Origin of the sequence: Paractinoplanes lichenicola (assembly GCF_016785085.1) — a bacterium.
Classification (GTDB): Bacteria; Actinomycetota; Actinomycetes; order Mycobacteriales; family Micromonosporaceae; genus Actinoplanes; species Actinoplanes lichenicola.
The window spans coordinates 167520-224502 of sequence record NZ_JAENHO010000014.1; the positions used below are offsets into that span (position 1 = coordinate 167520).

Annotated in this window: 48 protein-coding genes, 1 tRNA gene and 2 pseudogenes (2 of these 51 only partly in view); 24 read left to right on the top strand and 27 right to left on the bottom strand. The window is 71.1% G+C overall.

From position 1 onward, the window contains the following. Window positions 1–107 carry the beginning of a YncE family protein gene (locus JKJ07_RS39905; protein WP_307834664.1) on the bottom strand. The gene continues 1636 nt to the left of window position 1, outside the view, so only the first 107 of its 1743 coding nucleotides appear in the window; it begins with the start codon at window positions 105–107; the stop codon falls past the left edge of the window. A 124-nt stretch (window positions 108–231) separates the two neighbouring features. Here JKJ07_RS39905 and JKJ07_RS39910 point away from each other — a divergent pair, with 124 nt between their 5' ends. Next, window positions 232–780 carry a hypothetical protein gene (locus JKJ07_RS39910; protein WP_202997203.1) on the top strand — a complete coding sequence of 183 codons (549 nt, stop codon included), beginning with the start codon at window positions 232–234 and terminating at the stop codon, window positions 778–780. Here the strand turns inward: JKJ07_RS39910 and JKJ07_RS39915 are convergent. The 3 genes and pseudogenes from JKJ07_RS39915 to JKJ07_RS52360 all read right to left on the bottom strand — a co-directional run. Continuing rightward, on the bottom strand, window positions 758–1252 hold the full coding sequence (locus tag JKJ07_RS39915) for a TspO/MBR family protein (RefSeq protein ID WP_202997204.1): 495 nt from the start codon (window positions 1250–1252) through the stop codon (window positions 758–760). The two genes, JKJ07_RS39910 and JKJ07_RS39915, sit on opposite strands and share 23 nt — an antisense overlap. A 64-nt stretch (window positions 1253–1316) precedes the next feature. After that, window positions 1317–2276, bottom strand: a complete 960-nt coding sequence (locus tag JKJ07_RS52355; protein ID WP_369077013.1) for an alpha/beta hydrolase fold domain-containing protein — start codon at window positions 2274–2276, stop codon at window positions 1317–1319. Between the two features lie 45 nt (window positions 2277–2321). After that, window positions 2322–3215: pseudogene (locus tag JKJ07_RS52360) on the bottom strand (NADP-dependent oxidoreductase); the annotation flags it as partial. A gap of 89 nt (window positions 3216–3304) precedes the next feature. Between JKJ07_RS52360 and JKJ07_RS39930 the strand changes: the two are divergent. Continuing rightward, entirely contained in the window at window positions 3305–3922 is a 618-nt protein-coding gene (locus JKJ07_RS39930) for a TetR/AcrR family transcriptional regulator (protein ID WP_202997205.1), read from the top strand. A gap of 116 nt (window positions 3923–4038) precedes the next feature. On the opposite strand, the gene JKJ07_RS39935 is transcribed toward JKJ07_RS39930, so the two are convergent. Then, on the bottom strand, window positions 4039–4641 hold the full coding sequence (locus JKJ07_RS39935) for a hypothetical protein (protein ID WP_202997206.1): 603 nt from the start codon (window positions 4639–4641) through the stop codon (window positions 4039–4041). A 68-nt stretch (window positions 4642–4709) separates the two neighbouring features. Between JKJ07_RS39935 and JKJ07_RS39940 the strand changes: the two genes are divergently transcribed. From JKJ07_RS39940 to JKJ07_RS39955, 4 genes are all read left to right on the top strand, one after another. Further along, window positions 4710–5147 carry a DUF7674 family protein gene (locus JKJ07_RS39940; RefSeq protein ID WP_202997207.1) on the top strand — a complete coding sequence of 146 codons (438 nt, stop codon included), beginning with the start codon at window positions 4710–4712 and terminating at the stop codon, window positions 5145–5147. Between the two features lie 69 nt (window positions 5148–5216). Next, window positions 5217–5648: a DUF3052 family protein gene (locus JKJ07_RS39945; RefSeq protein ID WP_202997208.1), complete on the top strand. Its 432-nt coding sequence runs from the start codon at window positions 5217–5219 to the stop codon at window positions 5646–5648. 144 nt (window positions 5649–5792) lie between these two features. Further along, complete coding sequence (gene mptB, locus JKJ07_RS39950) at window positions 5793–7190, top strand: polyprenol phosphomannose-dependent alpha 1,6 mannosyltransferase MptB (RefSeq protein WP_202997209.1); 1398 nt, start codon at window positions 5793–5795, stop codon at window positions 7188–7190. Next, window positions 7187–8410, top strand: coding sequence for a glycosyltransferase 87 family protein (locus tag JKJ07_RS39955; RefSeq protein WP_202997210.1), 1224 nt, complete (start codon window positions 7187–7189; stop codon window positions 8408–8410). Before mptB ends, JKJ07_RS39955 begins: the two co-directional genes overlap by 4 nt. Here JKJ07_RS39955 and JKJ07_RS39960 read toward each other — a convergent pair. Continuing rightward, window positions 8330–9106: an SGNH/GDSL hydrolase family protein gene (locus JKJ07_RS39960; protein WP_202997211.1), complete on the bottom strand. Its 777-nt coding sequence runs from the start codon at window positions 9104–9106 to the stop codon at window positions 8330–8332. The genes JKJ07_RS39955 and JKJ07_RS39960 overlap by 81 nt on opposite strands. Before the next feature lie 85 nt (window positions 9107–9191). Between JKJ07_RS39960 and JKJ07_RS39965 the strand changes: the two genes are divergently transcribed. Continuing rightward, entirely contained in the window at window positions 9192–9668 is a 477-nt protein-coding gene (locus tag JKJ07_RS39965) for an NUDIX domain-containing protein (RefSeq protein ID WP_202997212.1), read from the top strand. Here JKJ07_RS39965 and JKJ07_RS39970 read toward each other — a convergent pair. From JKJ07_RS39970 to JKJ07_RS39990, 5 genes are read right to left on the bottom strand one after another with little or no spacing between them, the layout of a single operon-like run. Next, window positions 9647–10711, bottom strand: a complete 1065-nt coding sequence (locus tag JKJ07_RS39970) for a VWA domain-containing protein (RefSeq protein ID WP_202997213.1) — start codon at window positions 10709–10711, stop codon at window positions 9647–9649. The genes JKJ07_RS39965 and JKJ07_RS39970 overlap by 22 nt on opposite strands. Next, on the bottom strand, window positions 10711–11667 hold the full coding sequence (locus JKJ07_RS39975) for a VWA domain-containing protein (protein ID WP_202997214.1): 957 nt from the start codon (window positions 11665–11667) through the stop codon (window positions 10711–10713). Before JKJ07_RS39975 ends, JKJ07_RS39970 begins: the two co-directional genes overlap by 1 nt. Beyond that, the gene (locus tag JKJ07_RS39980) at window positions 11668–12552 is read right to left on the bottom strand and encodes a DUF58 domain-containing protein (RefSeq protein ID WP_202997215.1); all 885 of its coding nucleotides are present in this window, start codon (window positions 12550–12552) and stop codon (window positions 11668–11670) included. A gap of 1 nt (window position 12553) precedes the next feature. Then, window positions 12554–13564 (bottom strand): AAA family ATPase, encoded by a 1011-nt coding sequence (locus JKJ07_RS39985; protein WP_202997358.1) that lies wholly within the window; start codon window positions 13562–13564, stop codon window positions 12554–12556. Window positions 13565–13589: 25 nt separating this feature from the next. Continuing rightward, window positions 13590–14432 (bottom strand): S1C family serine protease, encoded by an 843-nt coding sequence (locus JKJ07_RS39990; RefSeq protein ID WP_236030686.1) that lies wholly within the window; start codon window positions 14430–14432, stop codon window positions 13590–13592. 394 nt (window positions 14433–14826) lie between these two features. On the opposite strand from JKJ07_RS39990, the gene JKJ07_RS39995 reads away from it, so the two are divergent. Together JKJ07_RS39995 and JKJ07_RS51380 are read left to right on the top strand one after the other, a co-directional pair. Next, window positions 14827–15036 carry a hypothetical protein gene (locus JKJ07_RS39995; protein WP_236030687.1) on the top strand — a complete coding sequence of 70 codons (210 nt, stop codon included), beginning with the start codon at window positions 14827–14829 and terminating at the stop codon, window positions 15034–15036. Further along, a complete protein-coding gene (locus tag JKJ07_RS51380) occupies window positions 15033–15443 on the top strand; it encodes an RNA polymerase sigma factor (protein ID WP_202997217.1) in 411 nt (136 codons plus the stop codon). The genes JKJ07_RS39995 and JKJ07_RS51380 overlap by 4 nt, the downstream gene beginning before the upstream one ends. Window positions 15444–15454: 11 nt before the next feature. Here JKJ07_RS51380 and JKJ07_RS40005 read toward each other — a convergent pair whose 3' ends face one another. Both JKJ07_RS40005 and JKJ07_RS40010 read right to left on the bottom strand, forming a co-directional pair. After that, window positions 15455–16768, bottom strand: a complete 1314-nt coding sequence (locus JKJ07_RS40005) for a DUF4832 domain-containing protein (RefSeq protein WP_202997218.1) — start codon at window positions 16766–16768, stop codon at window positions 15455–15457. A gap of 7 nt (window positions 16769–16775) precedes the next feature. Then, window positions 16776–17912: a type III PLP-dependent enzyme gene (locus tag JKJ07_RS40010; RefSeq protein ID WP_202997219.1), complete on the bottom strand. Its 1137-nt coding sequence runs from the start codon at window positions 17910–17912 to the stop codon at window positions 16776–16778. A 139-nt stretch (window positions 17913–18051) separates the two neighbouring features. Here JKJ07_RS40010 and JKJ07_RS40015 point away from each other — a divergent pair, with 139 nt between their 5' ends. Continuing rightward, window positions 18052–18981, top strand: a complete 930-nt coding sequence (locus JKJ07_RS40015; RefSeq protein WP_202997360.1) for a helix-turn-helix domain-containing protein — start codon at window positions 18052–18054, stop codon at window positions 18979–18981. Window positions 18982–19018: 37 nt separating this feature from the next. Here JKJ07_RS40015 and JKJ07_RS40020 read toward each other — a convergent pair whose 3' ends face one another. From JKJ07_RS40020 to JKJ07_RS50645, 3 genes are all read right to left on the bottom strand, one after another. After that, window positions 19019–22528, bottom strand: coding sequence for a S8 family serine peptidase (locus JKJ07_RS40020; protein WP_236030688.1), 3510 nt, complete (start codon window positions 22526–22528; stop codon window positions 19019–19021). Window positions 22529–22642: 114 nt separating this feature from the next. Continuing rightward, complete coding sequence (locus tag JKJ07_RS40025) at window positions 22643–23365, bottom strand: hypothetical protein (protein WP_202997221.1); 723 nt, start codon at window positions 23363–23365, stop codon at window positions 22643–22645. Then, complete coding sequence (locus JKJ07_RS50645) at window positions 23358–23891, bottom strand: RNA polymerase sigma factor (RefSeq protein ID WP_307834646.1); 534 nt, start codon at window positions 23889–23891, stop codon at window positions 23358–23360. The genes JKJ07_RS40025 and JKJ07_RS50645 overlap by 8 nt, the downstream gene beginning before the upstream one ends. A 132-nt stretch (window positions 23892–24023) precedes the next feature. On the opposite strand from JKJ07_RS50645, the gene JKJ07_RS50650 reads away from it, so the two are divergent. The 6 genes from JKJ07_RS50650 to JKJ07_RS40060 all read left to right on the top strand — a co-directional run bounded on the left by JKJ07_RS50650 (window position 24024) and on the right by JKJ07_RS40060 (window position 28513). After that, the gene (locus JKJ07_RS50650; protein WP_236030765.1) at window positions 24024–25202 is read left to right on the top strand and encodes a hypothetical protein; all 1179 of its coding nucleotides are present in this window, start codon (window positions 24024–24026) and stop codon (window positions 25200–25202) included. Between the two features lie 181 nt (window positions 25203–25383). Continuing rightward, the gene (locus JKJ07_RS40040; protein WP_202997224.1) at window positions 25384–26367 is read left to right on the top strand and encodes a polysaccharide deacetylase family protein; all 984 of its coding nucleotides are present in this window, start codon (window positions 25384–25386) and stop codon (window positions 26365–26367) included. Between the two features lie 47 nt (window positions 26368–26414). Beyond that, the gene (locus JKJ07_RS40045) at window positions 26415–26882 is read left to right on the top strand and encodes a cell division protein FtsX (protein WP_202997225.1); all 468 of its coding nucleotides are present in this window, start codon (window positions 26415–26417) and stop codon (window positions 26880–26882) included. A gap of 51 nt (window positions 26883–26933) precedes the next feature. Continuing rightward, a complete protein-coding gene (locus JKJ07_RS40050; protein WP_202997226.1) occupies window positions 26934–27227 on the top strand; it encodes a hypothetical protein in 294 nt (97 codons plus the stop codon). Between the two features lie 103 nt (window positions 27228–27330). Then, window positions 27331–28119 carry a hypothetical protein gene (locus JKJ07_RS40055; protein WP_202997227.1) on the top strand — a complete coding sequence of 263 codons (789 nt, stop codon included), beginning with the start codon at window positions 27331–27333 and terminating at the stop codon, window positions 28117–28119. A 10-nt stretch (window positions 28120–28129) separates the two neighbouring features. After that, window positions 28130–28513: a VOC family protein gene (locus JKJ07_RS40060; protein ID WP_202997228.1), complete on the top strand. Its 384-nt coding sequence runs from the start codon at window positions 28130–28132 to the stop codon at window positions 28511–28513. A 1-nt stretch (window position 28514) separates the two neighbouring features. Here JKJ07_RS40060 and JKJ07_RS40065 read toward each other — a convergent pair whose 3' ends face one another. Then, a complete protein-coding gene (locus tag JKJ07_RS40065) occupies window positions 28515–29333 on the bottom strand; it encodes a S1 family peptidase (protein ID WP_202997229.1) in 819 nt (272 codons plus the stop codon). Between the two features lie 151 nt (window positions 29334–29484). Here JKJ07_RS40065 and JKJ07_RS40070 point away from each other — a divergent pair, with 151 nt between their 5' ends. Then, entirely contained in the window at window positions 29485–30195 is a 711-nt protein-coding gene (locus JKJ07_RS40070; protein ID WP_202997230.1) for a hypothetical protein, read from the top strand. Then, entirely contained in the window at window positions 30196–32085 is a 1890-nt protein-coding gene (locus tag JKJ07_RS40075) for a CHAT domain-containing protein (RefSeq protein WP_202997231.1), read from the top strand. Here JKJ07_RS40075 and JKJ07_RS40080 read toward each other — a convergent pair. Continuing rightward, window positions 32018–33775, bottom strand: a complete 1758-nt coding sequence (locus JKJ07_RS40080; protein WP_202997232.1) for an L-lactate permease — start codon at window positions 33773–33775, stop codon at window positions 32018–32020. The genes JKJ07_RS40075 and JKJ07_RS40080 overlap by 68 nt on opposite strands. Window positions 33776–33909: 134 nt before the next feature. Between JKJ07_RS40080 and JKJ07_RS40085 the strand changes: the two genes are divergently transcribed. Next, entirely contained in the window at window positions 33910–34911 is a 1002-nt protein-coding gene (locus JKJ07_RS40085) for a PAS domain-containing sensor histidine kinase (RefSeq protein WP_202997233.1), read from the top strand. After that, on the top strand, window positions 34908–36746 hold the full coding sequence (locus JKJ07_RS40090; protein ID WP_202997234.1) for a PAS domain-containing hybrid sensor histidine kinase/response regulator: 1839 nt from the start codon (window positions 34908–34910) through the stop codon (window positions 36744–36746). The genes JKJ07_RS40085 and JKJ07_RS40090 overlap by 4 nt, the downstream gene beginning before the upstream one ends. On the opposite strand, the pseudogene JKJ07_RS50655 reads toward JKJ07_RS40090, so the two are convergent. After that, window positions 36743–37231 (bottom strand): annotated as a pseudogene (locus tag JKJ07_RS50655) (nitroreductase/quinone reductase family protein). The gene JKJ07_RS40090 and the pseudogene JKJ07_RS50655 overlap by 4 nt on opposite strands. Further along, window positions 37228–38118 (bottom strand): SDR family NAD(P)-dependent oxidoreductase, encoded by an 891-nt coding sequence (locus JKJ07_RS40105; RefSeq protein WP_202997237.1) that lies wholly within the window; start codon window positions 38116–38118, stop codon window positions 37228–37230. The pseudogene JKJ07_RS50655 and the gene JKJ07_RS40105 overlap by 4 nt, the downstream one beginning before the upstream one ends. Before the next feature lie 203 nt (window positions 38119–38321). Between JKJ07_RS40105 and JKJ07_RS40110 the strand changes: the two genes are divergently transcribed. Together JKJ07_RS40110 and JKJ07_RS40120 are read left to right on the top strand one after the other, a co-directional pair. Beyond that, on the top strand, window positions 38322–38792 hold the full coding sequence (locus JKJ07_RS40110; RefSeq protein ID WP_202997238.1) for a MarR family winged helix-turn-helix transcriptional regulator: 471 nt from the start codon (window positions 38322–38324) through the stop codon (window positions 38790–38792). A gap of 147 nt (window positions 38793–38939) precedes the next feature. After that, window positions 38940–39251, top strand: coding sequence for a hypothetical protein (locus JKJ07_RS40120; protein ID WP_202997239.1), 312 nt, complete (start codon window positions 38940–38942; stop codon window positions 39249–39251). A gap of 75 nt (window positions 39252–39326) precedes the next feature. On the opposite strand, the gene JKJ07_RS40125 is transcribed toward JKJ07_RS40120, so the two are convergent. Further along, on the bottom strand, window positions 39327–45215 hold the full coding sequence (locus JKJ07_RS40125; RefSeq protein ID WP_202997240.1) for a CLIPPER-2 domain-containing protein: 5889 nt from the start codon (window positions 45213–45215) through the stop codon (window positions 39327–39329). Window positions 45216–45328: 113 nt separating this feature from the next. Here JKJ07_RS40125 and JKJ07_RS40130 point away from each other — a divergent pair, with 113 nt between their 5' ends. After that, complete coding sequence (locus tag JKJ07_RS40130) at window positions 45329–45922, top strand: CPBP family glutamic-type intramembrane protease (protein WP_202997241.1); 594 nt, start codon at window positions 45329–45331, stop codon at window positions 45920–45922. Between the two features lie 37 nt (window positions 45923–45959). Here JKJ07_RS40130 and JKJ07_RS40135 read toward each other — a convergent pair whose 3' ends face one another. After that, window positions 45960–47414, bottom strand: a complete 1455-nt coding sequence (locus JKJ07_RS40135) for an RICIN domain-containing protein (RefSeq protein ID WP_202997242.1) — start codon at window positions 47412–47414, stop codon at window positions 45960–45962. A 9-nt stretch (window positions 47415–47423) separates the two neighbouring features. Continuing rightward, complete coding sequence (locus tag JKJ07_RS40140; RefSeq protein ID WP_202997243.1) at window positions 47424–48845, bottom strand: pectinesterase family protein; 1422 nt, start codon at window positions 48843–48845, stop codon at window positions 47424–47426. Between the two features lie 225 nt (window positions 48846–49070). On the opposite strand from JKJ07_RS40140, the gene JKJ07_RS40145 reads away from it, so the two are divergent. Further along, window positions 49071–51113 (top strand): sigma-70 family RNA polymerase sigma factor, encoded by a 2043-nt coding sequence (locus JKJ07_RS40145; protein ID WP_307834648.1) that lies wholly within the window; start codon window positions 49071–49073, stop codon window positions 51111–51113. A 243-nt stretch (window positions 51114–51356) separates the two neighbouring features. On the opposite strand, the gene JKJ07_RS40150 is transcribed toward JKJ07_RS40145, so the two are convergent. The 4 genes from JKJ07_RS40150 to JKJ07_RS40165 all read right to left on the bottom strand — a co-directional run. Beyond that, a tRNA-His gene (locus JKJ07_RS40150) sits at window positions 51357–51432 on the bottom strand. A 99-nt stretch (window positions 51433–51531) separates the two neighbouring features. Next, window positions 51532–52155 carry an oligoribonuclease gene (gene orn, locus JKJ07_RS40155; RefSeq protein ID WP_202997363.1) on the bottom strand — a complete coding sequence of 208 codons (624 nt, stop codon included), beginning with the start codon at window positions 52153–52155 and terminating at the stop codon, window positions 51532–51534. A gap of 287 nt (window positions 52156–52442) precedes the next feature. Further along, on the bottom strand, window positions 52443–56606 hold the full coding sequence (locus JKJ07_RS40160; RefSeq protein ID WP_202997244.1) for a hypothetical protein: 4164 nt from the start codon (window positions 56604–56606) through the stop codon (window positions 52443–52445). A gap of 162 nt (window positions 56607–56768) precedes the next feature. Beyond that, window positions 56769–56983: the final stretch of a copper resistance CopC/CopD family protein gene (locus JKJ07_RS40165; protein ID WP_202997245.1), read on the bottom strand. Its footprint extends 1456 nt past the window's final position; the window shows 215 of its 1671 coding nt (coding positions 1457–1671); its start codon lies beyond the right edge, outside the window; its stop codon occupies window positions 56769–56771.

Sequence of the window (56983 nt, forward strand, 5' to 3'; positions counted from 1 at the left end):
CGGGCGGCATGCGCCATGGCGAGATCGGCGCCCCAGGCCAGCCGGGCGAGCCCGTCGATTCCGGCCAGACGAGACTCCCGGATCGGACTGCCGATCTCGGTCAACACACTCTGCGGTAGCCCAGTTTCACTCATAGTGTCCCCGCGATCATCATGCGGTGACGACCGTCCTCAAGGGAAGACACAGAGCGAAGTTGGCATCAGTTTCTCGGCCGGCCACTAAGATCCGCTGATGCCTCTCAGCCCCTCCGACCTGGTCGGATACATCGAAACCGGCCTCGACGCCGATCTGGCCCGCTGGTTCCCCGACAGTCCTCCGGTCGCCTTCGACGAGGACGTCCGGCCGGTCGAGCCGTTCCTGGCCCGCCTGTCCCCCGCCGACGCGGCCGCGCTGGCCGCCTTCGACCGGCGCGTACGGTCCGGTTCGATGCCCGCGTTCCTCGACATCGCCGACTGGGTCTACGGCTTCGATTACGCGGAGAACGAGTGCGGCATCCTCGACTCCGACTACGAGACGGAGCTGACCGACGACGACCTCTGGACGGTCGCCGCCGACGGCAGCGGCAGCCACTACGTGGTGCTCACCAACGGGCAGGTCGCGATCTGGTTCCACGAGGAAGAAGTGATCGAAGCCGGGACGCGCTTCGACAACCTCGACGTCTTCGTGTGGACGATGGTCCGCTACCGCGCGGTCCGCGAGGGCGTGCTCGAGCGGGCCGACGTCGAGGACGACTTCCGCTCGCTGGCCCAGGACGGCCTCAAGAATTTAGCTGCCAGATAGCCAGGTTGAGCGCCGCGGCATAGCTGACCCAGGCCCAGTACGGCAGCAGGAGCAGGGCGGCGCCCCGGCGAACTCGCCAGAACGAGACCGTCGTGGCGCCGATCAGCAGCCACATGACCACGATGTCGGCGAAGGCCAGACCGTACTGACCGGCCCCGAAGAACAGCGGGGTCCAGATCGCGTTGAGCACCAACTGCGCCGAAAACAGCCAGAGCGGCAGCGTGAAGCCCACCCGCTGCCAGGCCAGCCACCCGGCGAGCGCGATCATCACGTAGAGCACGGTCCAGACCGGGCCGAACAGCCAGGACGGGGGCGCCCAGGCGGGCTGTTCGAGGCCGTTGTACTCCGTACTTGTGCCGGAGACGCCGAGCCCACCGATGGCGGCCGCCACGAAAACCGCCAGCCCGAACCCGGCCAGCGCCAGCCAGCGATGACGATGGGGTTCCCGCAGGTGCATCGTGGCTTGGCTCATCTCTCCGTATTGCCCTCACCAGGTCAAAAGAAACGGTCACCTCTGTTCACAAGGCGGAGCCAGGTCAGGAACGAGCCGCGGGCGGGCCGGCGCCCTGCTGTGCCGACAGGACTCTGCGCATCCAGCTCTTACGGGCCGCCTGGGCCGCGACGGAGATCTCCGCGGTGCCGGCCTGTTCGAAACCGTGCCACCCACCCGCCCAGATGTGCAGTTCCGCTTGGCCTCCGGCCGCCCACAACCGGGTGGCGTACTGGACGGCCTCGTCGCGGAAGACTTCGGCCGATCCGGCGTCGATGTAGGCCTGCGGCAGGCCGGAGAGGTCGGGCGCGCGGGCCGGTACCGCGGTGGGGTCCGGTGAGGCGTCGCTGTGTCCTTCGCCGAGCACCATGTCCCAGGCGAACGCGATGTGTTCCGTAGTCAAGCCGCGCCGGGCGCCGTTCGCCCGGGAGAACTGGCGGGCCGACACGGTCTGGCCTCGGTCGTCGAGCTGCGGGCAGATCAGCAGCTGGGCGAGTGGGGCCTGGCCGCCGCGATCGCGGTTGAGCAGTGCGGTGCCCGCCGCCAGGCCGCCGCCGCCGGAGAACCCCGCCAGCACGATCCGCGCGGGGTCGACGCCGAGCTCCGCCGCGTGCTCGACGGTCCAGGCCAGTCCGGCATGGCAGTCCTCGGTGAGCGCGGTGCCCTGCACCTCGGGAGCCAGGTGGTATTCGGGGGAGATCAGGACCATGCCGAACTCGGCCACCCAGTCGATGAAGCCGAAGGCGTCCAGGCCGCCGAATCGGTCGCCGGCGATCATGCCGCCGCCGTGGATCGAGTACATCGCGGGCATGCCCGGACGGGGAACCGGCGGCGTGAAGATCGACAAGGTGATGCCGCCTGACGGCCCGGGCACCGTCCGCTCCTCGTGACGCACACCGGTGCGGGCCAGGGCAGATTCCAGCTCCGCGATGCCCGGCGCCGGGGCGGACCTCATCGCGTCGAGCAGTTCCCTGGTGAACGGCGGGATCTCCTGCTCCGGCACCATCACCAGCAGCTCCGGATCGTACGGCGGGCGGGGGATCGCTCCGACGAGCAGGACGAGCTTGCCCCGGACCCGGCCCTGTTCGCTGACCCGGTGCGCTTCGGCGATCTCGGCGAGCGGGTAGGTGCGCACCGGCGGCAGGCGGAAGCGCCCGGACTCGATCAGCTCGCCGACCTGGGTCAGGGCGTGGAGCGCGCGCCCGCCCTCGCCCCGGCTGAACGCCACGCCGTGCTGCTGCGCGCCGGCGAAGTCCGCGATCGTCAATACGTGCTCGGCGCCGCCGGCGAGATCGATGAGTTCGGGCAGGACGCCGCTGCCGGCCACGTCGAGCGCGACATCGACACCGCCGGGTGACAGCGCTCGGACCCGCCCGAGGAGCCCGGCACCGTAGGCGATCGGTTCGGCTCCCATCGAGCGTACGAAATCGTGGCCGGCCGGGCTCGCGGTGCCGATGACCCGTGCGCCCCGCGCCACCGCGAACTGGACCGCGGCGCTGCCGACGCTGCCGGACGCACCGTTGATGAGCAGCGTGCTGCCGTCGCGGACGCCCAGGTGGTCGAGCGCCCGCACGGCGGTCTCGATCGCGGCCGGCAGTGCCGCGGCGGTCGCGAAGTCGAGCGACGCCGGGATCGGCGCGTAGGCGGACAGCACTGCCACCTCGGCCTGCGCGGCCCCGCCCGCGTCGAACCCGAACACCCGGTCGCCGGCTGCCACCCCGGTGACCCCGTCGCCGAGTTCGTCGACGATGCCTGCGGCTTCATGGCCCAGGGTCTGCGGGAGCGTCTCGTCCATCAGTCCCTGACGCTTCTTCATGTCACTGAGGCCGATCCCGGCGGCACGCACCGCGATCCGGACCTCGCCGAAACCGGGGTGCGGCTCCGGCACCTCCACAACCTCCAGAACTTCCGGTCCCCCGAAGCGGCTGAAACGGGCTGCCTTCATCACATGCTCCTCGGCTCGACTCTCGCACTGTTGGAGCTTACGTCAAAAATAGAGTTAACTCTAAATTTGTGGCTTGGTACACTCTGAGGGTGACAGCATCCGGGCTTCGGGATCGCAAAAAGGCGCGCACTCGCCGGCTCATCGCCGACACGGCGACGCGGCTGTTCGCCGAGCGCGGCTATGAACGCGTGACGGTCAGCGAGATCGCCCGAGCGGCCGAGGTGGCTGAGCAGACGCTCTACAACTACTTCCCGACCAAGGAGCAGCTGGTCACCGACCGTGAGCAGGAGATCGTGGAGCGGCTGAGCGAGCTGATCCGCTCCCGGGACACCACAACCAGCCCAGCCGCCGCCGTCCGGGAGTACGTCCTGCAATCGATCTCCGCGATCCGCGACATGCCGCCGGAACTCGCCAGGGGCACCCTCGGCTACCTCGCCGCCATGAGTCCCGCCGTGCACCGGCTCGCCCTGGAACTGACCGACCGGCAGGCCACCGGCCTTGCCGCGGTCATCGCCGAGACGAGCACTGTCGCGCCGGAAATCGCCAAGCTGCAGGGCATCGCGCTGGCCGGTGTCTTCCGTGTCATCCTCGGCGAGTCGGGCCGCCGGGCCGTCGAGGGTCAGGCGCCCACCGAGATCGCCGCCGGCCTCCTGCCCGAAGTGGCATCAATCCTCACCGAACTGGACCGCTGGATGACCCCGTCGTAACTCTCTGCCTAATCAGCCTGGGCAACCTGGTGTTGCTCTGCCGCCATCACCACCGGTTGATCCGCCGGCAGACGTGCATAAACGGGGCTCGTTGATGGAGTTTCGAGGAATCGCTCCTACAGTCGGCCGAGGCCCTCATCCTGCTCTCCCGGCTGTCCGACTTCGCGCAGGGCCCGCGCCGCGGCCCGGCTGCGCCTGGTGCTCCGCATCGACAAGGGCCCCACGGCAAGCCAGAAGGCCACGGCCAGCCACCACCACGGCCCATTGAGAACCACGTTCACCACGGCCACGGCAAGCATCAGGACAAACACCGCGACCTCCACGGCCGGCGCCAGCGCCCGGCTCAACCTCTGATCCACCAGCCGGGAAACGAACGGATGCAATCGCGCATCCCGCGGCCACCGTCCAACATCAACGCTGCGCACGACCGCGATCCGCTCCTCCGGCGTGAGGACCCGACCGTCGTCTTGAAAAAGGCGCCGCTCGTGAACTCGAATGAAAAGCCCCATCCCGACCGCGAACAGCACCGCCGAAACCAGAGCCCCGATGATCTGCCCCGCCGGATCGGGATCATCGTCGCGCGCCCACGAAATGACGAACATGAGCACCCCGAAGAGCAGCCCAGCGACCGCCCCCCGCGCCCACCAGGGCCGCCGCAACCACCAGTAGTTCCACGCCCGCCCCCGACCGACGTGCTCGTCCTCGCCCCCGTCACTCATGGCGTCCCACTTCCCGACGGAAGCAAATTGCAATCAGCGCCCGAGGCTTCCTGGCTAGGCTGGCGCGCGTGAGGTCCACCGAAGCCCGTGTCACCGCCGAGCAGGTCCCTGTGCTGATGCTCACCGCGCTTCCGTCATTAAGAGACGAGTGGGCCGAGATCGCCGATGACAACGCCGACCCGGGCTCTCCCGGTGGTCGTCTTGGCTACCTGGACGCGGCCTGGGTGGTCGGACACCTCGCCGACCGCCTCGCAGCGGGCGACACGAGCGAGTTCGACGCCGCCTTCGACTACATCGAGCACCTGATCCGTCATGGCGACCCGTACGTCTCCGAGCTCGGCGTGATCGGCTATCTCGAAGGTATGCAGATGCAGACCGTCACCTCGCGTGGGGTTGACCCAGAGGCGTTCCAGCCTTGGCTACGCCCGCTGTCCGCCCAGTATTGGGAAGCGATAGACAGATTTTGGAAGCTCGGGACACCGATCCCCGACATCGAACCTGATTGACGCGGCTCGGCAGGGGAGCGCGACTACCATCCACGGGTATCCGACGACGGCGAGGGCAGCGGAGCTGACATGGCTGGATACTCGGGCACGCCGCTGCATCGCAAGCTAGGCATCAAGCCGGGCCACCGGGTCGCCCTGCTCGACGCGCCTGACGGTTTCGCGGCCACGCTCGAGGGACTGCCCGACGGGGTCGTCATCCTGCCGCGTCTGGCCGGCGATGCGCCGACCAACGTGATCGTCCTGTTCGTGACCGAGCGCCATGAGTTGCAGGCCCGCCTCGACGAGGTCAGGGCCGGCATGGCGCAGGACGGTGGCTTCTGGGTCGCTTGGCCGAAGCGGGCGTCGAAGGTGCCCACTGATGTCACCGAGGACGTCGTCCGGGAAGTCGCGCTGCCGACCGGCTTGGTCGACAACAAGGTGTGTGCGATCGACGAGATCTGGTCGGGCCTGCGTCTGGTCATCCGCCGCGAGAACCGCGAACCAATCGCCCGAGGTGCGTAGTGGCGTCGTCGTGCGAAGCGGTCGGCGACGACATGGTTGCGGACTGAAACAAGACAGACAAGTCGGCGGCCCTGCCATCGGCACGTCACGTGGGGGACGGCAACTGGTCCCCGCGGCGACACCCTTCATTGAAATGGTGCTGCCGTGTTCAGAGATCACGCCGTCCTGGCGCGCGCCACGGGGTTTGCCGGATCCTGTCTCGTCGCGCTCGGGGGGCTCGGCGCGGGGGCGTTGCCGGTCGGGATTCCGTTCTTCGCCGGGCTCAAGCATGTGCGGATCGGGCTGGTCGGGGTCTACAGCGGCCTCGCCCTGCTGTTGCTGGCCTGGTGGTGGTACGGCCGGGCGACCAGGAACAGCCGCGCCGAGAAGGAGTGGACGACGCTGGCCTTGTGGGCGGCGCCGCTGCTGGTGGCGCCGCCGATGTTCAGCCGGGACGTCTACAGCTACATAGCCCAGGGCATGATGCTGGGCGACGGCTACGACGTCTATCGGGTCGGGCCGTCGGCGCTCGGCGGGTTCTTCGCGGCCCAGGTGCCCGAGATCTGGCAGCACACCCCCAGCCCGTACGGGCCGGTCTTTCTGCTTCTCTCCGACATGGTGACGGCGCCCATCGGCGAGCACCTGCTGACCGGGGTGATCCTGATGCGGCTGCTGGCCGTGGCGGGTCTGGCCCTCCTCGCGTACGTGATGCCGATCCTGGCCCGGGAGGCCGGGATCAACCCCGCCTCGGCGCTCTGGCTGGCCGTGCTCAACCCGCTCGTGCTGATCCACTTCGTCGGGGGCGCACACAACGACGCGCTGATGGTGGGACTGCTCGCGGCCGGGCTGGCCGCCGCGATCCGGCACCGGCCGGTCGTCGCCACCGTGCTGGTGGTCGGGGCCGCGCTGGTCAAGGCGCCGGCCGTGCTCGGGCTGGTGGTGGTCGCGGTGATCTGGGCGGCGCATCTGCCCGGCAAGCTGCCGCGGCTGCGCGCCTCGGCGGCGGTCGGTGCCACGGCGGCCGTCGCGACCGCGGTGTTCACGCTGCTCGCGGGCACCGGGTACGGCTGGGTCTCCGCCCTCGACACCCCGATCTCCCCGCAGAACCTGTCGCTGACCAATGTGCTGGGCCGCTGGACCGCGGGCATCCTGCGCGACGACGGTGTCGGCGACGTCTTCGTGATGAACCTGTGGCGCTGGCTCGGTGTGCTCGCCGTCCTGGTCGTAGCCGCTCTGGTGTGGACCTATCTGGGCCGGCTGGGCCCGCTCTACGGCCTCGGCATCGTGCTGGTCGCGATCGTCGCGTTCGGCCCGGCCCTGCGCCCCTGGTATGTGATCTGGGGCCTGGTGCCGCTGGCCGCCGCGGCCGGGCAGCGCTGGGTGCGCCACCTGCTGGCCGGTGCGTGCGCGGTGCTGGTGCTGGTGGTGCTGCCCGACGGGTTCGCCGCCGACGCCGAGCGGTTCCTGCTGGCGACGCTGGGTGCGTTGCTGGGCATCGCCGCCTTCGCGGGCGTACGGCTGGCGACCTCGCCCGCGGTCTACCGGCTGGCGGCCTCCCGATGAGGCGACTGCTGAGCCCGTACGGGCAGATCTTGATCGTGGCTGTCGCGGCGCTCGCCGTCGGCGTGTTCCTGGTGACCGTGCCGACCTTCCGCGAGTTCTTCGACCTGGGCGTCTATCGCGGCGCGGTGGGCTACTGGCTGCTCGACGGCGGCGACCTCTACGACTTCCTCTACAACAACACCGAGTACGGCTTCACCTATCCGCCGTTCGCCGCGCTCGTCATGAGCCCGCTCGCGCTGACGAACTGGCCGGTCGCCGTGGCCGGCAGCATTGTCGCCAACACCGCGGCCGTCGTCATGCTGCTGCGCTGGTTCGTCGCCCCGGTCGTCCGCCGGCACGGCTGGCCGTTGTGGATGACCTGCTCGCTGGTGTTCCTGGCCGTGCTGGTGTTCGAGCCCGCCCGCGACACGTTCAGCTTCGGCCAGGTCAACCTGCTCCTGCTCCTGCTGGTCTGCCTCGACCTGCGGGCCCTGCTGGCGGGCCGGCGCTGGGCGGGTGTGTTCATCGGCATCGCCTCGGCGATCAAGCTGACGCCGGTGGTGTTCATCGGCTATCTGATCGTGACCCGGCAGTTCCGGGCGGCCGCGGTCGCCACCGGCACCGCGGCGGGCGCCACCCTGCTGGCCGTGCTGGTCGCCCCGGCCACCTCGGCCCAGTTCTGGCTGGGCGCCCTGTGGGACACCGATCGCGTCGGCCGTCTCGAATACGTCTCGAACCAGTCGCTGCGTGGCGTCGTGGCCCGGCTCGAGCTGCCGTCCGCGTTCTGGCTGGCCGCGGTGGCCCTGATCGTCGCGCTGTGGTTCCTGCGCGTGCAGAAGTTCGCGGGCTTGGGGCCCGGCTTCAACGGACCCCTGACCGACGTCGACCAGGTGGCCGGGTTCGCCGCCACCGGCATCGTGGCCTGCCTGATCAGCCCGGTCACGTGGGTGCACCACCTGGTCTGGCTGCTGCCCGCCCTGTTCCTGCTGACCGACGCCGCCCTGCGGGCCGGTTCGCGCCGCCGGCTGGCCGCGTTGTTCGCCGTCTACGTCATCCTGAGCAGCAGCGTGGTCTGGCTGTGGTGGGCCGGCGCCGACGGTTTCCTGGCCGCGATCGGCAGCAACACGTACGTCTGGATCAGCGTGGGCCTGCTGCTGGCCCTACCGTTCCGGGCCCGGGAGCGTGCCGACCGGCCGGGGGGCCAGCCACTCGCGGGCGGCCAGCTGAAACAGGGTGGGTAGCAGGTCGGTCGAGCGGCGCAGCAGCCACTGGTTGCCCTTCGTGGCCATCCACCAGACCCGGGCGCCCAGCGTCGGCACCGGGTTGGTGGCGGCGAGACCCGGCAGGGCCCGTACGGGGTGGCCCGCCTCCTGCAGCGCGGTGGCGAACCGGTAGGCCAGGAAGCGGTGGCCGACCTCGCTCGGGTGGAGGCGGTCGACGCTCCAGTGGGTGCGCGTGTACGCCGAGCCGCCGGCCAGGTCGACGTGGATCGTCGCGTAGCGGAGGGCGATCTCGTCGAAGGCCGTGTTGAGGGCGGCCATCCGGCGGCCCAGCGGCCGGGCGATCACGCCGGGCAGGCCGAACATGCGGCCGGGGTCGGGCAGCCGGGCCGTCAGCACGGTGGCGCCGGCGGCGGACAGGGCCGCGACCACGTCGTCGAGCCGCCGGCCGAGGTCGTCGGGGTCGAAGTCGCCGCGCAGGGTGTCGTTCATGCCGACCAGCACCGACGCCAGGTGCGGGCGCAGGTCGAGGGCGGCCGGCAGTTGCCGCTCGGCCACGTCGGCGACGCGGGCGCCGCTGGAGGAGAGGTTGTGGAAGGAGGTGTCTGCAGGAAGGGCCTCGGCGAGCAACGCCGCCCAGCCGCGCCAGCCGCCGCCGGGCATCGGATCGCCGTACCCACTGGTGACGGAGTCACCGAGGGCCGCGAATCGGATCATGCGCTCACTGTGGACTCCCCGGTGATGCGCAGGGTCAAGCGGCCGTGTCCGCCGGGCGAAGAGACGGCGAAGTACCGTCACCCGCATGACCTTGGGTGACTTCTGGACCCGCCTGCCCACCAAGCTGGTCGGCGCGGGCGCGCTCCTCACCGACGAGGACGACCGTCTCCTGGTGGTCGAGCCGACCTACAAGCAGGAGTGGGAGATCCCCGGCGGCGTCGTCGAAGCCGGCGAATCACCCCGTACGGGTGTGCAACGCGAACTGCTCGAGGAGCTGGGCCTCGCGCTCACGGTGACCGACCTGCTGGTCATCGACTGGGCCCCGCCCCCGCCCGGCCAGCCCGGCCGCCCCGACGGCCTGATGCTCGTCTTCGACGCCGGCGTGCTGCCCGCCGACCAGGCCGCCCGCATCACCCTCCCGGCCGACGAACTGCGCAGCCACCGCTGGTGCACCGACGCCGAGGCCGCCGGCCTGCTCGCCCCGCGCCTGGCCCGCCGCATGGTCGCCGCCCGCCAGGCCCGAGCCGCCGGCACCCCTCTTTACTCGGAGGAGGGCCGGTAGGGCTGCGGCCGGTTCCACCACAGGCTGAGTCCGACCGCCGTCACCACCAGCAGCGACGCGGCCAGCACGAACCAGAACGTGATCTCGACGTCCTGCTTGCGCAGGTTGAACTCGCGGGGCAGGTCGGTCAGGACGTCCACCAGCTGGTCGGCGTCCTCGGCCCGGAAGTAGCGCCCGCCCGTCGTGTCGGCCACCTGGGTCAGCGCCTGCTCGTCGATCTCCTGGTTGCGCCCGCCGCCGCGGCCGCCGCCCCAGCCCCGGCCGCCGCCGAACGGGGAGTCGCCGCCGATCTGGTCGGCCGTGCACACCATCGGCGCCGGCTCGGTCGTGCCGAACCCGATCGTGTAGACCCGCACCCGCCGGGCCGCCGCCTGCTCGGCCGCGGTCTCCGGGTCGACGCCCGTGGTGTTGGAGCCGTCGGTCAGCACGACGATCGTGTCCGGCTCGTAGTCGCCCAGCTGCCCCGGATCGGTCAGCTCGACGCCGGTCTTGGCGACCCGCGGGTTGCTCTCCGCGATCGCGTCGATCGACGTCAGGATCGCCTGCCCGATGGCCGTACCGCGGGCTGTTCTGAGGGTGTCGATGGCGTCGAGCAACGAGTCCTTGTCGGTTGTCGGCGCGACCAGCAGGCCGGCGATGCCCGAGAACGCGACCAGCCCGATCCGCGTGCCGTCCTCCTGCTCGCGGACGAACTTGCGGGCCGCGTCGGTCGCCACCGTGAACCGGTTGGGCTGCACGTCGGTCGAGCACATCGAGCCCGACACGTCGATCGCCAGCAGCACCGACGTGCTGTTCGACGGCACCGACACCGACGCCTCGGGCCGGGCCAGCGCGAACCCGAGCGCGAGCAGCCCGGCCAGGAACAGCCAGACCGGGACGCGCCGGCGCCACGACGACCGTCCGGGCAGCGCGGCCCGGATCAGCGCGACGCTCGACACCGTGATCGCCGAGCGCTTGCGCCGCCGGTTGAGCCACCAGCGGATCGCCAGCAGCAGCGGCACGGCGAGCAGCGCGGTCAGGGCCCACGGCCAGCTGAACGACATCAGACGATCCTTCCGTGCCAGCGGGTGCCGAGCACGGCGCCCAGCATGAGCAGCAGCAGGGCGGCGCCGGCGAACGGCGCGGTCAGCTCGAGCGGCTCCTTCTTGGCGGACAGCCGCAGGTCGATCGACTTGGTCGTGTCGTTCAACGTGTTCGCGTCCCCGGCCGGCAGATAGGACCCGCCGGTCGTCTGAGCCACCGCGGTCAGCAGCGACGCGTCGAGCGCCGTGCCGAGCTGGAACCCGTCCACCTCGACGGTGCCGCCGCGCTCGGTGCCCACCCCCACGGCCTGGATCCGTACGCCCGCGGCCGCGGCCAGCTCGGCCGCCGCCTCGACGTCGGGGCCGCCGGTCTCCTGCCCGTCCGAGAACAGCACGATCGTCGCCGACGGCCAGTAGCCCAGATTTGGTGCGGCCGCGCCGTCCTCGGGCAGCGTGACCGGTTTGCCGGTGATCGTGCCCAGCCCGACCAGGATGGCCTGCCCGAGCGAGGTGCCGCCGCTCGCCGAGAGCCGGCTGATCGCGGCCAGGGCGGCGTCGTGGTCGTCGGTCGGGGCCTGGGTCAGCAGCGCCTGATCACCGAAGACGAGCACCCCCACGTCGACCGTGCCCGGCTGCTCCTCGACGAACTGCTTGGCCGCCTCCTGCGCCGCGGCGAGCCGGGAGGGCGTCACGTCCTCGGCGCGCATGCTGTTCGACACGTCGAACGCCAGCAGCACTGTCCCCGACACCCGCGGCGTGGTGACCTCCGCCGACGGCCGGGCCAGGCCCACCAGCATGATCGGAAGGGCGAGCAAGATCAGCCCGTACGGGAGGTGGCGTTTTATTCTCCCCGGCATTGCGAACCCGGCCCGGCGCAGCGCCACGGTTCGTCGTTTCTGCAGATTCCCGTACGCCGTCACGGCCGCGACCGTGACGAGCAGCGCGACCGCCAGCAGGGCCGGATAGGAGAAGCTCACTCAGCGCCTCCGGCCCGAACGGCCGACCATGTCGACCAGCGCCGACAACAGGTCCTGATCGGTGGTGATGCGCTGGGCGCTGACCCCGGCCCGGCGCATGCCCGCGGCCAGCTCCTCCTCGCGGGCCCCGGCCTGCTCGGCCAGCCGCCCGCGCAGCAACGGGTCACTCGTGTCGACCAGCAGCTGCTCGCCCGTCTCGGCGTCCTCGACCAGGATCACGCCCAGGTCGGGCAGCTCGACCTCGGCCGGGTCGACCACCCGGATCACCACGACCTCGTGCCGGTGGGTGAGCCGGGCCAGCGGCCTGTCCCAGCCCGGGTCGCCGATGAAGTCGCTCATCACGAAGACCAGGCTGCGCCGCTTGACCGTGGTGGCCGCGGCCAGCCGCAGCATCGCCGACAGGTCGGTCGTCTTGCCCGGCTTGCCCTTGGGCGCGGGCCGCAGCAGCTCGTGGGTGATCCGCAGCACCTGGTCGCGGCCGCCGCGCGGCGGGATCACCTGGTGGCTGTGGTTGTCGAACAGGATCGCCCCGACCCGGTTGCCGCCCCGCGCAATCAGCCGCGCGATGCTGGCCGCCAGCTCCGTGGCCGTCGATTCCTTCCCTTTTTGCTGGCCGAACCTCATCGATGCCGACCGGTCGATCACCAGCCAGGCCGTGAGCTCGCGATCCTCGGTGTATTGCCGCACGTACGGCTCGTCCAGCCGCGCGGTGACGTTCCAGTCGATGTGCCGCACGTCGTCCTCGGCCGCGTAGAGCCGCAGGTCGGTGAAGTCGATGCCGGCGCCGTGCCACACCGTGCGGTAGTTGCCCTGCAGCCGCCCGTCGAGGCGCCGGCCGAGCCGCCACTCCAGGCGCCGGAGCAACCTGTCCGGGGCCGACGTCATGTCAGCGTCCCCGCCCGGCCGGCTCGGGAATCGCCACGTTGGCCAGCACCTTCTGCAGGATCACGTCGGCGGTCACGTCGTCCGAGAGCGCCTCGTACGACAGCACGAGCCGATGCCGCATCACGTCCAGGGCAAGATCGGTCAAATCCTCCGGTACGACGTATTCGCGTCCCCGGATGAACGCGAGCGCCCGCCCCGCCAGCACCAGGCTGATCGACGACCGGGGACTGGCCCCGAACGTCACGTAGCGGGCCAGGTCGGTCAGGCCGATCCGCGCCGGTTCGCGGGTGGCGTGCGCGAGCTGCACCGCGAACTCGATCAGCGACGGGTCGACGTACACCTGATCGGCCTGTTGTTGCAGCCCGACGAGCGTCTCCGGGTCGATGATGCGCTGGATGACCGCGGCCGCGCCGAGCGCCCGCTCGACGACGACGAACTCCTCGGTCACGCTCGGATAGCCGACGACCACCTTCATCATGAACCGGTCGGTCTGCGCCTCGGGCAGCGGATAGGTGCCCTCGGTCTCGATCGGGTTCTGCGTGGCCATGACGAGGAACGGGTTGGGCACCTTGTGGGTCTCGCGCCCGATCGTGACCTGCCGCTCCTGCATGACCTCGAGCAGCGCCGACTGCACCTTCGCGGGCGCCCGGTTGATCTCGTCGGCCAGCAGCAGGTTGGTGAAGACCGGGCCCAGCTGCACCTGGAACTCACCGGTCGGCTGGTGATAGACCCGGGTGCCCACGATGTCGGCCGGCACCAGGTCGGGCGTGAACTGCACGCGGTGGAACTCGCCCCCGATCGCCTCGGCCAGCGACTTCACGGCGAGGGTCTTGGCCAGGCCGGGCACGCCCTCGACCAGGATGTGCCCGCGCGCGAGCAGCGCCACGAGCAGCCGCTCGAGCAGCATGTCCTGGCCCACGATGGTCTTCTTGACCTCGTAGAGCACCTTCTCGATCGGACCGGCCGAGGCCGGCGGGGCATCGGTCCAGTTGTAGGCGCCGCGTGCCGGCATGTTCATACGTCCGTCCTTGGTGTGTCTAGAGAGGTGGGTTCTGCCCGTCGCCCTCGCCGGCCCCGAGCGCGGAGCCGATGGGGACGGCGAAGCCGATGCCGATGAACGTGCCGGCGTCGGTCGGGTTGGCCAGCGCGACCACCACCCCGATGACCTGGCCCTGATCGTTGATGAGAGGGCCGCCCGAACTGCCCGGGTTGACCGCCGCGTCGAACTGGATGAGCCCCGCGATGTCGCCACCCTGGTCGCGGCTCAGCGTGCGTTCGAGCCCCGAGACGACACCGCTGGTCGTGGTCGCGGTCAGCCCGAGCGGGTTGCCGATGGCCACCACGTCGTCCCCGATCCCCGCGCCGCCGCCCAGCACGGCCGGCACCAACGTCTCGGGCAGCTTCTCCGGGGTGAGGGTCGCGATGTCTTGCTTCTGATCCTGCGAGGCCACCGCCGCCGGCGACTCGGTGCCGTCCGCGTACGAGATCGTGATGCTCTTGGCCCCCTCAACCACGTGAAAGGCCGTCAAAATGGTGCCGTCAGCGTTGACGATCGTGCCCGTCCCGGTGTCGGCGCCCTGGCCGCTGCCGGTCGCCTTGATCAGCACCACCGAGGGCCGCAGCGCCTGATAAACCTGCGGCACAGTAAGCGGCGCATCCGACGAAGGCGCCGCCGAGGGAAGCGCAGCGGCCGGCGCCTCGGACTCGCCCCCACCCCGGAACAGCACAACACCAGTGATCACCACCGCCCACAGGACGACCGCGCCAACGAGGACCTTCCGCCGCAAATCAGCCCGTTTCCACCAGGCCGGCGGCCGCGGCTCCTCGGCCGTGGGTGGCGTCTGCTCCCCGCCCGCGGGCCGGAGCACCTCCATCTCCATCCATCGACTGTAGGAGCGATTTCTCAAAACTCCATCAACGAGCCCCGTTTATGCACGTCTGCGAATCCTGTGGATTTCTCGTCGCACCAGCGGGGCCCTCTGCGGGGTCGACGCCGGCCAAGTTCGACCGAACTCACAGCCAACGCAACGTCATCGAGCCGCTCGGCACAATGATAAGAAAATCCCGCCACTCAGCGTGACGCATTGAACCCGCCGGGTCGTCCGCCGGGCCCCTGTCGCTCCGCTTTCGGGACACTACTTTGCGAGATCTATCCAGCTCAGGCAGCTGATCATCGATCTTCACGAAGTTCGCTGGCGGTCCGGCGTCACCATCTGCCGTCTCCCACGGACAGTAGTTATCAGGGAGGTACTAACCAGGGGGAAGGTGCACGGGATGCTGACGGAGTCGCTCTCTGATTACGGAACGGTGGCCCTCGCTCTCGGTCTCGCCGGAACGGCGACCCGGATGACCGAGCTTATGAGGCTGGCCGCGACTCGTCACGACAGCGTGCGGATCACCGAGCGGGATCGTGACGGGCACCGTGTGGTCGAGCTGGGCGGCCAGGAACGCCCGACGACCGCCGGGAACAAGGAGGCGGCGTGAGCGCGGTGGACGGTTCGGCTGCCCTGACTCCGGCGCCCGACGGTACGGCAGCTCAGGACGCGGAGGAAGAAGAGTACGAGCGGACCCACCGCGAGACCGCGACACCACCAGACGAGTTGCGGGCGGCGCTAACAACCGACGTGGCCGATGCCCACGGCGCTCAGGATGCCCTCCGCCGCTGGCTGCAAAGCATTCCGGCCCGTCATGCCGAGGTCTTCCAGATGACCCAAGAGGTCTTCAGTGACCAACAGATCGCCGACACGCTCGGCATCACCGAGCGCAGTGTCCACAGTTACCGGGCGCTCGCCCTCAAGCGGCTACGCGAACTGGCCGCGAGTTCGGGGCACAAAGGCGAGTCGATCGAGTTGGAACTGCGGCTTCCGGAGCAGCGAGTCGCCTCCGGTTGAGAGCGGCGCGGTCAGCCGACCGTCAAGGTGGCGCCCAGGTTGTTGCGGCCCGTTTTGGCGTCCCATACGCCTGGGTTGGCCAGGTGGATGGCGTACGCGGGGGTGGTGGCCAGGCGTGGGGACGGGTCGGGCAGGGAGAGGGCCAGGCTGTAGGTGCCGCGGGCGGGGGCCGTGAAGGTCGCGCGCAGGGTCACGGTTTTGCCGGGGAGCAGGGTGCGCAGGTCGGCGGGAACGCGGACCGTCGTGGTGCGGCCGGTGGCGGTGGTGAGCAGCAGGTTGACGGGGCGGTTGGTAATGGGGGCGGCGTAGCCGTCGTTGGTCAGGGTCAGCTGGGCGGTGGCCTTGGTGCCGGGGCGGGCGGTCGACGGGAGCGTGGCACGGGTCAGGTGCAGGCGGTAGCCGAGGCGGCGGGCGGTCTCGGTGCGGCCGGCGGCGCCCCAGGAGGCGAGGACGTCGGCGTTGAAGGACGGGTTGAGGTAGGTCCAGTGGTAGCGGGCCATCTCAGCGCGTGCGGTGGGCCAAGTGGAGCGTGACGACACGTCGCAGGTCTCGCCGCCTACCAGGGTGGTGGTTGTGGCGGCCAGCCACTGCGGGTCGTCGGGGGCGGTGAACGTTCCGTAGTCGTCGGTGCCGGCCAGGAAGCAGTCGTTGTGGAGGCCCAGGCGGGTGACGGTGGGAAAGAGTCTGCGCTTGTATTCGGGGGTGCGGACCTGGATCTGGGTGCTGGGGTCGGTGGCGGCCAGCAGCGCGGCCAGGACGGCCTTGCGATCGGCCCAGTTCTGGGCGGTCAGCACGCCGGGGGACGACGAGAAGTTGTCGCTGTAGTACCACTCGCCCCACTGGCCGATGAAGCCTGCCTGCAGGGCGGCGATCACGTCGGCGTTCGTCTTGAGGGTGGGGGCGACCTGGGAGATGTGCTCGAGGACGCGCGCCAGCGGGGCGTCGGCCGAGGAAGTGTCGCTGTACGAGAAGCGGAGCACGATCTTGACGCCGGCCATCCGTACGGCGGTGAAGTCGGCGGCGATGCGGGCCAGGTCGGCGGCGGGTAGAGCGGCGTCGCGGGAGAGGTAGTAGTGCCGGTAGACCAGGCTGCGCGACTCGGTGAGGCGGGCCTGGGTGAGGTCGGCGGCGACCAGGGGCTCGAACGCGGCGCCCAGGTGTGTCTCGCTGTAGGTGAAGAAGCCGCGGCCCGGGTTGGCGAAGACCTCCGATGAAGCAGCGTAAGACCTGGTCGCGGCCTGGGCCGGGCCGGGCGTGAGGAGCACGGCGACGGCCAGGGCCGCGACGGGAAGCAGGCGCATGACCCGGCTGATCGGCCGGGCCACGCCGGAATCAAGGAGAAACGACAGTTCGCAGTGGGGGCAGGCCGTTGAAGCCGACCGCCGAATAGGTTGCCGTGTACGCGCCTGTTCCGTGGATCCGGATCACCTCGCCGGCCGCCAGGTCCAGCGGGAGATCGTAGGGCGCGTGCTGGTAGAGGATGTCGACGCTGTCGCAGGTGGGGCCGGCCAGGATCACCGGGCCGGTGGGGCCGTCGCGGGTGGTCGACAGCTCGTACTGGATGGCCTCGTCCTCGGTCTCGGCCAGGCCGCCGAACCGGCCCACATCCAGGTAGACCCAGCGCGGCTCGTCGTCGTACGACTTGCGGGCGACCAGCACAACCTGCGTGTGCAGCACACCGGCGGGCCCGGCGATGTAGCGCCCCGGCTCGATCATGAGCGATGGCGGCCTATATCCGAAATGCCGCCGGACAGCCGCGAAGACCGCGGAGGAGAAAGCCGTGATCGGCGCCACCGGCGTGCGATAAGGCACCGGGAACCCGCCGCCCGCGTTGAGGATCCGGAGCGTGATGCCCGACTGCTCCAGCACCTTGAAGATCCAGGCCGCGGTGGCGATCGACGGCTCCCACCTGTCCGGGTGCAGCTGCTGCGACCCCACGTGGAAGGCGATGCCCGCCGGGTCGAGCCCGCGCAACGCGGCCACCTTCATCAGCTCGGCCGCCATCTCGGGCACGCACCCGAACTTGCGGGAGAGCGGCCACCGAGCACCGTCGCTCGATGCCAGCACCCGGCACAGCACCGAGGAGCCCGGCGCATGCGTGACGATCTTGTCGAGCTCCATGTCGCTGTCGAACGCGAACATCCGGACCCCGCGGGCGTACGCGTACGCGATGTCCTCGCTCTTCTTGATCGTGTTGCCGTAGCTGAGGTCAGCCGGGGACGCGCCCGCGGCCAGGCAGAGGTCGATCTCGGCCCGGCTCGCGACGTCGAACTGGCAGCCGGCGGCGACCAGCGCTCTCAGTAGCGGCGGTTCGGGGTTGGCCTTGACGGCGTAGTGGATGCCGGCCCCGGCGAAGGCGTGGGCGATCCGCTCGTACTGCGCGCGGGCCACGTCCACATCGATCACCAGGCAGGGGGTCTGATCCAGGCCGGCCTGCAGGAACTGTTGTGCGTCTGCGGTCACTGTCATGGCTTCGTGTCCTCATCGGCGACGGGGCAACGATCTAGCTGACGGACTTGCGATTGGACACAGCGTACTTCCGTCGATGCTTTCCGTGGTTATCCGACTGTGACAACAAGAACGAATTAGTGTGGGCGCCGTGTTCGACATGCTCTCCGCGTCGGAGCAGCACGCCTATCGCCTGCTGGTGCGCATGGCCGGCGCCGCCCCGGCGGATCTCGCGGCGCAGGCCGCCCTGTCCGGCGACGAGGCCCGGGCCCTGCTCGAGGCGCTGCACCGCAAGGGGCTGGCCACCGCCGGCCCGATCTTCCACGCCCTGCCGGCCGACGTCGCGCTGGGCGACGCCCTGCTGCGCGAGCAGCAGTCGCTCGAGTCGGCCCGCCGGCTGGTGGCCGCGCTGAGCGAGGAATATCGCACCAACACCCGCCGCCGCAGCCCCGAGCACCTGGTCGAGATCGTGGTCGGCGCGGCCGCCCTGCGCGACCGGCTGCGCGAGATGCAAGATTCGGCCCGCGAGGAGATCCTCTGGTTCTGCCGGGCCAACCCGATCGCCATGCAGGGCCCGGAGAACACCGAGGAGTCGACGGCCCTCGAGCGCGGCGTCCGCTACCGCGCGATCTATGAGCGCGAGCTGCTCGAGAAGCCGGGGGAGCTGGACAGCATCGTCGACGCGATGAAGCTCGGCGAGCTCTCCCGCACACTCCCCCACCTGCCCGTACGCCTGGCCGTGGCCGACCGGGCGCTGGCGATCTGCCCGCTCGTGCCCGACGCGGCGCGCGGCGTCGGGGAGCCCACCGCGGCGCTGATCCGCCCCAGTGAGCTCCTCGACGCCCTGGTCGCCCTCTTCGAGAGCTACTGGGAGCGCGCCACCCCGCTGCTGCCCGACGGCAGCGAGGAGGAGCCGGACAAGTTGCTGCTGTCGCTGTTCGTCGCGGGATTGCCCGACAAGTCCATCGCGACCCAGCTCGGGGTCAGCCGCAGGACGGTCCAGCGCCGCCTCGACCGCCTGATGGAGGCGGCCGGCGTGGACACCCGAGCCGGCCTGGCGTTCCAGGCGGCCCGGCGAGGCTGGTTATAAGCGCTGTAGGCCGGCCAGCGGTCCTCGACAAGCGGTCTCATCGGCCGTACGCCCTGATCACGGTCTGCTCGACCGAGTTGCCCGATTTGTCGGAGGCGACGACTCGCAACGAGACCGGGGTCCGGCCGCCGGGCACGACCACGACTGGCCCCAGCATGAGAGCCGGTTTCCAGGTACGACCGTCGTCGGCCGAGGTGGCGACGGAGACCCGCTGGGCGCCCGGCACCTTCACGGTCAACACCGGACTGACCCCGTACGAGACCTGGAGCAGCGGAAGCGTCCCCTCGGCACCCGACTTGAAGGTCCACGAGGTCGACGTCGACGTGCCGTAGAGCCAGTCGTCGCCGCCCCGCGCGGTCGCCAGATCGAGCCGGTAGGTCGCCTTCCCGGCCGGCACGGGGACGTCCTGCCAGCCGTTCGGCAGTTCGGCGAGGAGGCTGCCGTCGCGCGACAACTTGGCCCCGGAATCCGTCACCAGGTAGTGCCGGTCGGAGCTGTCCACGAACGACGCCACCCGCAGCTGCAACGTGTTGCCCGTACGGCTGCTGGTGTGCCCGGACGGCGTGGCCGGCCGCACGACGGGCGCGTACCAGGTCTCCGAAGCCGAGCCGGCCCGCCCGTACGAGATCGGGTCCTCGACGATGCCCCCTTGCAGGCTGCCACCCAGGTTGCTCCACGGGAACTCATGGTGAACCTGGTGCTGCCACACGCTGTCACCGGTCGACACCCACTCCTCACGCACCGTCGGCGTCCGCACATCGCGCTGCGTGTCGTTCCACGAGTACTCCTGATACGGCCGCCACCCGAAGCGCTGCTCGCGGACCCAGTCGAACCCGCCGTTGTGCGCGTACCGCGAACTGATCCGATACGAATTGGCCGCCGTCACCTTGTGCACGATCCCGTCCGGCACCCGGTCCTTCGAGACCTGGAAGACGTCGTACAGGTAGGGGCTGTTGGTCGTGAGGGTGAGCGAGATGCGGGCGCCCGCGCGGGCCAGGATCCGCTGCCCGTCGTCGTGCGCCACCTGCGCGGTCGGAATCGGCAGGCGCAACTCGGCGCTCGGATCCCAGGGCTGCCAGGCGCTGCGATCGGCCGGCAGCACGACCAGCGCCACTGCCGCCCCGGCCGCGGCCGCCGCCTGCGAGGCCTCGTCCGCGTTGTCCGACTCGAGCACCACGGCCTTGCCGCGCACGTTCCCGCCGAGCCCCTTCACGAGATCAAAACGGCGAGTTCCCTCGTACGCCGGGGAGTTGACGCACAAATTGATGTCGAGCTCGCCGGTCACGCCCGGAATGCTCGCCTGCACGAGCGGCGCGACAAGCTGCCAGCGCGACGAGAACTCGTAACTCCCCTTGCGCAGCTTCGCGGTCGGCGTGACGTTGATCTTCTGGACCGCGCTGAAGTTCATGAAGCCGTTGATGATGCCGCGGCCGCTGCCGGTCACCCGGCGTACGTAATAACTCTCCACCGTCCGCTGCTCGGCCGGCTTCGGCGTCTCGATCCTGATCGGCTTGGCCGTACGGGCGTCGAGCACCACGGTCAGGTCACGGTCGACCTTGAGTTCGGGGATCGTGACCAGGTTGTCCTGCTCGTTCTGGGGCCCGCTGCTGGGGATCGTGGCGTCGACCAGGTAGTCGCCCTCGGCCAGCTGGAACGTCTTCTCCTCGCCGGCGTCCAGGAAGTTGAGCACGTCGAAGCGCCGGTCGTCGCCGAACGCCTGCAGCACGGGCACCGGCGCGGGCTTGCCGTCGCGCCCGATCGCCTTGAACGTGACCAGGTGCCGTTCCCTGTCCAGCGTGCCGCCGATCGCGGTCGTGACCAGCACGCCGCCCGGCCCGGTGGCGGTGAGCCGGCCGTCGAGCTGCCCCGGTTCCACGGCGGGCAGGTTCCAGCCGAGAGCCACGTCAGCGCTGCCGCCCGCCGGCACGGTGACAGTCGCCGGGGTCACGGTGATCTGCGACAGGGAGGACCGCAAGGTCAGCGTCACGGGCGCCGGGCCGGCGTTGGTGTAGGTCACCTTCCGCGACACCGCCGGGTCGCCCAACGCGTGCAGCCCGAAGTCGGCCACGCCGGTGCCCGAGATGTTCTGTCGCACGGCCCGCGCGATATCGACCCGGCCGGCCCCCTGGGCGTAGACCGAGGCATCAGACGCCAGGAGAGATGTGCTGACCAACGAGTTCTTGATCTGGGCGCCGGTCCAGTCCGGGTGCTGCTGGGCGACGATGGCGGCCGCCCCGGCCACGTGCGGCGTGGCCATCGAGGTGCCGTTGGCCGCGGTGTAGAGCTCGTCGACCGGCTCGCCCATCGTGGTGCCGGCGGCGCGGGCGGCCACGATGCCGACGCCGGGCGCGGTGATCTCGGGCTTGAGCCCCTCGTCGCCCAGGCGCGGGCCGCGGCTGGAGAAGTCGGCCAGCTGGTTGTCGCGGTCGACCGCGCCGACCGTCAGCGCCGAGGGGGAGGCGCCGGGTGTGCCGACCGAGTAGTCGGCGCCCTCGTTGCCCGCCGCCACCACGAACAGCGCACCGGTCGAGGCGCTGAGCTCGTCGACGGCGGCGCTCATCGGGTCGGTGCCGTCGGTCGCGCTGCCGCCCAGGCTCATGTTGACGACCTTGGCCCCGGCGCCCGCGGCCCACTCCATGCCCGCGATGATGCCGCTCTCGTAGCCGGTGCCGCTGTCGTCGAGCACCTTGCCGACCAGCAGTCTCGCGCCGGGGGCGACGCCCTTGCGGGTGCCGTTCGACCCCGCGCCCGAGCCGGCCACCGTGGCCGCCACGTGGGTGCCGTGTCCGAAGTGGTCGGCGGTGTCGGGGCTGCCGCTGAAGTCGCGCGCCTCGGCGATGCGGCCGGCCAGGTCGGGATGGTTCTGGTCGGCGCCGGTGTCGAGCACGGCCACGGTGACGCCGCGGCCGTCCAGCCCGGCCTGCCAGGCCTCGGGCGCGCCGATCTGGGCCGTGCTGCGGTCGAGCACCGGCTTGACCTGGCCGTCGAGCCAGATCCGGTCGGTGGTCGCGGTGCGCGCTTCGCCGCCGGCTTGCTTCTGCGTACGCCAGAAGTCCGCGAGCGAGTCCTTGTCGGCGCGCACGGCCACGGCCCCCAGGCTGGGCAGTGCGACGCCGGCCGAGGCGCCCAGCGTACGGGCGGTGGTTGTGGCCTGGGCCGACTTGACGATCAGCGGGAGCGTGTCGCGGGCGGCGTCGCCGTAGCCCTGGTCGATCAGCCGTTGCACGTCGAACAGCTCGGCGTCGACCCGCCCGGCGGCGAGCAGCGGGACGGCGTCGGCGGGCACCACCCGTACGCCGTCCTTGGTCTCGACGGTCGTGAACGACATGCGCTCGCGACCCGGCCCCGGCCGCACCGACGCCGCCACCCGCCCGTCGCCCGAGGGCACGAGCTGGACGACGTCGCCGGTGATCAGCGTGATCGCCCGGGCCACGGGCGAATGCGGTAAGGACGCGGCGGCCGGTCCTGGCGGGGACGCGGCCACCGCGCCGGCCCCGATCAGGAGGCCGGCCGTCAGGACACCGGTCAGACGTTTACTGGGTGACAAGGCCGACTCCTCAGCGCTCGGGAATGAACGCATTGTTAAGTCGGTCGATCTCCGGCCGGGAGATGCAGACCCTGCCGCAGAGGTGACATGGCGCGATGTGGACAGCCGTCGATTTCAGGAAAGTGACAGGGCGGTTGCCTTCGCCGGCTCGAGGCTCGTGAAGCCCTCCAACCGGTACGTGACCGCATCCCGCTCCCAGATCAGGGTGGGGGTGGCCAGCCGGGCCGTGGCGGTGCGCTCCAAGCCGGCGCGGTCGACGTAGGTGAGCGTGTGCTGCTTCGGGAGCCAGATCGACATGCCCGGGCCCAGGTCGACCCACTCGGCATCGGGCGCCTGCTTGAAGAAGACGCCCGCGGAGCCGGCGAACTGGTCGAAGCGCACGGTGCCGCCGCGATAGACCGCGCTGACCACCCGCGGGACGCCGTTGTCGTCGGGGTCGGCGAGCTCGACGCGCTCCGGCGGGCCGAGGGTGGCGGGCAGCTTCACCGTGAACGGCGCACGTTGGCGGGCCTGCTCGAGGGTGACCCCGCCGGTCGAGGGCAGCGGGCTCGGGCTTTCTCGAGGAGGCGACGCCTGACGTCGCACTTCGATGCCGGCCACCCGCAGCACCTGGGCGACCGCGTCGACCACCGTGGCGCGGGCCGGCTCGACGGCGATCACGGCCACGGTCACGGCGGCCAGGGCGGAGGCCAGCCAGAGCCGCCAGCGGCGCTGAGGGCGTACGGGAACCGAAAGCCGGGAACGCACGGTGGCGCGCTGGTCGGCCGCCTCGGGCACGGCCAGGAAGGGGTCGAGCTCGCGCAGCTCGGCGATCAGGTCGTCGTGCGGCTCAGGCATCCGGCACCTCCTCGGCCCGCAGATGCTCACGCAACCGGGCCAGCGCCCGCGCGGTACGCGACTTCACGGTCCCCTTGGGCACCCCCAGCGCCGCCGCGGTCTCCTGCTCGCTCAGATCGAGCAGGTAGCGGCAGACCAGCACGTCCTGGTCGCGCTGAGCCAGCGACCGCAGATTGCCGATCAGCCGCTCGCGGCGTTCGCGGGCCAGCACGGTGTCGGCCGGACCGGGCTCGTCGGGCGCCGGCTCCGTGACAGCGGCCGCGCGCAGGACCAGCCCGTCGCGGCGGCGGCGCGAACGGTGCAGGTTGCGGGTCTCGTTGGCCACGATGGCGAGCAGCCACGGGCGGAAGCCGGACTCGCCGCGGTAACGCGACAACTGCCGGTACGCCTTCACCAGCGCCTCCTGCACCACGTCGTCGGCGTCGTCACCCGCGCCGAGCAGCACGGCGGCGCGATGCGCGGGCACGGTGTAGCGGGCGACGAGGACCTCGTAGGCCCCCAGGTCGCCCGACCGGGCCCGGCTCACCGCCGTGGCGTCGTCGATTTCTATGGCCTCTCTCAGCCCGGGCTCCTTCTGCCTCGCACCGACACTGCACTGACACCGCCGGGCACGGAAAGGTTCCCGGAACCTGATGCCGATTCGTGGTGTCTGCAGGGCATGACCACACGCCGTTCGTTCCTCGCCCTCTCCGGTGGAGTGCTCGCCGCCGTGGCCGGTTGCCGCGGGTCGAAGCCGGCCGCCACCCCGGTTCCCGATGTGGTGCTGGCCCGGGGCCGCGACGGTGTCGTCCGGCTCACGGGCGCCGAGGCTCGGCCCCTGGGCGCCGGGTCGGTGCTGAGCCGGGACGGTGCCATCGCGTACGCGGGCCAGCTGGTGCGGATCGACGCGGCGACCGGGGCACCCCTCCAAGAGCAGTCGATCGGGGGTGGCTGGGTGCCCCGGGTGGTCGCCGAGTCCGGCGACGCCTGCGTGCTGGCCCGCACGCGGCCCGCCGATCCACCGGTCGGCCGCACCTCGTCGCCGCTGCTGGTGATCGGGCCCGACCGGCACGACGAGCTCACCCTGCCCGGCTGTGTCGAGCCGGACGCGTTCACGGCCGACGGCCAGGGGCTCTTCGTGCTCGACTGGCTCCCGGCGGACAATCCCGACCACTACCGCGTACGGCTGCTGAGCTTCACCGACGGCAAGATGACGCCACTGTTCACGCGGGACAAGCGGCCCGTCCCGGAAGACGCCGAGGAGCAGATGCGGGGCCGGGGACGGCAAGCCGTGTACTCGCGGGCCCGGCAGACGCTGTACACGCTCTATACGCATCAGCCCGAGCATCAGCACACCCGCGACCTGCTCAAGGGCACCCGCAGCCACGTGCACGCGTTCGTCCACGTGCTGCACTTGAGCGAGCAGTGGGCGTACTGCCTCGACCTGCCCGACCCGTTCGGGCAGGGGCCGGCCGAGGGGCACGCGCTGGCCGTCGACGGGCAGCGGATCGCCGTACTGGACACGGCTTCGGGCTCGATCGCGTACGCGGGCGCCGAGTCGCTGGCGATCGAGGAAGTGGCCCGGATCCCGGCCGGAAAAGGCGTGGCCAGCCTGGCTTCCGGCGACGGCGGGCGGCTTTTCGCGGCCGACGGCGCCACCGTGCACGTGCTCGACGGCTCGCGGCCGGCGGCGACCTGGACGCTGCCGACGGCCGCTCGGGGGCTGCAGCTCAGTCCGGATAAGTCGCGGCTCTACGCGGGAGGCGACGACGAGGTGGTCTGGCTCGACACCACCTCGGGCTCGGTGCGGGGGCGGGCGCGGGCGGAGGGCCTGGTCGATGTTCTTTCCGTTAAATAGCCGAAAGTTCCGGTCAATGCATTCTTCAAATAGCTTCTGACAAGGCGAAAGTTTCCGGAATTAGACGGTTGACTCACCTCGGGAACGCTCCCAAGAATGGGAGCGCAGTGACGTACGTCGATAGCGCGGAGGGCTTCCACCGGCCGCCGCGCCTCCCCGACCACGACGAAGGTGAATCCCCGTGAATCGAAGGATCCGTCCCCTGCTCCTCGCCGCCCTGGCCACCCTCCTGGCCGGCGCCGGCACGCTCGCGCTCTCCTCCCCGGCACAGGCGGCCGCCTGCGAGAACGGCTATGTCGGCCTGACCTACGACGACGGGCCCAACCCGAGCACCACCACCCAGCTGCTGAACACCCTGCGCGGCAACGGTTTGCGGGCCACGATGTTCAACACCGGGCAGAACGCGGCGGCCAACCCCGGGCTCGTCGCGGCCCAGGTGTCGGCGGGCATGTGGGTGGCCAACCACAGCTACACCCACCCGCACATGCTCAACCTGAGCCAGGCGGCCATGACCGACGAGCTGTCGCGCACCCAGACGGCGATCCGCAACGGCGGCGGAGGCACCCCGACGATCTTCCGGCCCCCGTACGGGGAAACCAACGGGACCCTGCAGTCGGCCGCCTCGGCCCTGGGGCTGCGCACGGTGACCTGGGACGTCGACTCGCAGGACTGGAACGGCGCCAGCACCGCGCAGATCGTGCAGGCGGCCGCGCGACTGACCAACGGCCAGCTGATCCTGATGCACGACAACTACCAGACCACCATCGCGGCCATCCCCCAGATCGCGGCCGGGCTGGCCCAGCGCGGCCTGTGCGCCGGCATGATCTCGGCGTCGACCGGCCGGGCCGTCGCCCCCTCGGGCGGCTCGAACCCCACGACTCCCCCGCCGGGCGGCGGCAGCTGCACCACCACCTACACCGCCGGGCAGCAGTGGGCCGACCGCTTCAACGGCTCGGTGGCCGTGAGCGGCACCAACAACTGGGTGGTCACGGTGACCCTGCGCGCGCCGCAACGCGTGCTCGCGACCTGGAACGCGTCGGTCAGCTACGACAGCACCGGACTGGTGATGACCGCACGCCCCAACGGAAACGGCAACACGTTCGGCCTCACGATCCAGCACGGCGGCAACTGGACCTGGCCGTCGCTGAGCTGCCGCACGGCCTGACGACAATCGATGCGCACGGGCGGGCTCGCGCTTGTTAGAGTCCGGCCGTGCGCCGCTCATTGATCGCTGTCATCGCCGCTCTCGCCCTGCTCGGCCTGGCCGGCTGCGGCCTGCTCAAAAGTGACGAGGACAAGAAGATCGAGAAGCTGCTCGAGGAGGATCCGGTGTTCTCGGTCTTCCTCCGCGCCGACGTCACCGCCCAGCAGAAGGCGAACCTCGAGAGCTACCTGCGCGGCCTGCCGGACGTCGAGGCGGTGCGGTTCGAGACGCGCGCCGAGGCGTACCAGCGCTTCATGGATCTGTGGTCGGACGACTCGGAGTTCGTCGAGTCGGTGTCCGAGGACTCGCTGCCCGAGACGTACCGGGTGCACATGAAGTCGACCGACGCGGTGCGAGCCGTCCGGGACGGCGCCGATCTGGCCAACATCAAGAACCTTCCGGGCGTGCAGGACACCGTCGTCGGCTGCCTCACCATCGACGAGTGCCGTAAATTGTACGAAAAGAACCCATTTTGATCTTCGGAGTGGCGTATCGGATTCTCGTTACCAAATCCGTACATTAGCGACATGGCAACGAACTCACTCCGCGGCGTGCTGCTGCGGTCGTTGCCTGTTCTGCTCCTGCTGCTGACGCTGGGCCTGACCGCGCCGCAGACGACAACACAGGTGCTCTCCTCCGCGGGCGTGGGCCACAGCGCCTCCGCCGGGCCGGACTCTCTTGCCGACACTTCCGCCGACGAGGCGGAAGAGGCACTTTCCCGTACGCCGGAAGGCCCCGTCGCCGACCGCACCCGGGCCCTCACCGCGCAGCGCGCCGCCGGAGTCACCGGCTCCCGCGCCCCGCCGTTCGTTCTCGCCTGATCACGCGCTGACGGCCGTCCGGCCGCCCCGTGGTCGCCGCCCGCGCCGTCCCGCCGAAGTGGACCGCGCGCCTCTCATCTCGACGCGGACAGGACACCTGGCGATGAACAACGTTGTTGCGGAAATGCTGCTGACCACCCCGGCCCCGGCCGCCATCTGGGCCACCCTGTGGATCCTCACCCTGCCCGCCGTGCTGGTGCTGGCAAACCCCGAGGCGATGCGCAATCCGGGGCAGGCGCTGCGATCGCTGGCCCGGTTCCTGCGGCTGCCGGTCGGCCGGGGCGAGCGCAAGCGCGAGGCGGCCCTGGAGGCGCTGGCCGCCACGCAGTTCGCCGAGGAGGTGCGGGTCGCCGCCGACCGGGCCGAACTGGCCGCCGAGCGGTGGCACGAGCGCTGGGAGACGGCGACCGACGAGGTCACCGAGGCGTGGCAGGCCTGGCTCGACGCGGACGCCCGGCTGCGGGTGCGCCGGTCGGCGGCGGCGTTCGGCACGCCGTGGAGCGCGCAGACCCCGACCGAATACGCGGCCCGCGAGCGGTTCCTGCACAAGGCCGTGCGCACCGCGGCCGGCAACGGCTGGCTGCCGGCCGCCGCGGTCACCGACGCGCTGGCCGGCCGGGCCGGCTGGGACGCCCGGCTGCACCCGCTGGAGCAGGAGCTGGTGGTCTTCCGGGCCGCCGCGGGCCACCTGCGCGACCGCTACGAGCGCGCGGTCGCGGCCGAGAAGACCGCCCGGCACGACGCCACGCTGGCCCGCCGGGCGAGCGACAGCCTGCGGCAGGAGGCCTGGATCGCCGCCGCCCGGGCCACCGACCTGCGCCGCCTGGTGCCGGCCCGCCTGTCTATCACGACGGCCGCCAACGAGCCTGCGGTGGCCGCGGTCTGGCGCTAGGGTGCCGCGTATGGCCACGCATTGGACGCTCGGCGGGGACGCTTCCGATCCGCAACGGCTGGCCGCCTTCTGGGCGCAGGCGCTCGGCTACGTGCCCGAGGACGGCTACGACGACCCCGACGGCGCCTCGATCGTCGACCCCGTGGGGCGCGGGCCCGCGATCAGCTTCCTGCGGGTGCCCGAGGTCAAGACCACCAAGAACAGGTTCCACATCGACATCCGGGTGGCCGGCGAGCCGCCGTGGGACGCCGCCGACCGGGCCCGCCTGATCCTGGCCAAGGTGGCCGAGCTGGTCGCCGCGGGCGCGAGCGAGATCCGCACCGAGCACTACGGCGACCAGCTGGGACACGTGGTGATGCTCGACCCCGAGGGCAACGAGTTCTGCGTCGCCTGACTCAGGGCTTCGTCAGCAGGCAGCCCGACTTGGCCAGGTCGATCACGCGCGAGGCGTTCAGGCACGTTGTGAACCAATAAGTCTGCTGACCGTAGCTCTGCCCCTGGGAAACCGTGATTGTGCCGTCAGCGGCCACCTCACAGGGGTTGTTGAGGGTGCAGCGTCCGCCGTCGTCGTTGCCGGTGTTGTTGATGCCGACGATCTGGCCGCTCGAGGCGCTGACGATCGGCGAGCCCGACGTGCCGTGGATGGTGTCGCAGGCCGTGTCGTAGCGGATCGAGTCGCGCCACGTCCAGTCGCCCTCGCGCAGCTGCGGGACGAACGCGTCGACCTTGCAGTTCCAGATCCGCTTCCAGTAGCTGGACGGGATCGAGATGCTCGTGCCGGCGGCCGGGCGGCTGCTCGCGATGGTCAGCGCGGTCGCCCCGTACCGGCTCTGCAGGGTGGCGAAGGTGCTGGTCAGGCGGTAGAGCGCGACGTCGGTGCCGGTCATCGTGGCGTAGAGCACGCGGTCGGCGCGGACCGTGCCGAGCGACCCGCCGGTGCTGTTGAGCAGCGTGCCCGAGCGGGACGAGGTGCGATTCTGCAGCACCTGACCGTTGCTCAGGAAGCCGCCCTCGTAGCAGTGGCCGTTGGTCAGCATCATGGCCCGGTCGCTGCTCACCGAGGACGGATAGCGCACCAGCGAGGCCGAGCAGTTGCTCAGCGCGATGGTGCTGGCGAGCGTCGTGGCCGCGACTGCCTGGGCCGGGGCGGCCACGAGACCGGTGATGCCGGCGATCGCGGCGGCCGCGGTGACGAGGAACCGTCGTACGCGCATGGGGGTTTCCCTTCTGGTAGACGCCCGCAGCCTGGCACCGCTAAAAATCGATGTCAATCAATAACATTGGGGTCATACCTACGGTCCGTTGTGCGGCTTGCCCGGGCGGGCCACGATGGACCTTCACCAGCCACCGACGGGGAGCGCGATCATGGGGACGGCCCGGAAGCTCAGCAAGATCCTGCACTCCGAGCTCGACGTGCACGCGGCCTGGTTGCCCGTGACGAACACCTTCGCGCTGGGCGACTACGGCGTGGTCAGCGACGGCGTCTTCGTCAAGATGGGCAACATCGCCGAATACGGCGTCTCGTTCGCGCCCGCGACGGGCGCGCCGACCAAGCTGCGTTTCCGGTCCGACGGCACGCGGGTCACCAAGTTTCTGGCCGGGGCCGAGGTGCCGAACATCCCGCAGGTCGACCTGGAGGCGTCGATCCGGATCGAGTTCTCCACAAAGGACTCCTTCTACGTCGACGCTCCCGTACTCACCGTGGAGTCCATGGAGGACGTTGCCAAAGTCGGTGCGGCGCTTCGCAAAGCCGAGGGCTGGCGCCGCAAATACCGGGTCGTTTTCTCCACGTACGCGGGTCAGGGGTGCACGATCATCTCGTCGCGCGAGGCCAACACCGCGTTCGAGCTGAACGCCACCGCGAACGTGCTGCACCTGCTCGAGCTGGGTCAGGCGCAGGGTGGCATCACGCTCTCGGGCGAACGGGCGGCCGGGCTCGAGGTGATCGGCGCGAGCGGGGTCGTCGGGCTGCGGCTGTTCAAGCTGCGATTCCTCACCGGCAGCACCGATGTGCTGCGCTCCGACTCTTTTGAGATCGACTACGAGACCGCGGATGACCTGGAGGACGACGTCTAGATGCGCTCCGAGCTGATCGAGTTCTTCCGCTTCGACGACCAGAACTCGGGCATGCTGCGCAAGGGCGACCGCTTCCTGCGGGCCCGCGGCAACGAGCCGGTCACCGAGGTGCGGATCCCGATCGGCCACGGCGACTTCCTGCGCCGGCTCGACCACCTGCGCTACGCGGTCGAGCACGACGAGGGCCGCCGCGACGAGGCCCTGGCCCAGCTCTCCCGCGTGGTCGGCGAGGTGCTCGGGCCCTGGCCGGCCGAGACCGAGCCGGTGCAGATCGACCTGGTCACCAACGCCGCCGAGCTCAGCGCGCTGCCGTTCGAGCTGGCCGTCGGCGGGACGCCGCTGGTGCTGACCCGGCGGGTGCGCACCGGCGCCCACGGCGAGCGGCACGTCTGGTGGTCGAAGCCGCGCGTGCTGCTCGCCGCCGCCTCCCCGGCCGGCGCGGGCAAGCCGGTGCCGCTCGAGGAGCACCGGGCCGCGCTGCGCGACGCGCTCAAGCCCTGGAGCGAGCCGCTGCCGGTGGCCGGGCTGGCCGACGCCGTGCGCGACAGCCGCCGCATGCTGACCACGGTCGACCGGGCCAGCCTGAGCCGGATCCGGGCCGCCGCCCAGGCCGCCGCGGATGAGGGCCGCCCCTACACCCACCTGCACGTGCTGGCCCACGGCTGCGACGTCGGCGACCGCTTCGAGCCGGCGTTCGGGGTCGCGCTGTTCGACGACGACGACCGGAGCATGGCGGCAGTGACGCCGGAGATGCTGCGCGCGGTGATCCAGTCGATCGAGCCGAGCCCGGTCGTGGTGACGCTGGCGGTCTGCGACGGCGGCAACGAGTCGAACAGCGTCACCGGCGGCGGCAGCCTGGCCCACGCGCTGCACGTGTCGGGGGTGCCGGTCGTGCTGGCCTCGCAGTTCCCGCTGACCTTCGCCGGGTCCACCACGTTCACCCGCAGCTTCTACGACCTCGTGCTGGGCGGGGCCGACGTACGCGAGGCGCTGCACGAGGCCCGCACCCGGCTGCACCGGGAGGGCGCCGAGACCGCGCACGACTGGGCCGGCCTGGTCGCCTACGTGCAGCTGCCCGAGGACTATCAGGACCGGCTCTACGAGGTCGCCATGCAGGCCGAGATGGCGTCGCTGCGTACGGCTCAATTGTGGTCGGACCGCCTGGTCAACGAGGGCATCACCGACCCGGGGGCGTACGACACGGTGGCCGGGCGGCTGGGCTCGCGGATCGCGTCGCTCAAGGGCTACGTCGAGGGCACGATCGCCGCGCCCGCCGAGGCCGCCCGCCTGGAAAATCTGGGCATCCTCGGCAGCGCCCAGAAGAGGTTCGCCGAGCTGGCCTTCCAACGGGCCCGGCTGGGTGAGCCGGGCGACTGGGCGGCCACGGCCCGCGACCGGCTGACCGAGGCCCGCGAGTGGTATCTGCAGGGCTTCCGGGGCAACCTGTCCCACCACTGGCACGGCGTGCAGGCGCTCTCGCTGGAGGCGGCGCTGACCGGGCGGATCGAACGGGTGGGCCAGTGGTACGCCGCCCGCGAGGCCGCCGCGGCCGACGACGACGCGTGGGCCCCCGGCTCGCTGGCCGAACTGCTGCTGCTGGCCCCGTTCGCGGGCCGCACCCGGGCCCTCGACGAGGCCGAGGAGCAGCTGGCCGAGCTGGTGACCCGCACCCGCGCCCAGTGGCCGGCCGACGACCCGTTCCCGGTCGACTCCACGATCCGCCAGTTCGGCCGCTACCTGCGCTGGTGGACGGCCGCGCACGGCTACTTCCCGGGCCCCGTCGGCGACCTGACCGCCGACGCCGCGCGCCTGCTGGAACGGCTCAGGGCGCTGTCGGGACCATCCAGTCGAGCACCGGGGTCCCCTGCAGGGCCACCAGAACGCACATGACCAGCAGCAGGGCGACGCTCCAGCCGACCACCCGGCGGAAGATGTCGCCCTCCTTGCCCGCCATGCCCACCGCCGACGCGGCGATCGCCAGGTTCTGCGGGCTGATCATCTTGCCGAGCACGCCGCCCGACGAGTTGGCCGCGGCCAGCAACACGGGATCGAGCCCGGCGTCGGCCGCGGTCTGCACCTGCAACGCCCCGAACAGCGCGTTGGCCGACGTGTCGGAGCCGGTGACGGCCACGCCGATCCAGCCCAGGATCGGGGAGAGGAAGACGAAGAAGCCGCCGGCCTGGGCCAGGAACTCGCCGAGCGTGTTGGTCTGGCCCGACTGGTTGAGCACGTAGGCCAGGGCCAGGACCGCCATCACCGTGACGATGGCGTGACGGAGCTCGACGTACGTGTGGCCGTAGGCCTTGATGGCCCGGGCCGGGCGGACGCGCAGGACCATCGCGGTCAGGAGGCCGGCCAGGATCATCAGGGTGCCCGCGGCGGGCAGCCAGCCGAGGGTGAACGTGGTGGAGGCCAGGGGTTTGCCGTTGGCGCCGAGGACGTCGAGGCCGGGCCAGCCGAACGCTGTGGTCCAGGGTTCCTCGGCCAGGGCGTCCTTGATGGGGCCCAGGTTGGCGATCGAGAAGATCACGATGATGATCAGGTAGGGGGCGTAGGCCCTGAGGATTTCGGCTCCGCTGTCGCGGGGTGGCGTTTCGAGTTGGACGGCTTTGCCTGGGCCGGGTCCAGCGCTGGTAAGTGAGGACTCACTTCCTTCAGCCCCGCCGCCCCGGTCACGGTTTGCCGCGTTTTCGGCGTCCTCTCGGTGGGCTGACAAATCGGGCGACTCGACCGGCCGCCAGATCCGCAGCAGCAGCATCACGGCCGCGGCGGCCAGCAGCGCCGCGATGATGTCGGTCAGCGGCACCGAGATGTAGTTGGACGCGGCGAACTGCGCCCCCGCGAAGACCACCCCGGCGACCAGCGCGACCGGCCACGTCTGCCGCACGCCACGCTTGCCGTCGATCACCGCGACCAGCACCAGCGGCACGACCACGGCCAGCACCGGCGTCTGCCGCCCGACCATCGCGCCCAGCGTGTCCGGGTTAAGCCGCGGGTCGTCGGCCGCGCCCGCGGTCACCGTGCCCAGGGTGGTGATCGGCGTGGCCAGCGCGCCGAACGCGACCGGGGCGGTGTTCGCGATCAGCGCCACGGCCGCGGCCTTGATCGGCCGGAAGCCCAGCGCCATCAGCATCACCACGGTCACGGCGACCGGCGTACCGAAACCCGCGAGGGCCTCCAGGAGCGCGCCGAAGCAGAAGGCGACGATCACGGCCTGGATGCGCATGTCGGGGCTGACCCGTTCCATCGAGCGGCGCAGCACGTCGAAGTGGCCGCTGACCACGGTCAGGTTGTAGACCCAGATCGCGTTGATGACGATCCACAGGATCGGGAAGAAGCCGAACGCGGCGCCCTCGGTGGCCGAGAGCAGCGCCTGGCCGGCCGGCATCGCGTACACCGTGACGGCGACGACGAGGGCCACGGCCAGCGAGATCACCCCGGCCAGCCAGGCCCGCATGCGGACGGCGCCGAGCAGCACGAACAGGGTGAGCAGGGGCAGCACCGCGAAGATCGCGGAGAGCGCGACGGAGTCACCGACGGGGTCGGTCACGATCCGGAACTGATCAAACATGATCGCCATCCAAGAAGATCAATATTTGTCGGCCGAACCGTCATGGTCACCCCGGGGCGGCCGGCGCGCATCTCGATCACTCAATACGGAAAACACTCACATTTGGGATGTTTGCGCAGTACCGTCGGACCGGTGAGGTCAGGATGAGCACCGGCGGTCAGCTCATGGCCCTCGTCGACCAGCTCCCCGCCGTGGTCTCGATGCGCGACGTCCAGGGCCGCTACCTGCTGGTCAACCGCGAGTACGAGCGCCGCACCGGGCTGCGGCGCGAGCAGGTCGTCGGGCACACCGACCACGACCTCTTCCCGGAGCCGGTCGCCGACGAGCTGCGCGCCCACGACCGGGCGGCCCTCGAACGCGGCGAGCCGGTCCAGCTCCCCGGCCGCAACACGGTCGCCTTCCCGCTCACCGGCGACGACGGCCGGGCGTACGCGGTCTGCGGTTTCTCCGTCGGCGACGACACCGAGCGCCGGCGTGCGGAGGAGCTCGACGCGCTCTCCTACTCGGTCTCGCACGACCTACGCGCGCCCCTGCGCAGTCTCGACGGTTTCAGCCAGATCCTGCTAGAGGAGCACGCCGCCGGGATGAACGAGGAGGCACGGGGCTACCTCGGGCGCATCCGGGCCAACATCGAGCGGATGGGCGACATGTTCGACGCGCTGCTCGAGCTGTCCCACGCGGACCGGTCGCAACTGCGCCGGGAGCGTACGGATGTGAGCGCCCTGGCCCGCGAGGTGGCCGCCGACCTGGCCGCCACCGAACCCGGCCGCGCCGTGCGCTTCGACATCGCCGACGACCTGGTCGCGCGGGGTGATCCGCACCTGATCCGGCTGGTGCTGCAGAACCTGCTGGGCAACGCGTTCAAGTTCACGTCCAAACGGGTGGACGCGGTGATCGCGGTCAGCGCCGAGGGCGACGACTTCGTGGTGCGCGACAACGGCGCCGGCTTCGACATGGGGCACGCGGACCGGATGTTCGACCCGTTCCAGCGGCTGCACGGGGCGGGCGAGTTCGAGGGCACGGGCATCGGCCTGGCCATCGTGCGGCGCATCGTGGCCCGGCACGGCGGCCGGATCGACGCCGAGGGCAAGCCGGGGGCGGGTGCGGTCATCCGGTTCAACCTGGTGGGGCGGGGACAGCAATGATCTTCGTGCTGGTCGTGGACGACAACGACGACGACGCCGTGCTGATCGGCCATTCGCTGACCCGGGCCGGCCTGCAGGTGCGGGTGACCCGCGAGGAGACGTCGGAGGGCGTGGCCCGGGCGCTCACCGCGGGCCCGGTCGACGTGGTCATCTGCGATTACAACCTTCCCTCCGTACGGGCGGAGGATGTGCTGACCCAGCTGCGCGCGCACGATGCCGACATCCCGTTCCTGCTCGTCTCGGGTCAGGTCGGCGAGGAGGTGGCGGTCGACCTGATGCGCGCGGGCGCCCGCGACTTCGTGCTCAAGGACAGGCTGGCCCGGCTCGCCCCGGCCGTGCAACGCGAACTGACCGAGGCCCGCGAACGCCGCGAGCACCGCCGCTCCGAGCAGGCTTTGCGGCTGCTGGCCGAGCACGCGCACGACGTCATCTTCCGCTTCCGGCTGCGCCCCGAACCGGCGATGGAATACGTCAGCTCGGCCGTCGAATCGATCACCGGGCACGCGCCCGAGGAGTTCTACGCCGATCCGGCCCTGATCTTCCGGCTGGTCGAGCCGGACGACCGCCCGCTGCTCGAACGCTCCTGGCAGTCCGACCAGCCCGGCACGCTGACCATCCGCTGGCGGCGCCGTACGGGCGAGCCGGCCTGGGTGGAGCAGCGGGCCAACGCGGTCAGCGGCCCCGACGGCCACCCGGTGGCGATCGAGGGCATCCTGCGCGACATCACCGAACGGGTGCGCATGGAGGAGCAGCTGCGTCAGGCCGAACGCCTCGACTCGCTGGGCCGGCTGGCCGGCGGCATCGCCCACGACTTCAACAACATCCTGGCCGTCATCTCCGGCTACGGCGCGATGCTGACCGAGGAGCTCGGCCCCGACCACGAACTGCACGCCGACGCCCGCGCCATCGAACAGGCGGCCGCCCGAGGCAGCGGCCTGACCCGCCAACTGCTCATCTTCAGCGGCCTCGAACCGTCACGTCCCGAACCGCTCGACCTGAACGCCGTGGCCACCGACATGCAACGCCTGCTCACCCGCACCCTGGGCGACGACATCGAGCTGACCACCATGCTGTCGCTCGACCTGCCCCCGATCACGATGGATCGCAACAAGCTCGAACAGGTCGTCATGAACGCGGCCATGAACGCGCGGGCCGCGATGCCCTCGGGCGGCCGCCTGACGTTGACGACCTCGGTGGCCCGGGACACGGGTCACGTCTGCCTGTCCATCATGGACGACGGCTGCGGCATGGAACCGGGGGTCGCCTCGCGCGCTTTCGAGCCGTTCTTCACCACCAAGGGCCGGGGCAGGGGCACCGGGCTGGGCCTGGCCACCGCGTACGGGGTGGTGACCGACGCCGGTGGCACGATCTCGCTGGAATCCGCGCCCGGCGCCGGCACGACGCTGCGGATCAGCCTGCCCCCGGCCGAGGTCGCGTCCCGTCCGTCCACTCTGGTCCGGCGGCCCTCGACCGGCGGCAAGGTGCTGGTCGTGGAGGACGAGGACGGCGTACGGGACATCGTGTGCCGGATTCTGCGTCGCGCGGGCTACGAGGTGCAGGCGGCCCCCGACCCGGCGACAGCGCTGGAAATGTGCCGCCGGGGCGACTTCGCGATGGACGTGCTGGTCACCGACATCATCATGCCCGGCATGTCGGGCACCCAGCTCGCCGCCGAGCTGCGCCGCGCCCGGCCCGGCCTGCCGGTGCTGTTCATGTCGGGCTACACCAGCGGCTCGGCCCCGGGCGGCCAGGAGCTGCCGGCCGACGCACCCCTGCTGCACAAACCGTTCCAGACCGACGCCCTGTTGAGCGCTTTGCACCGCGTAATGCCCTAGTCGCCCGGGCCGGTCGAACCGCTTCCAGCGGCAGTCGTTCGAGGGGTGAGGCGGATGATGGGGATCTGGCGGTCGGTCAGGTCTTGGTAGCGGGCGACGCCCGGTGCCGCTGAGATGATCTCGGCCCAGGTCCGCTCGCGTTCGTTGCCCTCGAGTTCCTCGGCCGCGACGTCGAACTCGCGCCCGGCCACGACGACCCGGACGTGCTCCGGGTCCGCGCCGAGGTTGTAATATCAGTCAGGGTTACGCGCGGCGTCGCCGGCGCCGGCGACGACGAGGAATGTTCCGCTCGACTCGGCGAAGTAGCCGACCGGTGTCTGGCGGCGGGCTCCGGATCTGCGGCCGGTGGTGATGAGCACGAGCATGTTCATGCCGGGCATTCCGCCGGCGCGGACGCCGGCGATGACGCGCTCGTTGTGCTGACGCACTTGATCGGCGCCGGGTAGCGGGACGCCGCGCGTGCCGTTGGGCGTGTCGAAGCTCATCGGAGTTCTCCTTTCACCGTGGCCACGAGCTGCTCGGATGCGCGGAGGAAACCCGCGACGTGCTGGGGGTTCATGCCGTCGGTGGGCTGGATGGCCCGGCCCTTGTTGTTGAACATGGCGCCGCTGTGATCGGTCAGGTCGGGGGAGACCAGCAGCGGCGCGATGCGTCGCGCGTACGTTTCGGCGCTCGAGGTCACCAGCCCGATGACGGTCTCCATGGCGCGGTGCTTGAAGCTTCCCTTGCCCATCAGGTTGGCGCGGATGTCGGACTTGACGACACCGGGGTGCAGGCCGAAGGTGTCGATGCCCGGATAGCGCTGGGCGGCGTCCAGGACCAGGATCTCGTTGCCGGCCACGGTGTTCATGTGAACGTCCATGCTCTTGTAGGACTTCTCGGCGTTGAGGTCGTCGTAGGTGCCGGCCTTGCCGCTGCCGGGGAATCCCATGACGAAGACCCGCGGCTTGCCGTTGTTCCGGGGGCGGTCGGCGCCCAGCCGGGCTGCGATGCCGCGCAGGATGACGAGGCGGCTGAGGTAGCTGACGGCCATGTCGCGTTCGATGCCCTCGGCGGTCTCCTCGCGCTGGGGCGCGGCGATGATGCCGGTGGTGAAGACGAGCAGGTCCAGGTTCTCGGCCGGGAGCTGCTCGGCGACCCGGGCTGCTTCACGCATGAGGCTCAGATCGGCCGGGACGAAGGTGATCCCGGGCACGTCGGCGTCACGAAAGGTGCGTCCGACCACGGTGACCTGTGCTCCGCGGGAGGCCAGGAAACGGCTCAGCGCCCGGCCGATACCGCCGGTTCCACCGACGACGGCGACGTTGAGGTTCGCCAGGTTCAGGCTGTCGGGGTGGACGGGGTTCCAGACGATGGTGCGGTCGTACTTCATGGGTGCTCCTGTTGCTGGAAGGGGGGCCGCTCAGGCGAGGGTGGGGTAATCGGTGCAGCCCTGGTGGTCGCCGCCGAACGCGGTCGTCATGGCTGTGCTTCTTCCGTGCGGAGGTTCATGCCATGAACTATTAGTAGTTCATGCCGTGAACTTCCGCAAGGTAAGCTTGGCTCGGACGGGCTTCGCAGTGAGAGAGGTAACAGGTGGAGGACTTCGGGGACGTGCTCGTATGGCTTGCCGTGGTCATCCAGCGCCGATATGCGGAAATCTGTGGTGAGCACGACCTCACGCCGGCGCAGGCTCAACTGCTGTGTTCGATCAAGGACCGCCCGCTGCGCATGGCCGAACTGGCCGGCTCGCTCGGCATGGCCAAGAACGCGCTGAGCCAACTGGTCGACCGCATCGAACGTCGGGGCCTGGTCCAGCGGGACAGCCCGGAGATCGATCGGCGCGTCATCGTGCTCGCCGTCACGCCCGAGGGCAAAAAGATCGCCGAGGCGCTTTACGCCGATGTGTCCCGGCGCCTGCCTGACATCGCCGACAACCTCGAGCCGGATCTGCGGCAGACGCTGCGCACCGCGGCTGTGCAGATCACCAACCGCTACATACCGAGACTGGCGGACGGAAGCACCGGCATGCTGACCCCGGCGACGAACGCGGCCGAGAAACGCTGAGACCCGCGTGGCCCGGCGCTCAGCTCGTCAGCGCGGTCAGCTTGGCCGCGTCCGGGCTTCCCGGCTCCGCAGTGAGCATCACCAGCCGCAGCTCGGCGTCATGCACGGTGAGGATCTCGCAGTCCAGCGTGACCTCGCCGTCTGACCATGGACGCGCTTGTGGTCGCGGGCGACAAGGACCTGAACAAGATGTTCTCCGACCGGCTCAGCTACCGCTGGGACGCCTACACCCGCGCCCCCGGCCCGAAGACGCTGCTGATGGTGCACGGCGCCGAGCACATCTTCGGCGGCATCTCCGGCTACGACGCGTCCGAGACCACCGACTTCGACCCCGAGCGGGTCTCCACCCTGCGCGCGCTGATCTGGGCGTACCTGCGGACGCGGCTGTACGCCGGCGACCCGTCCTGGGACAAGGCCGTCGCCGCGATGGGCGACTTCGGCACGGCCGAGTCCAAGTAAGGCCCAGCCCCACGACCAGCCGGCGGTGGAAAGCGTCAAAGGCCCAGCCCCACGACCGGACGGCGGTGGAAAGCGTCAACCCGCGGCCCGATGCCGCCCGGGCCCGGCAGGCCTCCATCGCCCGGCGCCATCGAGCACCAACTGCACGGGTGTGCGGGCCGGGCCGCCGCCGGGGGCCACCGTCACCAGCATCATCAGGGCGATTCCCAGAGCGATCACGGCGAGCCCGGCCAAGGCCAGCCGACCAGCCGCGGGCCCGGTGACCGGCACCTCCCCCGGCGGCGGCTCGAACGGGATCACCACCGTGGAGGGGGCCGCCGCTCGGGTGGGCCGGCCCAGGGATTCGACGTCGCCGGTGACTGTGGCCTCGGTGGTGCGCTCGCCGTTGGCGATGTCTCGGGCCGTCAGGTGATAGACGACCGAGACGCACGTGGCCGAAGCGCCCGGTGCCAGGCGGGTCGGCTTGCAGGTGACGGCGGCCGGGAAGCCGGTGACTCGCACGTTCACCAGGGTGACGTTGCCCGTGTTGGTGACCTCGAAGGTCGAGACCACGTCGTCGGCTACGCCCAGCACGCCGTTGCCGTCGCGGTCTTTCCACGTGGCGGTCTGTACGGCCGTCACGGCGGGGCGCGGGGCGGCCAGGGCGATCGTGGCCGCGGCCGGGCCGAACGTCGAGGCGCGGCCGGACCACGTCGCGGTGGCCGAGGAGCGGAACGTCAGCGGCTTGTTGCGGTCGATGTCGGCCTGGGTCACGGTGTAGGGCACCGGCATCGGGCAGGTGACGACCGCGGCGGGGGCGAGCGCGGCGACGGGGCAGGCGGCCGAGGGCACCGACAGGCCGGAAGCCGAGACGTTGCCGGTGTTGGTCACGCGATAGGCCACGCTCACCGAGTCGCCCGCGGTCACGGCCGGCCGGTGGGTCGCGATCGCCATGATGCGCAGCATGAAGACGGGCTTCTCGAGCTGGACGGCCACCGTGAACGGGCCGAACTCGAGCGTGCCGGCAAGCACCCGGACCGACTCGACGAAGGGGGCGGCCGCGTCTTGGTCGGCCTGGGTGACGGCCACCGCGCGCTGGCCGGTGCAGGTCATCGTGGCCCGTACGGCCAAAGTGGTGGCGGGGCAGCGGGCGGTTCCGCTGCGCAGGGCGGTCACGGCGATCCCGGTCAGGGCACGGTTGCCGGTGTTGGCGACCTCGAACGTGTACGCCACGGTGTCGCCGGGGCGGGCGGCGTACTGGCGGGTGGCGGGGGTGACGACCGCGAAGCCCTGGGCGGTCAGCGCGGGGGCGGGAACCAGGACGGGGACGGCGGCCGTGGCGGGGCCGAACGTGACGGTGGCGCCGCCGGGGAGCTTGCCGGAGACGTACGCCTCGGTGGTGAGCGCCTCGCCGGCGTCGACGTCCTGGTCGGTGACCGTGTAGGTGCGCGACGACGTGCAGGTGGTCGACGCGGCGGGGGCGAGGCTCGTCACCGGGCACGTGGCCGCGCCCAAGGTGTCGTCGTCCACAGCGATGTCGCGCATCGTCACGCGGCCCACGTTGGTGATCCGGTATGTGTAACCAATGGTGTCTCCGGCTCCCACCACAGCGCCGGCGACCGGCGACACCGTGATCGTCAGGGCGCCGCGAGCCGAGGCCAGCGGCAGGATCGACGTGGCGGTGTCGCGGACCGTGCCGCCGGAGAGCACCCGCGCGGTCAGGGCGACCGAGCCGCCGGTGTCCACGTCGGTCTGGGTGACCGTATAGATCGCGCCGGCCGTGCAGGCCATCGTGGCGCCCACGGCCACGACCGTGGCCGGGCACGAGGCGGCGCCGAAGCGGGAGTCGGTCACGGCAACCGCGCGCATGGTGACGTTGCCGGTGTTGCGCACGGTGTACGCGTACGAGATGCGGTCGCCCAGGGTGAGCTCGGTCGTGCGGCCGGTCGGGGTGATCGTGAGGGCCAGGCCGGGGGCCGCCGCGACCACCGGCACGGGGTCGTAGCTCTCGGCCTGGACGACCGGGCTGCCGGGGGCGACGCCCTGCGCGGTGACCAGCGCGTCGTCCTCGACCGGCACGCCCGCGTCGATGTCGTCCTGGGTCACCAGGTAGCCGCCGTCCGACGTGCAGGTCATCGTGGCGCCGACGGCCAGCGTGAGCGCGGGGCAGTCGATGACGTCGATCAGCTCGTCGGTGACGTCGAGGTGGTCGACTGTCACGTTGCCGGTGTTGGTGACCTCGTACTCGTAGGCGATCACGTCACCGGCCGCGACCGGGCCGGACCGGTCGGCGGTGACCTTGAGCAGCAGCGCGGGAGCGGGCGCGGCCACCGTGACGTCGACCCCGAACGGACCGAACGTGATGGCCGTGGGCGAGCCGGCGGGCCGGGCGTTGACGGTCACGGCGTCGGTGATCACGCCGCCCGCGTCCAGGTCGGCCTGGGTGACGGTGTAACCGGCCGCGCTCGTGCAGGTCATCGTGGCACCGATGGCCAGGGTGGTGGCGGGGCAGCCGACGCCGGCGGCCCGGGTGTCGGTGAGCCCGATGAACTCCATCGCCACGTTGCCGTTGTTGACGATCTCGTACGAGTAGTCGATCCGGTCGCCGGCCGCGGCCGCGTTCTGCCGGCTGGGCGCGCTGACCGTGGGCGTGACCATGACGACCAGCGAGGGGTGGGCCGCGGCCAGGGGCACCCCGGCGGTCACCTTGGCGTACTGGACGGGACCGGTCGTGGCCGAGTTCTCGGCGTCCGCCGTGACCACGTCGAGGATCGGCTGACCGGCGGTGACGTCGGCCGACGTGACCTGATAGCCGCCGGCCGGGCAGGTGGTCGCGGCGCCGACGGCGAGCGTGGTGGCGCCGCACGCGCCCGGCCCGCCGCGGCTGCCGGTCACGACGAGCCCGCTCATCGGCAGGTTGCCGGTGTTGGTGACGCGATAGGTGTACGTGATGGTGTCGCCCGCGCCCGCCGCCGTGGCCGAGCCCGGGGCAACGGCGGTGGTGACCTCGAGGTTGAGCGCGGGCGCGGCGGCCGCGGCGGTGACCGTGACCGCGTCGGAGTCGTTGCCGGGCGCCGGGTCGGTGCTCGCGGACGAGACGACGCGGGTGGTGGCGGTGAGGGCCCCGCTCCCCTGCGCCTCCCCGGTCAGGTCGAGCCGCTCGGTGGCCGCCACGGCGAGCGCGCCGAGGGTCCAGGTGCGCCCCGTGGGGTCGTACGCGCCGGAAGTGGGGGTGCCCGAGGTGAGCACGAGGCCGGCGGACAGGTCCTCGCGCACGACCACCGACGACGCGTCGGAGGGGCCGAGGTTCTCGACGGTGGCGCGGAAGGCGACCGGTCCCGTCTGCACGACCGCCGGGGTCGAGGTCGTCATGGTGACGCGCAGGTCGGCCCGGTGCTCGACGGTCGCGGTGGTGGTCACGCTGTCGTTCGACGAGTCCGGGTCGGGGGCCGAGGACGACACCGACGCCGTACGGGCGAAGGAGTCTCCCGCGTAGGCCGGGGGCAGCGGCACGTCGTCGAACGTGATCGTCCACGTGGCCGAGGCGGCCAGCGACGAGATCGTGCAGAGATAAAGGCCGCCCTGGTACGCGCACGAGCCGCCCCCGGACGAGGAGGCGGACGGGACCGGGCGGCCGGCGGGCACGGGTTGCCGCAGCGAGACGCCGTCGGCGCGGGTCGGGCCGTTGTTCGTCACGGTCACCACGCCGCGCACGTCCCGGCCCGCCACCAACGTGGTCGAGCCGCCGGGGCCGGTGAGGGCCTGCGTGACCGCGAGGTCGGCCCGCAGCAGGATCGTGAACGTGACCGTGTCGGTGTCGTTGGCCGCGTTGTTGTCGGTGGTCGGCGAGATGACCGTCGTGCTCGCCTGATGCACACCCGCGGCCACGTCCGGCCCGACCACCGTGCTGCCCGTGATCGTGACGACCTGACCGGCCGCGAGACCGGGGAACGTGCAGGCCGACGCCGAGCAGTACGGGTTGCTGGGCCGCACGATCGTGATGCCGGGCGGCACGACGGTGTTGAACGAGACGTTCGTGGCCGCGGACGGGCCGTTGTTGGTCACCACGAGCGTGAACGGCACGGTGTCGCCGGGGTAGGCCGAGCTCGCGCCGAGGCTGAGCTTGACGCCGACGTCGGCGACCGAGGTACCCGACGACTGCACCGACATGTTGTTGTTGCCGACCACGGGATCGGAGGTGGCCGAGCTGATAGACACGGCGTTGTTGATCGCGCCCGAGCCGCCGGAGTCGAGCTGCACGACAATGCTCACTTGTTGCGTGCCGCCCGGGTTGAGATCGGGCAAAGAGCATTCCACCGTACGGGTTGAGCTCAGTGAGCAGCTGCCGCCGGGGGTGGTCGCGCTGACGAACGTCGAGCCGGTGGCGATCGGGTCGGTCAGCGCGATCGTGCGCGCGGTGGACGGGCCGGCGTTGGTGACCGTGGCGGTGTAGGTGACCGTGCCGCCGGCCACCGGGGTCGTCGGCGCGTAGGTCAGCGTGACGCCGAGGTCGGCCGAGGTGGCCACGGTGGCGCTGACCGACGTGGCGTTGTCGGCCTGGTTGAGCTCGTACGTGCCGCTCGCCACGGACGCGGTGAGCGTGGCCTGGGCGCCCGGGGTGGCCGCGGCGGGCACGTCACCCGACACCGTCACGGTCGCGGTGCCCGAGACGGGCAGCGGGCCGACGTCGCACACGGCCGTCGAGCCGGTCACCGTGCACGGGCCCTGCGGCGAGGTGGCCGTCACGTTGGTGATCCCGGCCGGGGCGGTCGCGGTCACCTGGGTCGCGGCCGCCGTGCTGGGCCCGGCGTTGGTGACGGTCAGGTTTGTCGTCGCCCGCCGCCCGGCCACCACGCCCGGGCTCGCGACCGTGCCCGCGACGGCCAGGTCGGCGGCCGCGGCGACGGCGGTCGTGACGACGTTGGAGGTCGAGGTGACCCGGGTGGCCGCCAGGTCGTCGGTGTAGGTGGCGGTGGCGTCGTCGCTGATCGTCGAGGCGGCCACGGCCGAGGTCACCCGGGCCTGGTAGCTGAACGAGCGGCTCTCCCCGACCGGGATCGTGCCGCCGCCGGCCGCCCCCGCACCCACTCCGGCGCGGACGTTGACCGTACGGGTGGCCGCGGTGTATTCCCCCGTGTCGCTGTCCGACGCGTCGCTGACCGTGGTCGTGACCGAGCCGTTGATCGAGCGGATCGAGCCGGGCACGAAGGTCAGCCCGGCCGGCAGGTCGTCGCTGAGCACGCTGAGCTGGGCCGGGTTGCCGCCGTCGTTGCGCGCGGTGACCGTGTACGTCAGCACGTCGCCCACGTTGGCCGTGGCCTGCGAGACGGCCGTCGTCGTGGCCAGGCAGGGCGAGGTGCCGAACGAGATGCCGTCGAGGAAGTTGCCGTGGGTCGCCATGTTCTGCGCCGCGGAGACCGACTCGAACGCGAAGCGGGTGTTCGTCTGGCCGGCCGGCACGGTGTAGTTGCCGCCGTAGGTGCCCCAGGTCTGCCCGTCCGAGATCGTCCGCTGCCGCACCTGCACGCCGCCGGCCGGGCCGATGTTGACCGCCATGACGTCGGTGCCGAGGCGGCCGCGATGCTTGAGCTGCCAGCGCAGCACCTGCCCGGGGGTGGTCGCCACGTCCTGATAGAGCGTGGACACGTAGTTGGCGTTGAGCTCGACGAACTGCTCGCGGGAGCCCGCGTCGACGCCCATCCGGACCTGGCGCCACAGCTCGAAGACCTTGTCGGGCGCGGTGGTCTTCCAGCCCGGCATGTTGGTCTCGGGGATCAGCGACATCGAGGCGGCGGCGATCGACGGCGACTCGAAATCGCCGTTGACGAGCGACACCGCGGCGGGGCAGACGGTCGCCGCGGTGGCCACCGGACCGAGGCCGGGCAGGGTCACCGGCAGCAGCAGGCACGTGCCGGTGAGCACGGCGACGGCCGCGACACGGGCCATCAGGCCACGCCACGGCCGGACCCGCTGGGCAAAGCTCACCCCGTGAAGCTATGCCGGGAAAGGTGAGTTTACGTCGCTTTTAGGGTTATTACTGAGCCGGATGCTCATCCGACGGCCGCGTGGTGGTCATCTGGCCCGCCTAACGTCGGCGGGTGCGGATAGCCGAATACGTGCTGCTCTTCTTCGGACTGGTCGGGCTCTACATCGCGGTGCACGTGCCGGGCGGCCCGATTCCGGTGCTGCTGGTGGCGGCGGTCGCGATCGTGATCTATCTGCGCCGGCATTCGGTGCCGCTGCTGGGGCGGGTCAACGGGCTCAAAAGCGTACTGATGCTGTGGGCTCTGGTCTCTGTTCTGACGGTCGGGGCCGTGGCGCTGTTCGACCGGGAGAATCTGTTCATCCTGCCGCGCGAGAACCCGGGGCTGTGGCTGCTCATCTGCGTGTTCTATCCGCTGACGTCGGTCTATCCGCAGGAGTTGCTCTATCGGGGCTTCCTGATGCACCGGTACGCCCCCGTGTTCGGCGACGGCAAGGCGATGGCGGCGGCCGGCGCGCTCGCGTTCGGCTTCGCGCATCTGCTCTTCGGCAACGTGATCGCCGTGGTGGCCACCGTCATCGGCGGGTGGCTTTTCGCGCGGCGCTATCAAAAGACCGGATCGCTGCTCGTCGTCTCGATCGAGCACGCCCTTTACGGAATCACCATCTTCACCGTCGGGCTGGGGCAGTATTTCTATCACGGAGCCTGACCGGCCGGGGCTCCCCAACCCCGGCCGGCGTCTCGGCTTACTGCCCGATGTTGGCCTGCGGTCCCGCGTACGTCTTGAGCAGGCTCGGGACGTCGGCGGCGGGATCGAGAGTGTACGAATAGAAACTGCTCGGCGTGAACGCGGACCCGTTGGTCTGCTGCTTGCCCGAGCTGTTGACGACGATGCTGCCGCTCTGCTTGAGCTGGGCGGCCGACGTGTCGTTGTAGTACGGGTTCTTCACGTTGTCGAAATAGCTGTTCTCGAGCACCAGCTTGGTGGCGCCCCGCGAGAGATTCCCGTACGACGTGATGTTCTGCAGATAGTTGTTGTAGAGGTGCGCGTACGCGACGTTGTCGACGCTCGGATTGCGCTGGTTGGTGTCGTGCAGCCAGTTGTGGTGGATCGTCATCCGCGCCGACACGTTGTCGGTCCAGCCGATGCCGAACGACTTGTTGTTGTTCGCCAGCACGTTCCACGACACGGTCAGATAGCTCGTGTCCTTGCGGCTGTCGATCGAGCCGTCGTTCATCCGCGTGATCGTGTTGTGGTCGATCCAAATGTGGTCGGCCGTGTCCATCTGGATGCCGTCGTAGTCGTAGACCTTGTCGTCCGGGTCGTCGTCGGGCATCGCCGTGTCCCGGATGGTCAGGTTGCGGATGATGACGTTGCGCACCCCCTCACCGAGGAAGAAGCCGCCGCCGACGATGTGACCGCTGGTGCCGACGCCCACGATCGTCTTGTTCGACTTGACCTTGAGCTCGGTTCCCTTGGGCGTGATCGTGACGGCGCCGGAAACCCTGATCACGTACGGCTCGGTGGCCGTGACGTATTTGTTCAGGTCGGCCTGGTTGCTGACCGTCACCGTGGTGCCGGCCGCGCCGCCGGTCGTGCCGCCGCCGGTGGCCGCGAACCCGTCCGGAGTCGACGGCCACGTGCGGCCGCCGCTCGGCGGCGTCGGCGTTGCGCCGGCCGCCGTGTTGAACGCCCACTGCTTGTTGCTGTTCGCAGTGCACGTTTCCTGGATGATCGCGGCACCCGACGCGGTCGACGCGTCCTTGTCGCTGATGCACAGGCCGTTGCCGACATTGATGATCTGGAACGTGCCCGACCCGCTGGCCGCGAACCGCCACTGCTGGTTGGCCTGGCCGCTCGCGCAGCCCCACTGCTGCAGCTGGACGCCGCTGCTGGTCGAACTGCCGGGCACGTCGATGCACCGGCCGCTGCTGACGTTCTGCAGCAGGAAGTTCGAGCCGGCCGCGACCACCTTGAACTGCTGCCAAGCGGCGCCGTCGGTACAGCCCCACTGCTGCAGCAAGGCACCGTTGGCACTGCTCGCGCCGGGAACGTCGATGCACTTACCGCTCTTGGTGACGGCCAGGTAGTAGGTGCCGCCGGCGACTGGGGTGGCCGCTGCCTCCGACGGCAGCACGGAGATGCCGATGAGGGCGGCGACGGTGGTGGCCGCCAGCGCCGCGATACTGATCTTCTTCATGGGGCTCCTTCAGCCGACCGGGTTCCAGCCGTCACTGCCGGCCAGATACTTCTGCGGGGTGTAGTTGGCGGCCTGCGCGTCGCTCAGCTGCGGCCGGTTGCCGTTCGTGCCGGCGCCGGAACCGGTGTTCTTGTATTCACTGAAGCGCGCGTTCTGCCAGGTGTTGCCGGACATGTCGGTCCACGGCTGCGCGGTCTTGATCGTCGCGCTCAGGCTGGACTCGCGATAGAGCACCTGCGCGTCCGGGCGCCAGGGCCGGCCGAGCTGGGTCACGTTGTTGGCCGCGCCCGTGATCGTGCATTTGTAGAAGAGCAGCCCGTACGTCTTGGCGGCGTCGGTGCTGGCCGCGGTGATCGGGCCGCCGCTGCTGCGCTTCTCGTAGATCGAGCTGTTGTGGAAGACAGTGGTCGCCCCGCCGAAGATGAAGTCGACCGTGCCCTCGACGTACGAGTTCTTGACGTACGACCGGTTGTTGTTGACCAGAAACGTGTCCTGGTTGCCGAGGAACCGCACGTTGTCGAAGACGGACCGGTCGGCGTTGAGGTTGACGGCGACGGCCTGGCTGCCCTCGCCGTAGTCGTTCGAGAACGTCAGGTTCGTCGCCGCGAAGTCGTGGCCGTCGAGGAACGCGGTGGCGCTGCCCGAGGTGCCGTAGCCGCCCGCGCTGCTCCGGTTGTTGACGATCACGGTCTGGCTCGCGCTGCCGCCCAGCCCCTGCAGGGTCACGTACGGCTTGTTGGAAGGCACCGTGACGATCTCGCGGTAGGTGCCCGCCTTGATCGTGATGACGCGCCGGGTCGTGTTGTTCGCCGGCACGGCGTCGATCGCGGCCTGGACGGTCGTGTACTGCCCGGTGCCGTCCTTGGCCACGGTGGCCGGGCCCGACGTGCCGACCGGAGTGAAGGCCCACTGCTTGTTGGAATTGGCCGAGCAGGTCTCCTGGATGATCGCGGCGCCGGACGAGGTGGACGCGCCCTTGTCGCTGACGCACAGGCCACTGCCGACGTTGATGATCTGGAATGTGTCCGTTCCGCTGGCGGCCAGGCGCCACTGCTGGTTGGTCTGCGTGCTCGCGCAGCCCCACTGCTGCAGCTGGACGCCGCTGGTCGTGGAGCCGCCGGGCACGTCGACGCACTTGCCACTGCTGACGTTCTGCAGCAGATAGTTCGAGCCGGCCGCGACCAGCTTGAACTGCTGCCAGGTGGCGCCGCCGGTGCAGCCCCACTGCTGGAGCAGGGCGCCGTTGGCGGCGGAGGCACCGGGGACGTCGATGCACATGCCGCTCTTGGTCACCTTGAGCTGATAGGTGCCGCCGGTCGCGGGCAGGGTCGCCGCGCTCGACGGCAGCACGCTGACGGCGATCGCGGCGGCGGGGGCGGTGATCGCCAGGGCGGCGACGAGGAGGCGCCTTCGGCGGGGTAGTCCGGACACCCTCTTGGTCCTCTCACATTGTGGGAGCGCTCCCGAAAGGTCACGCTGTGCTGTCGCCACCGCGGGGAATCGGCGGCACCCTGGTAGATGGCTTGCCGGCGGGCTGACAACAGAAAACGCCGAGATTTCTTCTCTTTACAGCTCGCGGGGCCCGTGTCAGCCTGAGGCCGCCCGTTACGGGCACGTTTCGCATTGAGGTTCGTAGATTTGACCGGGAGGACAGCCGTGACGCAGAGTCAGATCGCTCCCGACATGGTCCGCCTCGCCCAGCACGGCGACCTCGCGGCGCGCGACTCACTCATCGCCGAGCACCTGCCGCTCATCTACAACATCATCGGACGCGCGCTCGACGGTCACCCCGACGTGGACGACCTGGTGCAGGAGACGATGCTGCGGGCGATCCGCGGCCTGGACGGACTGCGCGAACCCGATCGTTTCCGGTCCTGGCTCGTCACCATCGCGTACCGCCAGATCCAGCTGCACCTGCGGGCGCGCAAGAACACCCGCGTCCGTCCACTGTCGTCGCCGCTCGAGGTGCCCGACCCGGGCGGGGACTTCGCCGAGCGCACCACGGCCGAGCTGGTCGTCGCCGATCAGCGGCGCGAGCTGCTCGAGGCCACCCGCTGGCTCGACGACGACGACCGGCGGCTGCTCGGGTTGTGGTGGCAGGAGTCGGCGGGCGAGCTGACCCGCACCGAGCTCGCGGCCGCCCTCGCCGTCCAGCCCAAACACGCCGCCGTACGGGTCCAGCGGATGAAGGCGCAGCTCGAAGCGGCCCGCGGCGTCGTGCGGGCGCTGCGCGCGCGACCCCGCTGCCCCGACCTGATCGCGCAGGCCAAGCGGTGGGACGGGGTCGCCGGCCCGCTCTGGCGCAAACGGCTCGTCCGGCACGTACGGGACTGTCCGCAGTGCACGCTCGGCCGCAACGGCCTGGTCGCCCCCGAGGAGCTGCTGCTGGGGATAGCGGCGCTGCCCGTGCCGGTCGCGCTCGCCTCGGGGATCCTCTCGTCGGCCAAGGCCACCACGACGTTCCTCACGCACAAGCTGCTCGCCGTCGCGGCCGTGGCCTCGGTGGCGGTCGGCGGCGGCATCGTCTACGCCGTCCACCAGTCACCGCTGGAGGAGCGGCCGATCGCCGTGGCGCCACCGCCGGCCGTGGTGCGGCCCTCGGCACCGGGAGCCGTGGTGCGCAGCCGGGCCGCCTCCGCTCCCCCGGCCCCGACGGCGCGACCCGTGATCGGGACGGGCGTGCAGCGGGCGGACCTCTTCGTCGCGCCCACGGGGTCGGACAAGGATGGCGACGGGTCGGTCGGGAAGCCGTACGGGACGCTGGAGAAAGCAGTCAACGAGGTGAAGCCGGGGCAGACCATCGCGCTGCGGGGCGGCCGCTATCCGCTCGAATCCGAGATCGAGATCGCCGTCGACGGCACCGCGTCCCAACGGATCACGGTGAGCAACTATCGCGACGAGCGGCCGGTGATCGACGCCGCCGCCCTGCCCCCGACGGACTGGGCCATCGATCAGTCGGCGTCGTACTGGACCGTGCAGGGCCTGGAGATCAGGAACGCGCCCAGCCATGCGTACGTGTGCTCGGGGTGCCGATCGAACGTGTTCCGGCGGCTGACCATGCGCGACAACGTGCGCGCCGGGATGATGCTGCGCGACCCCGGCACGATCGGCAACCAGGTGCTCGACAGCGACTTCACCGGCTCGGACGGGATCGGGCTGGGCGTGCAGTTCGGCTCGGGCGCGGGCAACGTGGTGCGCGGCAACCGGTTCTTCGGCAACCAGGCGGCCGGGCTCGACCTGAAATTCGACAGCCCGGTGCTGGTCGAGCGGAACTGGTCGTACGACAACGGCGGCAGCGGCTTCGTGCTGACCGGCGCCCCGGCCTCCCACCGGCTGCGGCACAACGCGGCCTGGGACAACGGCAACCACGGCTTCACCGACGACGGCGGCCCCACCCGCGACCTGACCCTGCTCAACAACACGGCCTTCCGCAACCGCGGGTCTGGTTACGCCCTGCCGGGCGGCGCGGCGATCCTGCGGTCGAACGTCGCCTGGGACAATTCGGGCGAGCCGGCGGGGCTGGGGGCGGGGTCTGCGGCGAGCGGGAACAGCTGGCAGATCGCGGGGTTCACCGCCGATCGATTCCGGTCGGTCTCGCCGGCCACCGCCGAGGGGGCACGCACCCCCGAGGGGCGATTGCCGGCCACCACGTTCCTGACGACGGGCAAAGAGATCGGCGCGTCGATGGGGGCGGGCTGAACTGCCGCCGCTTAGAGCCCCGCCGCTTAGAGCCCCGCCGCTTAGAGCCCCGCCGCTTAGAGCCCCGCCGCTTATAGCCCACCCTCCACCGGGGGACCTCCGCCACCAGCCATTTTACCGGGATTGAGCGATCTCCAAGAGACGCCTGTGGATAACCTCGAATTGTGGATAACCGCCCGGCGCGGCGAGCGTGAAAAAGCAAAAGGCCCGATCACGAAGACCGGGCCTTTGTTACTTGCTAGATGGGGTGATCGACGGGACTTGAACCCGCGACCCCCTGGACCACAACCAGGTGCTCTACCAGCTGAGCTACGACCACCATCGCGCACGGAGACGCATCCCCGTGGTGCTGGACAATCATAGCCGCATCACGGCGGGGGCTGTCGAGCGGGTTCCCGGCACGGTCGGGTGACGATCCCTACACGCTCTTCGCGTCGCCCTCGTCGAGCAGGCCGGCCGCGATCGCCTTGGCCGACTCGACGTCGGGGCCGGGCAGCGGCACGAAGATCGCGCGGCGGTAATACTCCAGCTCACGGATGCTCTCGCGGATGTCGGCGAGCGCCCGGTGGGCCAGGCCCTTGGCGGGCTGCCCGAAATACACCCGCGGATACCACCGGCGGCACAGCTCCTTGATCGAGGAGACGTCGATCATGCGGTAGTGCAGGAACGAGTCGAGCGCCGGCATGTCCCGCGCGAGGAAGCCGCGGTCGGTGGCGATCGAGTTGCCGCAGAGCGGGGCGGTGCGCGGGTTGGGCACAAACTCCTTCACGTACGCCAGCACGGCCTCCTCGGCCTCGGCCATCGTGATCGCGGAGGCGCGCACTTCGTCGGTGAGCCCGGACTTGGCATGCATGTCGCGCACCACGGGCGGCATCGCGTCGAGCGCCGCGTCGTCGGCGTGGATGACCAGGTCGATGCCCTCACCCAGCACGTTGAGGTCGGCATCGGTGACGAGCGCGGCCACCTCGATGAGCTTGTCCTTGCCCAGGTCGAGGCCCGTCATCTCACAGTCGATCCACACCAAATGATCAGCCACCCGCACAGCGTACGCCGCGACGGCATGGACCGCTGTCACCTCCTGACCGGCCACTCGTCCGGGCCCGTGCCGGTCTTCGCGGCCCTCCCGACGCAGTTCGGCCGTTTGTCCGCTTTCGGGCGATGAAGTCGCACTAGCGCCCACCACGGGCTAAACTGGTCTTAACGGACGAAGCCCCCCTTCGGTTACTCCGTTCCCCCGGTAAAGGGCCCCCCACGTCGGCAGCGTGGGGGGCCCTTTCGGCATCCGCGGCATAGAAAAAGGGCCGCCCGGTGCGGGCGGCCCTTCGTGACTCAGTCGGCGTCCTTCGGTGGGTCGATCGGCGAGGTGGCGGTGATCCGTCGCCGGCGCCGCGGCGGCTCGCCGGAGAGCAGTTCGGCCGCTTCTTCCTGGTACGCCGCGAGCCAGGCCGCCGGGGTTCCACTGCGCGCCGGGATGGCCCCGGTGCTGGTGCGCACCGGCACGTCGTCGGACTGGCGGGACGGCCGCGGGGTCGTGGTGCGGGAGGTCGTCCGGGCCGCCGGGGTCGCCTTGGCCGGTGCCGCCTTGGCCCTGCTCGCAGGCTTGGCCGCCGCCGCCGGTTCGGCCTTCGCGGCCGCCGTCTTGGCCGCCGCCGGTTTGGCCGCCGCGGCTTTGGTCGCCGCGGCCTTGGTCGCCTTCGCCGCCGCGGTCTTGGCGGCCTTGGCGGCCCGGGCCGGCTTCTCGGCCTCGGGTTCGGTGCCCTCGGTCTTGGCCTTGGTGCTTCGCGTACGGGTCGTGGCCCGTGTCTTGGGCTTGGCCGGCGGGGCCTCGGCGGCCTCGGACTCGTCCTCGAGCATGTCGGCCGCCGGTTCCGACCCGACGGCAGCCTCCGCGGCGGCTCGCGCGGCCACGGTCTGGGCCGCCTTCCGCCAGGCCGCGGGGGCGGGGCGGTTGGCCCCGTTCCCGGGAAGGCGGCTCCCCAGCGACGACGTGGTCACGCTGCCGTCGATGCGGCCCTGGGCCTCGGCCAGAAGGTCGCGGTTGGCGCCCCGCGTCCCCTTGCCCTCGGCGTCGTCCGGGGTCTCCGTCTCGGCCCCGGCTTCGGCCGTCTCGTCGGCGTCGACGTGCCTGATGTCAGCTGCCTCCGACGCGCCGTTCACCAACTCACCGACGTCTTGAGCAGCGCCGTTGATCAGCTCGTCCCCGTCTTGAACAGCGCCGTTGATCAGCTCGCCCCCGTCTTGAGCAGCGCCCTTGACCAGCTCGGCCTCGTTGGCGGGGGCCGGGTGCCCGTTGACGTGGTCGGCGTCGGCGGAGGTCGGCTTGGTCCGCTGGGCCGGGGAAGCCGCCGGGGAAACGGGACGCTCCGGGCCGGGGCGACCGCCACGAGCCCCGTCGAACGAGGCGGGTGCCGGGCCGGACACTCGGGGCTGGCCGTTCGCGGGGGGCTGCGACTCGTCGCCGGTGGCGGGAGTCGCCCCGCTGCCAGGCCGGGCCGGCGACGGGACGATCGGCCGCGACGGCGCAGGCGGCCGCGGAACCGTCGGGCGTGGCGGCGCCGGAGCAGTGGTCCCGGAAGCGGCCTCGGACTCGGGCTGGTTCGTCATCGCGCCGGACTCGGACCCGCCGGCCGCCGCGCCGGATGCGGAGCGGCCTTCGTCCGCACCGGCCTCGTGTTCGTCGCCGGACCTGGCGGCCTGGTCACCGGACGTGTTCGCGACGCCCGCGACCGGCATGTCGGAACGTCCGGCCGCACCGGCGAGGTTCATCTGGCCGGCGGCCGGGTTGCCGGAGCGTGCCACCCCGCCGGGTCGAGTGGTGGCCGTCCCGCTGCTGGGCCGGGCGGCCTCACGCGATGCGACGTCGGCGGCCGGGGAACCGGAGACCGGCGGCTGGGGCCGAGCGGCGGACGGCTCGGGAGCCGACACCGGGCGGCTGTTGTCAGGGCCGAATTCGGTGTCGGCTCCCATTGCCGGTCGGACCCCACTGGCGGATGAGGTGGCCGGCTCGGGGTTGGTCTTGGCGGCGGCAGGCGCCGAGTCGCCGGCCTTCGCACCGGTCGGCGCAGCATTGCCGGTCGGCGCAGCACTGCCGGTCGGCGCAGCGTTGCCAGTCGGCGCAGCGTTGCCGGCCCGGGCGGTGGGCTTGGCGTCGGCCAGGCTGGCCGCGCGCGGGGCGGAGGCGGGGTCGACGGGTGCGTTCCGGACGCTACCCGGGCGCGGGGCGGACGAGCCAGGACGGCCGGCCGAGCCTGCCCCATCGCCCACCGAACCGCGGCCGGGCGCCTCCCCCGAGGCAGAAGGCGCGCCGACGGCCGGAGAGGAGCCGGGCGTCGCAGGAGAAGTGGAGCCGGCCGACCCGGAAGCAGCGAAGGCGCCGGACCCCGGAGCCGGGGCGCCGCCCGAGACCGGGGCTTCGGCGTCGGTCGGGGAAGGGGCGGCAGGAGTCGTCGGACCGAACCAAGCGGTCTTGTTCGGCGCACCCGATACGGGAGCGGTCGAGTTGCCGGACGGGGCAGACGCGCCGGGGTTCCCCGACTTGGCAGCGCTGGACACGCCCGGCGTGCGGGCGCCCGGACCAGCCGGTGCAGCCGGGCCAGCCGGTGCGCTCGGGCCAGCCGGCGTGCCCGGGCCAGCGGGCGAACCCGGGCCAGGCGCGCCGGGGCCAGCCGGGGCGGGGCGGCCGCCGCGGGCGGTGGGCGAAGGACGGCCCGGGCGTGCGGGCGACGCCGGGCGGCCCGCGGCCGGGGTGGGACGCTCGGCCGGAGACTGGCGGGTTTCTGGGGGTGCCTGGCGGCCCATGCGCGGCACGCCCGTCGCGTTCCAGTCCGTGGCGCGGGGGCCCGTGACCACCGACACCTTCTGGTTCGCCATGCGCGGGTCGCGCTCGTCCTCGTCGATCTCGCCGCGGACGGCGCGCGCGTCGGCGGCACCGGCCGCGTAGGCCGCGGCCACGACGTCAACCGGCTCGGCTTCCTCAGTGTCGGGAGCCGCGGCCGAGTCGGCATCCTCAGCCGAGTTGACCGAATCGGTCGGACTGGCCGGCTCAGCCGACGTGGGGGCGCCGACAGGCGCTACGGCCGAGGCCGGCGCCGCATCCCCGGAGGCGACAGCAGCAGACTCGGCGACCGCAGCGGGCGGAGCAGAAACGGCAGCCTCAACAGAAGCAGCCGAAGCGGGAGCAGCCGAAGCGGGAGCAGCCGAAGCGGGAGCAGTCGGAGCAGCAGCCGGAGCAGCCGGAGCCGGAGCTGGTGCAACCCCCGCCGGAGCGTCCCCGGCCGCCGCGGCGGCCGCGCGCCGACGGGCGGCCTCGGCCATCCGGGCCTCGGCCTGCGCCTCGGTCTCGCGCGCCCGCACCGGCGCGGTCTCGGCGACCCAAGCGTCCACGGCCGAGGCCTGGAACATCGGAATGTCAGCCGACGGAGAGGTCCGCCGCTTCTCCGCACGCGCCCCCGAAGCCGGGGCGGGGGCCGGTGTCGAAGCCGGACCGGCACCGAACGCCGCCCCCGTGCCCCCCGCCGCCCCGATGAACTCGAGCGGCTCCCCCGGCGCCGGAGCAGAAGCAGGAGCGGACCGCACCGGAATGGCCGTGGCCGCCGCGTACTCGTCCGGGTCCGGCGGCACCCCCGGCCCCGCCGCCGGCGAGGCGATGGCGGCCAGCGCCGGCGTGGGCGTGGGCGGCCAGGCCATCACCGCCGGCGCCGGCCCGGGACGGATCTCGGCCAGCGTCCGCGGCCGGTGCGCCCCCACGGGCCGCCCGGTCGACGGCAGGATCGGCATCGGCGCGCCGATCGCCCGCATCAGGTCGGGCACCTGGCTGGGCTCGACCACGTAGACGATCTCGCGGCGCCGCACGGGCCAGGCCAGCACGACCATGCCGACCATCACGAGCAGGGTGCCCATCGTGAGCAGGCCCCACGCGCTCGAGTTGAGCCAGCCGGGGCGCAGTTCGGCCTTGGCCCGCAGCTGCACGCCGGGCTGGGCGGACGGGTTCATGATGACCAGGCTGTACGGCCCGCCCCGCACGTCCGACGGGGTCCACGAGATCTGGCCGGCGGCGTCCGTACGGGTCCAGAGGATCGCCCGCTGCGGCGGCCCGCTCGGTGCCTGCGCGCCCGCGACGAGGGTGGTCGCGACGGGCAGGGCGCCGGTGCCGATGTCGACCGTGCGGACGGCGCTGTACGGCACCCCGGTCAGGTATTGCCGCACGGCGTTGACGGGCGCGATGCCGACGAACGCGGGCCCGTCCTGCGCGACGGCGTCGATCCGCAGCTGGGTGTCACCGATGCGGGTGAACGGCGCGTCGGAGCGCAGCAGGGCGTCCACGTCCTCGACCACGATCGCGTAGCCGGGCGTGGACAGCTGCTGGAGCCGTCCGCTGAACGCACCGCCCTGGTCGCGGTGCTGCATGGCTGCCCAGAGGCCGGCGCCGGCCAGCAACGACGGCAGGCCGATGGTCAGCGCCAGCATTCCGAGGATGGTCCGGAACACCCGCATCAGCTTTCTCCCCCTTGGGACTCGGGCAGTACTACGAGGGCAGTACTGCGCCGACCATACAGAGGCAAATAACCCCAAAGTGGTCAAACCGGCGCTAAATCGCTGATAGATATGACAACGGCCCGGTTTCCCGTACGTGGGAACCGGGCCGTTCGACGCCGCTTATCCGATGGTTGCCGTGGTGGAGAGGGTGGACTGATCGATCTCGGTCGTCCGCGCCGTGATCTTGAAGGTCCACTCCCCGGCCGCCGGCAGCGCGATGTCGCCCACGGCGTGGAAGTCGGTGATCCTCAGCAGCGGGATCTCGATCGGCTCGATCCCCTTCGCGGGCAGCGCCGCCGTCGCGGTCCACTCGATCACCGTGAGGGGCTTGTTGT

Excerpts from the sequence above, each read along its gene's own strand:
- JKJ07_RS39910 (WP_202997203.1), top strand. The coding sequence starts at position 232 with ATGCCTCTCAGCCCCTCCGACCTGGTCGGATACATCGAAACCGGCCTC.
- JKJ07_RS39915 (WP_202997204.1), bottom strand. The coding sequence starts at position 1,252 with ATGAGCCAAGCCACGATGCACCTGCGGGAACCCCATCGTCATCGCTGG.
- JKJ07_RS52355 (WP_369077013.1), bottom strand. The coding sequence starts at position 2,276 with ATGGTGCCGGAGCAGGAGATCCCGCCGTTCACCAGGGAACTGCTCGAC.
- JKJ07_RS39935 (WP_202997206.1), bottom strand. The coding sequence starts at position 4,641 with ATGAGTGACGGGGGCGAGGACGAGCACGTCGGTCGGGGGCGGGCGTGG.
- JKJ07_RS39945 (WP_202997208.1), top strand. The coding sequence starts at position 5,217 with ATGGCTGGATACTCGGGCACGCCGCTGCATCGCAAGCTAGGCATCAAG.
- JKJ07_RS39955 (WP_202997210.1), top strand. The coding sequence starts at position 7,187 with ATGAGGCGACTGCTGAGCCCGTACGGGCAGATCTTGATCGTGGCTGTC.
- JKJ07_RS39960 (WP_202997211.1), bottom strand. The coding sequence starts at position 9,106 with ATGATCCGATTCGCGGCCCTCGGTGACTCCGTCACCAGTGGGTACGGC.
- JKJ07_RS39965 (WP_202997212.1), top strand. The coding sequence starts at position 9,192 with ATGACCTTGGGTGACTTCTGGACCCGCCTGCCCACCAAGCTGGTCGGC.
- JKJ07_RS39970 (WP_202997213.1), bottom strand. The coding sequence starts at position 10,711 with ATGTCGTTCAGCTGGCCGTGGGCCCTGACCGCGCTGCTCGCCGTGCCG.
- JKJ07_RS39980 (WP_202997215.1), bottom strand. The coding sequence starts at position 12,552 with ATGACGTCGGCCCCGGACAGGTTGCTCCGGCGCCTGGAGTGGCGGCTC.
- JKJ07_RS39985 (WP_202997358.1), bottom strand. The coding sequence starts at position 13,564 with ATGCCGGCACGCGGCGCCTACAACTGGACCGATGCCCCGCCGGCCTCG.
- JKJ07_RS39990 (WP_236030686.1), bottom strand. The coding sequence starts at position 14,432 with ATGGAGATGGAGGTGCTCCGGCCCGCGGGCGGGGAGCAGACGCCACCC.
- JKJ07_RS39995 (WP_236030687.1), top strand. The coding sequence starts at position 14,827 with ATGCTGACGGAGTCGCTCTCTGATTACGGAACGGTGGCCCTCGCTCTC.
- JKJ07_RS40010 (WP_202997219.1), bottom strand. The coding sequence starts at position 17,912 with ATGACAGTGACCGCAGACGCACAACAGTTCCTGCAGGCCGGCCTGGAT.
- JKJ07_RS40015 (WP_202997360.1), top strand. The coding sequence starts at position 18,052 with ATGCTCTCCGCGTCGGAGCAGCACGCCTATCGCCTGCTGGTGCGCATG.
- JKJ07_RS40025 (WP_202997221.1), bottom strand. The coding sequence starts at position 23,365 with ATGCCTGAGCCGCACGACGACCTGATCGCCGAGCTGCGCGAGCTCGAC.
- JKJ07_RS50650 (WP_236030765.1), top strand. The coding sequence starts at position 24,024 with ATGACCACACGCCGTTCGTTCCTCGCCCTCTCCGGTGGAGTGCTCGCC.
- JKJ07_RS40050 (WP_202997226.1), top strand. The coding sequence starts at position 26,934 with ATGGCAACGAACTCACTCCGCGGCGTGCTGCTGCGGTCGTTGCCTGTT.
- JKJ07_RS40055 (WP_202997227.1), top strand. The coding sequence starts at position 27,331 with ATGAACAACGTTGTTGCGGAAATGCTGCTGACCACCCCGGCCCCGGCC.
- JKJ07_RS40060 (WP_202997228.1), top strand. The coding sequence starts at position 28,130 with ATGGCCACGCATTGGACGCTCGGCGGGGACGCTTCCGATCCGCAACGG.
- JKJ07_RS40065 (WP_202997229.1), bottom strand. The coding sequence starts at position 29,333 with ATGCGCGTACGACGGTTCCTCGTCACCGCGGCCGCCGCGATCGCCGGC.
- JKJ07_RS40070 (WP_202997230.1), top strand. The coding sequence starts at position 29,485 with ATGGGGACGGCCCGGAAGCTCAGCAAGATCCTGCACTCCGAGCTCGAC.
- JKJ07_RS40075 (WP_202997231.1), top strand. The coding sequence starts at position 30,196 with ATGCGCTCCGAGCTGATCGAGTTCTTCCGCTTCGACGACCAGAACTCG.
- JKJ07_RS40080 (WP_202997232.1), bottom strand. The coding sequence starts at position 33,775 with ATGGCGATCATGTTTGATCAGTTCCGGATCGTGACCGACCCCGTCGGT.
- JKJ07_RS40085 (WP_202997233.1), top strand. The coding sequence starts at position 33,910 with ATGAGCACCGGCGGTCAGCTCATGGCCCTCGTCGACCAGCTCCCCGCC.
- JKJ07_RS40090 (WP_202997234.1), top strand. The coding sequence starts at position 34,908 with ATGATCTTCGTGCTGGTCGTGGACGACAACGACGACGACGCCGTGCTG.
- JKJ07_RS40105 (WP_202997237.1), bottom strand. The coding sequence starts at position 38,118 with ATGAAGTACGACCGCACCATCGTCTGGAACCCCGTCCACCCCGACAGC.
- JKJ07_RS40120 (WP_202997239.1), top strand. The coding sequence starts at position 38,940 with ATGGACGCGCTTGTGGTCGCGGGCGACAAGGACCTGAACAAGATGTTC.
- JKJ07_RS40135 (WP_202997242.1), bottom strand. The coding sequence starts at position 47,414 with ATGAAGAAGATCAGTATCGCGGCGCTGGCGGCCACCACCGTCGCCGCC.
- JKJ07_RS40160 (WP_202997244.1), bottom strand. The coding sequence starts at position 56,606 with ATGCGGGTGTTCCGGACCATCCTCGGAATGCTGGCGCTGACCATCGGC.